The sequence below is a fragment of the Xanthomonas sp. NCPPB 4467 genome, from assembly GCF_041475665.2.
Classification (GTDB): domain Bacteria; phylum Pseudomonadota; class Gammaproteobacteria; order Xanthomonadales; family Xanthomonadaceae; genus Xanthomonas; species Xanthomonas dyei.
In genome coordinates this window covers 2,007,810-2,064,403 of the sequence record NZ_CM191260.1, presented here as the reverse complement: position 1 = coordinate 2,064,403, position 56,594 = coordinate 2,007,810, and the positions used below count along the sequence as shown (strand labels likewise).

At 64.8% G+C, this 56,594-nt stretch carries 51 protein-coding genes and 1 other RNA gene (2 of these 52 cut by a window edge); 18 read left to right on the top strand and 34 right to left on the bottom strand.

Translation table 11 applies throughout. The features are described 5' to 3' along the window. Window positions 1–250, bottom strand: partial view of a nucleotide exchange factor GrpE gene (gene grpE, locus ACCQ06_RS09085; protein ID WP_104613903.1) — the beginning only. It extends 269 nt beyond the left edge of the window; the window shows 250 of its 519 coding nt (coding positions 1–250); it begins with the start codon at window positions 248–250; its stop codon lies off the left edge, out of view. A 99-nt stretch (window positions 251–349) separates the two neighbouring features. Then, on the bottom strand, window positions 350–1,381 hold the full coding sequence (hrcA, locus tag ACCQ06_RS09080; RefSeq protein WP_316692533.1) for a heat-inducible transcriptional repressor HrcA: 1,032 nt from the start codon (window positions 1,379–1,381) through the stop codon (window positions 350–352). Between the two features lie 140 nt (window positions 1,382–1,521). On the opposite strand from hrcA, the gene recN reads away from it, so the two are divergent. Further along, window positions 1,522–3,186 (top strand): DNA repair protein RecN, encoded by a 1,665-nt coding sequence (recN, locus tag ACCQ06_RS09075; RefSeq protein WP_104613905.1) that lies wholly within the window; start codon window positions 1,522–1,524, stop codon window positions 3,184–3,186. A 143-nt stretch (window positions 3,187–3,329) separates the two neighbouring features. On the opposite strand, the gene fur is transcribed toward recN, so the two are convergent. Continuing rightward, on the bottom strand, window positions 3,330–3,740 hold the full coding sequence (gene fur / locus ACCQ06_RS09070; protein WP_005988392.1) for a ferric iron uptake transcriptional regulator: 411 nt from the start codon (window positions 3,738–3,740) through the stop codon (window positions 3,330–3,332). 104 nt (window positions 3,741–3,844) lie between these two features. Here fur and ACCQ06_RS09065 point away from each other — a divergent pair, with 104 nt between their 5' ends. After that, window positions 3,845–4,240, top strand: a complete 396-nt coding sequence (locus tag ACCQ06_RS09065; protein WP_104613906.1) for an outer membrane protein assembly factor BamE — start codon at window positions 3,845–3,847, stop codon at window positions 4,238–4,240. Between the two features lie 395 nt (window positions 4,241–4,635). Here ACCQ06_RS09065 and ACCQ06_RS09060 read toward each other — a convergent pair whose 3' ends face one another. Together ACCQ06_RS09060 and ACCQ06_RS09055 are read right to left on the bottom strand one after the other, a co-directional pair. After that, on the bottom strand, window positions 4,636–4,911 hold the full coding sequence (locus ACCQ06_RS09060) for an RnfH family protein (protein ID WP_228323507.1): 276 nt from the start codon (window positions 4,909–4,911) through the stop codon (window positions 4,636–4,638). A 2-nt stretch (window positions 4,912–4,913) separates the two neighbouring features. Then, entirely contained in the window at window positions 4,914–5,345 is a 432-nt protein-coding gene (locus ACCQ06_RS09055; protein WP_046963470.1) for a type II toxin-antitoxin system RatA family toxin, read from the bottom strand. 60 nt (window positions 5,346–5,405) lie between these two features. On the opposite strand from ACCQ06_RS09055, the gene smpB reads away from it, so the two are divergent. Beyond that, entirely contained in the window at window positions 5,406–5,909 is a 504-nt protein-coding gene (gene smpB / locus ACCQ06_RS09050; protein WP_055844930.1) for an SsrA-binding protein SmpB, read from the top strand. A 139-nt stretch (window positions 5,910–6,048) separates the two neighbouring features. Here smpB and ACCQ06_RS09045 read toward each other — a convergent pair whose 3' ends face one another. Then, complete coding sequence (locus tag ACCQ06_RS09045) at window positions 6,049–8,490, bottom strand: S8 family peptidase (protein WP_228323497.1); 2,442 nt, start codon at window positions 8,488–8,490, stop codon at window positions 6,049–6,051. Between the two features lie 132 nt (window positions 8,491–8,622). On the opposite strand from ACCQ06_RS09045, the gene ssrA reads away from it, so the two are divergent. After that, window positions 8,623–9,019, top strand: a transfer-messenger RNA (tmRNA) gene (gene ssrA, locus ACCQ06_RS09040). A gap of 936 nt (window positions 9,020–9,955) precedes the next feature. Further along, window positions 9,956–11,671 carry a sensor domain-containing diguanylate cyclase gene (locus ACCQ06_RS09035; RefSeq protein ID WP_228323498.1) on the top strand — a complete coding sequence of 572 codons (1,716 nt, stop codon included), beginning with the start codon at window positions 9,956–9,958 and terminating at the stop codon, window positions 11,669–11,671. Between the two features lie 256 nt (window positions 11,672–11,927). On the opposite strand, the gene ACCQ06_RS09030 is transcribed toward ACCQ06_RS09035, so the two are convergent. Continuing rightward, window positions 11,928–12,161, bottom strand: a complete 234-nt coding sequence (locus ACCQ06_RS09030; RefSeq protein ID WP_104613933.1) for a hypothetical protein — start codon at window positions 12,159–12,161, stop codon at window positions 11,928–11,930. A gap of 165 nt (window positions 12,162–12,326) precedes the next feature. Here ACCQ06_RS09030 and ACCQ06_RS09025 point away from each other — a divergent pair, with 165 nt between their 5' ends. Then, window positions 12,327–13,301 carry a GGDEF domain-containing protein gene (locus tag ACCQ06_RS09025; RefSeq protein WP_104614224.1) on the top strand — a complete coding sequence of 325 codons (975 nt, stop codon included), beginning with the start codon at window positions 12,327–12,329 and terminating at the stop codon, window positions 13,299–13,301. Between the two features lie 95 nt (window positions 13,302–13,396). Here ACCQ06_RS09025 and ACCQ06_RS09020 read toward each other — a convergent pair whose 3' ends face one another. The 6 genes from ACCQ06_RS09020 to ACCQ06_RS08995 form a co-directional block, all read right to left on the bottom strand. Further along, window positions 13,397–14,821, bottom strand: coding sequence for an efflux transporter outer membrane subunit (locus ACCQ06_RS09020; protein ID WP_104613934.1), 1,425 nt, complete (start codon window positions 14,819–14,821; stop codon window positions 13,397–13,399). Beyond that, entirely contained in the window at window positions 14,815–15,546 is a 732-nt protein-coding gene (locus ACCQ06_RS09015) for an SDR family oxidoreductase (protein ID WP_316691812.1), read from the bottom strand. The genes ACCQ06_RS09020 and ACCQ06_RS09015 overlap by 7 nt, the downstream gene beginning before the upstream one ends. A 37-nt stretch (window positions 15,547–15,583) precedes the next feature. Beyond that, window positions 15,584–18,754: an efflux RND transporter permease subunit gene (locus tag ACCQ06_RS09010; RefSeq protein WP_316691810.1), complete on the bottom strand. Its 3,171-nt coding sequence runs from the start codon at window positions 18,752–18,754 to the stop codon at window positions 15,584–15,586. A gap of 104 nt (window positions 18,755–18,858) precedes the next feature. Beyond that, window positions 18,859–20,049: an efflux RND transporter periplasmic adaptor subunit gene (locus ACCQ06_RS09005; RefSeq protein WP_104613937.1), complete on the bottom strand. Its 1,191-nt coding sequence runs from the start codon at window positions 20,047–20,049 to the stop codon at window positions 18,859–18,861. After that, window positions 20,046–20,819 carry an SDR family NAD(P)-dependent oxidoreductase gene (locus tag ACCQ06_RS09000; protein ID WP_170068422.1) on the bottom strand — a complete coding sequence of 258 codons (774 nt, stop codon included), beginning with the start codon at window positions 20,817–20,819 and terminating at the stop codon, window positions 20,046–20,048. The genes ACCQ06_RS09005 and ACCQ06_RS09000 overlap by 4 nt, the downstream gene beginning before the upstream one ends. Beyond that, window positions 20,816–21,043 (bottom strand): hypothetical protein, encoded by a 228-nt coding sequence (locus tag ACCQ06_RS08995; protein WP_104614226.1) that lies wholly within the window; start codon window positions 21,041–21,043, stop codon window positions 20,816–20,818. The genes ACCQ06_RS09000 and ACCQ06_RS08995 overlap by 4 nt, the downstream gene beginning before the upstream one ends. 129 nt (window positions 21,044–21,172) lie before the next feature. Between ACCQ06_RS08995 and ACCQ06_RS08990 the strand changes: the two genes are divergently transcribed. Continuing rightward, on the top strand, window positions 21,173–22,204 hold the full coding sequence (locus ACCQ06_RS08990; protein WP_104613938.1) for an XC_2801 family transcriptional regulator: 1,032 nt from the start codon (window positions 21,173–21,175) through the stop codon (window positions 22,202–22,204). Between the two features lie 215 nt (window positions 22,205–22,419). On the opposite strand, the gene ACCQ06_RS08985 is transcribed toward ACCQ06_RS08990, so the two are convergent. The 9 genes from ACCQ06_RS08985 to ACCQ06_RS08945 form a co-directional block, all read right to left on the bottom strand. Continuing rightward, window positions 22,420–23,145 (bottom strand): YiaD family glycine zipper/OmpA-like lipoprotein, encoded by a 726-nt coding sequence (locus ACCQ06_RS08985; protein ID WP_115528244.1) that lies wholly within the window; start codon window positions 23,143–23,145, stop codon window positions 22,420–22,422. A 271-nt stretch (window positions 23,146–23,416) separates the two neighbouring features. Further along, complete coding sequence (locus ACCQ06_RS08980) at window positions 23,417–24,835, bottom strand: cryptochrome/photolyase family protein (RefSeq protein ID WP_316691807.1); 1,419 nt, start codon at window positions 24,833–24,835, stop codon at window positions 23,417–23,419. Between the two features lie 259 nt (window positions 24,836–25,094). After that, window positions 25,095–26,525 (bottom strand): replicative DNA helicase, encoded by a 1,431-nt coding sequence (locus ACCQ06_RS08975; RefSeq protein WP_104613941.1) that lies wholly within the window; start codon window positions 26,523–26,525, stop codon window positions 25,095–25,097. Window positions 26,526–26,746: 221 nt separating this feature from the next. Then, window positions 26,747–27,301 (bottom strand): NADPH-dependent FMN reductase, encoded by a 555-nt coding sequence (locus ACCQ06_RS08970; RefSeq protein WP_316691806.1) that lies wholly within the window; start codon window positions 27,299–27,301, stop codon window positions 26,747–26,749. A 276-nt stretch (window positions 27,302–27,577) separates the two neighbouring features. Continuing rightward, the gene (gene asnB, locus ACCQ06_RS08965; RefSeq protein ID WP_316691805.1) at window positions 27,578–29,518 is read right to left on the bottom strand and encodes an asparagine synthase (glutamine-hydrolyzing); all 1,941 of its coding nucleotides are present in this window, start codon (window positions 29,516–29,518) and stop codon (window positions 27,578–27,580) included. Between the two features lie 19 nt (window positions 29,519–29,537). Next, the gene (locus ACCQ06_RS08960) at window positions 29,538–30,176 is read right to left on the bottom strand and encodes a glutathione S-transferase family protein (RefSeq protein ID WP_228322594.1); all 639 of its coding nucleotides are present in this window, start codon (window positions 30,174–30,176) and stop codon (window positions 29,538–29,540) included. Between the two features lie 147 nt (window positions 30,177–30,323). Continuing rightward, window positions 30,324–32,867 carry a DUF3857 domain-containing transglutaminase family protein gene (locus tag ACCQ06_RS08955; protein WP_316692529.1) on the bottom strand — a complete coding sequence of 848 codons (2,544 nt, stop codon included), beginning with the start codon at window positions 32,865–32,867 and terminating at the stop codon, window positions 30,324–30,326. Window positions 32,868–32,955: 88 nt separating this feature from the next. Next, window positions 32,956–34,131: an acyl-CoA dehydrogenase family protein gene (locus ACCQ06_RS08950; RefSeq protein ID WP_316691803.1), complete on the bottom strand. Its 1,176-nt coding sequence runs from the start codon at window positions 34,129–34,131 to the stop codon at window positions 32,956–32,958. 131 nt (window positions 34,132–34,262) lie between these two features. After that, window positions 34,263–35,054 carry a glycine zipper 2TM domain-containing protein gene (locus ACCQ06_RS08945; RefSeq protein ID WP_104613945.1) on the bottom strand — a complete coding sequence of 264 codons (792 nt, stop codon included), beginning with the start codon at window positions 35,052–35,054 and terminating at the stop codon, window positions 34,263–34,265. Window positions 35,055–35,198: 144 nt separating this feature from the next. On the opposite strand from ACCQ06_RS08945, the gene ACCQ06_RS08940 reads away from it, so the two are divergent. Beyond that, the gene (locus ACCQ06_RS08940; protein WP_104613946.1) at window positions 35,199–35,414 is read left to right on the top strand and encodes a DUF6116 family protein; all 216 of its coding nucleotides are present in this window, start codon (window positions 35,199–35,201) and stop codon (window positions 35,412–35,414) included. After that, window positions 35,414–36,181 (top strand): TatD family hydrolase, encoded by a 768-nt coding sequence (locus ACCQ06_RS08935; RefSeq protein ID WP_316691800.1) that lies wholly within the window; start codon window positions 35,414–35,416, stop codon window positions 36,179–36,181. Before ACCQ06_RS08940 ends, ACCQ06_RS08935 begins: the two co-directional genes overlap by 1 nt. A gap of 33 nt (window positions 36,182–36,214) precedes the next feature. Here ACCQ06_RS08935 and ACCQ06_RS08930 read toward each other — a convergent pair whose 3' ends face one another. Further along, a complete protein-coding gene (locus ACCQ06_RS08930; protein ID WP_228322597.1) occupies window positions 36,215–37,048 on the bottom strand; it encodes a tRNA threonylcarbamoyladenosine dehydratase in 834 nt (277 codons plus the stop codon). Window positions 37,049–37,118: 70 nt separating this feature from the next. Between ACCQ06_RS08930 and ACCQ06_RS08925 the strand changes: the two genes are divergently transcribed. Both ACCQ06_RS08925 and ACCQ06_RS08920 read left to right on the top strand, forming a co-directional pair. Further along, the gene (locus ACCQ06_RS08925; RefSeq protein ID WP_228322598.1) at window positions 37,119–37,547 is read left to right on the top strand and encodes a hypothetical protein; all 429 of its coding nucleotides are present in this window, start codon (window positions 37,119–37,121) and stop codon (window positions 37,545–37,547) included. Between the two features lie 130 nt (window positions 37,548–37,677). After that, complete coding sequence (locus tag ACCQ06_RS08920) at window positions 37,678–38,160, top strand: glycine zipper 2TM domain-containing protein (protein ID WP_228322599.1); 483 nt, start codon at window positions 37,678–37,680, stop codon at window positions 38,158–38,160. 91 nt (window positions 38,161–38,251) lie between these two features. Here ACCQ06_RS08920 and ACCQ06_RS08915 read toward each other — a convergent pair whose 3' ends face one another. Then, complete coding sequence (locus ACCQ06_RS08915) at window positions 38,252–38,467, bottom strand: cold-shock protein (RefSeq protein ID WP_003483561.1); 216 nt, start codon at window positions 38,465–38,467, stop codon at window positions 38,252–38,254. Window positions 38,468–38,695: 228 nt separating this feature from the next. Between ACCQ06_RS08915 and ACCQ06_RS08910 the strand changes: the two genes are divergently transcribed. Together ACCQ06_RS08910 and ACCQ06_RS08905 are read left to right on the top strand one after the other, a co-directional pair. Continuing rightward, the gene (locus tag ACCQ06_RS08910) at window positions 38,696–39,181 is read left to right on the top strand and encodes a DUF456 domain-containing protein (protein WP_115512103.1); all 486 of its coding nucleotides are present in this window, start codon (window positions 38,696–38,698) and stop codon (window positions 39,179–39,181) included. 202 nt (window positions 39,182–39,383) lie between these two features. Next, a complete protein-coding gene (locus ACCQ06_RS08905; protein WP_316691773.1) occupies window positions 39,384–40,514 on the top strand; it encodes a phospholipase A in 1,131 nt (376 codons plus the stop codon). A 189-nt stretch (window positions 40,515–40,703) separates the two neighbouring features. Here ACCQ06_RS08905 and ACCQ06_RS08900 read toward each other — a convergent pair whose 3' ends face one another. From ACCQ06_RS08900 to ACCQ06_RS08885, 4 genes are all read right to left on the bottom strand, one after another. After that, window positions 40,704–41,342 (bottom strand): carbonic anhydrase, encoded by a 639-nt coding sequence (locus ACCQ06_RS08900; protein WP_316692528.1) that lies wholly within the window; start codon window positions 41,340–41,342, stop codon window positions 40,704–40,706. A gap of 188 nt (window positions 41,343–41,530) precedes the next feature. Next, the gene (locus tag ACCQ06_RS08895; protein ID WP_316691771.1) at window positions 41,531–42,166 is read right to left on the bottom strand and encodes a glutathione S-transferase family protein; all 636 of its coding nucleotides are present in this window, start codon (window positions 42,164–42,166) and stop codon (window positions 41,531–41,533) included. Window positions 42,167–42,179: 13 nt separating this feature from the next. Further along, entirely contained in the window at window positions 42,180–42,644 is a 465-nt protein-coding gene (locus ACCQ06_RS08890; RefSeq protein ID WP_316691769.1) for a hypothetical protein, read from the bottom strand. A 299-nt stretch (window positions 42,645–42,943) separates the two neighbouring features. After that, complete coding sequence (locus tag ACCQ06_RS08885; protein ID WP_228322603.1) at window positions 42,944–44,461, bottom strand: fumarate hydratase; 1,518 nt, start codon at window positions 44,459–44,461, stop codon at window positions 42,944–42,946. 241 nt (window positions 44,462–44,702) lie between these two features. Between ACCQ06_RS08885 and ACCQ06_RS08880 the strand changes: the two genes are divergently transcribed. Then, window positions 44,703–46,583, top strand: a complete 1,881-nt coding sequence (locus tag ACCQ06_RS08880; RefSeq protein WP_316691767.1) for an ABC transporter ATP-binding protein — start codon at window positions 44,703–44,705, stop codon at window positions 46,581–46,583. A gap of 210 nt (window positions 46,584–46,793) precedes the next feature. Beyond that, window positions 46,794–47,573, top strand: a complete 780-nt coding sequence (locus ACCQ06_RS08875; RefSeq protein WP_104613955.1) for a ferredoxin--NADP reductase — start codon at window positions 46,794–46,796, stop codon at window positions 47,571–47,573. Between the two features lie 178 nt (window positions 47,574–47,751). Here ACCQ06_RS08875 and ACCQ06_RS08870 read toward each other — a convergent pair whose 3' ends face one another. Next, a complete protein-coding gene (locus ACCQ06_RS08870; protein WP_228322605.1) occupies window positions 47,752–48,237 on the bottom strand; it encodes a glutathione peroxidase in 486 nt (161 codons plus the stop codon). A 372-nt stretch (window positions 48,238–48,609) separates the two neighbouring features. Between ACCQ06_RS08870 and ACCQ06_RS08865 the strand changes: the two genes are divergently transcribed. Then, complete coding sequence (locus ACCQ06_RS08865) at window positions 48,610–50,808, top strand: M3 family metallopeptidase (RefSeq protein WP_316691765.1); 2,199 nt, start codon at window positions 48,610–48,612, stop codon at window positions 50,806–50,808. Window positions 50,809–50,898: 90 nt separating this feature from the next. Here the strand turns inward: ACCQ06_RS08865 and ACCQ06_RS08860 are convergent, their stop codons facing one another. From ACCQ06_RS08860 to ACCQ06_RS08850, 3 genes are all read right to left on the bottom strand, one after another. Next, window positions 50,899–51,399 carry a MarR family winged helix-turn-helix transcriptional regulator gene (locus ACCQ06_RS08860; RefSeq protein WP_104613958.1) on the bottom strand — a complete coding sequence of 167 codons (501 nt, stop codon included), beginning with the start codon at window positions 51,397–51,399 and terminating at the stop codon, window positions 50,899–50,901. A 66-nt stretch (window positions 51,400–51,465) separates the two neighbouring features. Beyond that, the gene (locus tag ACCQ06_RS08855) at window positions 51,466–52,311 is read right to left on the bottom strand and encodes a DUF3298 and DUF4163 domain-containing protein (protein ID WP_316692527.1); all 846 of its coding nucleotides are present in this window, start codon (window positions 52,309–52,311) and stop codon (window positions 51,466–51,468) included. A gap of 40 nt (window positions 52,312–52,351) precedes the next feature. Further along, complete coding sequence (locus tag ACCQ06_RS08850; protein WP_104613960.1) at window positions 52,352–52,636, bottom strand: GNAT family N-acetyltransferase; 285 nt, start codon at window positions 52,634–52,636, stop codon at window positions 52,352–52,354. Window positions 52,637–52,849: 213 nt separating this feature from the next. Between ACCQ06_RS08850 and ACCQ06_RS08845 the strand changes: the two genes are divergently transcribed. Beyond that, window positions 52,850–53,050, top strand: coding sequence for a hypothetical protein (locus ACCQ06_RS08845; protein WP_104613961.1), 201 nt, complete (start codon window positions 52,850–52,852; stop codon window positions 53,048–53,050). A 140-nt stretch (window positions 53,051–53,190) separates the two neighbouring features. Here the strand turns inward: ACCQ06_RS08845 and ACCQ06_RS08840 are convergent, their stop codons facing one another. Both ACCQ06_RS08840 and ACCQ06_RS08835 read right to left on the bottom strand, forming a co-directional pair. Beyond that, a complete protein-coding gene (locus ACCQ06_RS08840; RefSeq protein WP_104613962.1) occupies window positions 53,191–53,799 on the bottom strand; it encodes a rhomboid family intramembrane serine protease in 609 nt (202 codons plus the stop codon). A 7-nt stretch (window positions 53,800–53,806) separates the two neighbouring features. Then, window positions 53,807–55,372, bottom strand: coding sequence for a POT-type proton-dependent oligopeptide transporter (locus ACCQ06_RS08835; RefSeq protein ID WP_104613963.1), 1,566 nt, complete (start codon window positions 55,370–55,372; stop codon window positions 53,807–53,809). 284 nt (window positions 55,373–55,656) lie between these two features. Here ACCQ06_RS08835 and ACCQ06_RS08830 point away from each other — a divergent pair, with 284 nt between their 5' ends. Continuing rightward, a protein-coding gene (locus tag ACCQ06_RS08830) for a M14 family metallopeptidase (RefSeq protein ID WP_316691760.1) crosses the window boundary here: on the top strand, window positions 55,657–56,594 show its 5' portion. The gene runs 832 nt beyond the window's last position; the window shows 938 of its 1,770 coding nt (coding positions 1–938); the start codon lies at window positions 55,657–55,659; its stop codon lies beyond the right edge, outside the window.

Genomic DNA, 56,594 nt, shown 5'->3' with positions numbered 1-56,594 from the left:
CGGCATCCAGACTGTCGAACACCGGCAGCAGCTCGCCCAACAGCTTCTCGTTGGCAAACTTGCGCGCGTTCTCGACGTCGCGCGCAATGCGCTTGCGCTGGTTTTCCAGGTCGGCGCGCTCGCGCAGGGCGTCGGCCTTGACCAACGCGATCTCGCTGCGCAGCGACTCGATCTCGGCCTTGAGCGGATCGGTCTCGGGTGGATTCTGGGACAGGTCTTCGGAGTCGAATTCGGGGTGGTCTTGGTTCATATGCAGTTCCCGGGCAAGCGGAACGCCCGCCCCAACGTCACCCCGTATGTGGGCGCTCGGCCGCGTTTCAAGCAAAACGATGGCTTCGATTGCCGCTGGTTATCGCGTGCCGGGCGGCTCCATGGCCGCGCCCAGCACCTGGGCTGCGGTCTGCACCAGCGGAATCAGGCGGTCGTAGGCCATACGTTTGGGCCCGATCACCCCCAGCACGCCCAGCACCTGGCCATTGGCGGCATACGGTGCGGTGACCAGCGAGACGTCTTCCAGCGACACCATGCCGGTCTCCTCGCCGATGAAGATCCGTACGCCCGGCGCCTGGATGGTGCGTTCGAGCAGCTGCAGGATCTCGCGCTTGCTGGCGAAGGCTTCGAACAGCTCGCGCAGCCGGTCCAGATCCGACAGGTCATGCACGCCCATCAGCCGGGTCTGCCCGGCCATCACCATATCGTCCGCCTCGGCCGGCACCAGCGCCTCGCTGGCCAGGTCCACGCTGTGCGCCAGCAACTGCTCCATCTCGTTCTTGGCCACGCGCAGTTCGCGCAGCAGCGAGGCGCGGATGTCCGACAGCGCGCGCCCGGCGAACTGCGCATTGAGGTAGTTGGCCACCCGCTCCAGCTCGGCCGGCTCGTAGGCGCGGCGCGGCTCGATCACCCGGTTCTGCACTTCGTTGTCGGCAAACACCAGGATCGCCAGCACCCGCCGCGCATCCAGGGGCACGAAATCGATATGCCGGAACGCGAACTGCTCCCGGCGCGGGGCGCTGACCACCCCCACGAAGTGACTCATCGCCGACAGCATCTGCGAGGCGCTGCCCAGCAGCGACTGGGTGCCATTGCCGCTGGCCAGCTCCGCGCGCAGGCGCCGCACCTCTTCTTCGCCGGGCGGCTGCATCTGCACCAGGCTGTCGACGAACACCCGGTAGCCATGCGCGGTGGGAATGCGCCCGGCCGAGGTATGCGGGGAGCTGAGCAGCCCCACGTCCTCCAGATCGGCCAGAATATTGCGGATGGTCGCCGGGCTCACATCCAGCCCGGCATGCTGGGCAAGGGTTTTCGAGCCCACCGGCTCGCCATCGCGGATGTAGCGTGCGATCAAGGTGCGCAGCAACTGGCGGGCGCGGGGGTCGAGCATTGGGGACTGGGACGCGCGCATGGGATCATCCGGTGAGACTGGGCATAGATAATGTCTGGCCCCGGGGATGGCAAGCGTCCGACTCCCTGCCCGCCCCTTCCTGCCCTAAGCTTCCCCAAACGCATTCACACTCGACCCCCATGCTCAGACACCTCTCGATCAAGGATTTCGCCGTTGTCCGCGCCACCGAACTGGAGTTCGGCCCGGGCATGACCGTGGTGTCGGGCGAAACCGGCGCCGGCAAATCGCTGATGGTGGACGCGCTGGGCTTCTTGTCCGGCCTGCGCGCCGACAGCGGCGTGGTCCGCCATGGCGCCGACCGCGCCGAACTGTCGGCGGAATTTCAGCTGCCGGCCGCACACCCGGGCCTGAGCTGGCTGGCCGACAACGAGCTGGACGACGAGGCGCAGTGCCAGCTGCGCCGGATCATCCGTGCCGACGGCGGCTCGCGCGCCTGGATCAACGGCCGCCCGGTGACCTCCTCGCAATTGGCCGAACTGGCATCAAAGCTGGTGGAAATCCACGGCCAGCACGAGCACCAGGCCCTGATGGCTCGCCACAGCCAGCTCGCCCTGCTCGACGCCTACGCCCGCAACAGCGCCCAGCGTGAGCAGGTGCGCCAGGCCAGCCAGCGCTGGCAGGCGCTGCTGGACGAGCGCGATGCGCTGTCTGCGCAAGGCGATGTGTCCGACCGCATCGGTTTTCTCGAACATCAACTGGGCGAACTGGAACGCGAGGACCTGGACCCGGCCGCGATCGCGGCCCTGGACGTCAATCACCGCCGTCAGGCGCATGCCACTGCATTGATCGGCGCCTGCGACAGCGTTGCCCAGCAGCTCAACGGCGATGACGGCGCGTCGGCACTGGGCCTGCTGCAGGACAGCCGCCACGACCTGGCACGCGTCGCCGAGCACGAGCCGCGCCTGGGCGAGGTGGACGCGTTGCTGGACAGCGCCGTGATCCAGATCGAAGAAGCACTGGCCCTGCTCGATCGCGTGCGCGACGACCTGGACGCCGACCCGGCCCAGTTCGAAGCGATGGAGCGCAGTCTCGGCCGCCTGCACGATCTGGCGCGCAAACACCGTGTCGCCCCGGACGAGCTGGCCGCCCACCGCGAGCGCATGAGCCTGGAAGTGGAAAGCCTGCGCGGCGCCGACGAGCGCCTGCAGCAGCTGGACAAGCACATCGAGTCCGCCACCGGCGTCTGGCGCAGCGCGGCCGGCGTGCTCAGCGACAGTCGCAAGACCGCCGCCGAGGCCTTGTCCGCGGCCACCACCACGCTGATCGGCGAATTGGGTATGGGCGGCGGGCAGTTCCTGATCCAGCTGCAACCGCACGACAGTGCGCGGCCGGATCCCAACGGCGCCGAGCGGGTGGAATTCCTGGTCGCCGCCAATGCCGGCCAGCCGCCGCGCGCCCTGCGCAAGGTGGCCTCGGGTGGTGAGCTGTCGCGAATTTCGTTGGCGATCGAAGTGGCCGCACTCGGCCTGGACAGCGTGCCGACCATGGTCTTCGACGAAGTCGATTCCGGCATTGGCGGCGCGGTGGCCGATATCGTCGGCCAGAAGCTGCGTGCCTTGGGCGAAGAGCGTCAGGTGCTGTGCGTGACCCACTTGCCGCAGGTCGCGGCCAAGGGCCACGCGCACTACCGGGTCAGCAAGGCGCCGGTGGACGGCATGACCCAGAGCGCGGTCGAGCTGCTCGGCCCGCAGGCGCGCCAGGAAGAACTGGCCCGCATGCTTGGCGGTGTGGAAGTGAGCAAGGAAGCGCGCGCAGCAGCCCGCAAGCTATTGCAGAGCGCCTGATCGAGGTCTATTGCGGAGGCTGTGGTGTCGATGCGTTATCGCAGCCTATGCTGGCGGCTCCCAGTAAACCTCTCCACCCCGCATCGCACAACGCACAAGGCGGCCGAAGCCGCCTTGTTGCTCACCCACGCGGTGGCGCGTCCTCAGCGCGGACGCTTCTTGCGCACATACAGCACCAGCGAATGTTCTTCCAGCTCGTAGCCGTGCTTGGCGGCAATCTGACGCTGCAGCGCCTCGATCTCTTCGCTTTCGAATTCGATGACGTGGCCGGTGTCCACATCGACCATATGGTCGTGGTGGCCGCCGCGGTCGAGCTCGTACACAGCCTGGCCGCCTTCGAAATTGTGCTTGAGCACCAGGCCGGCGGCCTCGAACTGGGTCAGCACGCGATACACCGTGGCCAGCCCGATCTCGTCGCCATGATCGAGCAGCTGCCGATAGATGTCTTCTGCGCTGAGGTGGTGCTGGTTGCTCTTCTGTTCGAGCAATTCCAGGATCCGCATCCGCGGATGGGTCACCTTGAGCCCGACTTTGCGCAGGTCGTGGGTTTCCATATGTTCTCCGTTCATTGGCGATTTAGCGCCAGCTGCCATCAAACGGGTCGCGGCGACCGGCGGGAGTGTATCATCGGCGTGATTTCCTCAGCACTTATTCCCCGATGCGCAATCTCCTGCTGGTCGCCGCCGTTGCTCTCTCCACCGCTGGCTGCGGCATCATCTACAAGCAGCCGATCTACCAGGGCAATCTGATTAAACAGAATGCCGTGGAGCAACTGCAGGTAGGCCAGAGCAAGCAGCAGGTCAACGCGTTGCTGGGCACTCCGTCGATCCCGGACCCGTTCCATGCGCAACGTTGGGACTATACGTCCACCCAGCGCGTCGACCGTCTGGCGCGCACCGAAGTCAAGAATTTCACCGTGTTCTTCGAGAACGATCAGGTGGCGCGCTGGGAAGGCGACTACTTCCCGTCGCAGGACGAGCAGTTGGCCAAGTCGGCCCCCAAGCAGTTCGGCCGCAACCTGGCGCGCGACAAGAAGAAACAGCGCGGCCGTTGATGCGCTGCGTCAGAGCGATGAGCTGATCGCCTGACCACGAAAAGCACTCGAAAGCCGGCCTTGATGCCGGCTTTTTGCTTGCCCTTCTTCGCTGGAACGTTCTGCTTCAATTTACCGATTGCCGCGCGCTTCCCTGGCTGAGCAGAGCGCATGACCGGCTGATCGCGCCAATGCCAGCGGCGATGCTTTTGCGGCCGCGACTATCGGCGCAGCCGCCCGACTCAACGCAGATCTAGATTTTCTCGAAACTCGCTTCTGCGCACTCACCTCGGCATCGATATCTGCAGCTACTGCAACGCGAGGTCGAATCACACGACGCAAAAGCCGCAATGGCGCACTGTCCGGAAGAGTTCGCTCACCAACAGTGCGGGCGGGCGATGCGGCCAGATGCCGCCTTAGCGACCGGCATTGGCCTTGTTCGCAGGTGCAGCCCGACGGCGGCGCGCCTCTTTCGGGTCCAGCAGCAGCGGCCGGAGCAATTCGACCCGGTCGCCGGCGCGCAACACCTGATCCGGGCGCGCCACGACACCGTGGATGGCGAGCGCTGCGGGGGGGGTGTCCTGGCAGAGGCCGGATGCGGCTGCCGCCTCGGCGGCGGTGGCGCCCTCCGGCAGATCCAGCACGACCGCGCTGTAGCGATCCGGCCAGGCCAGGACGACTTCGACCCGCACGGTCACACGTCGCCGCGATCGGCGACCCGCACGAAATCGTTGACCATGCGATCGGCCAGGCCCTGAAATCCCAGCGCCAGTGCCGGCCCCAGCAAGCGCGAGCTGGTTTCCACTTCCAGGGTCAGACTCACCTTGCACGCGTTGTCGCCCAGCGATTGAAACTCCCACAAGCCTTCCAGGCGCTTGAACGGCCCATCGCGCAGATGCATCACGATGCGTTCGGGCCGCTCGAGCATGTTCTCGGTGGTGAACCAGGTACGGAACGAGCCCAGGCCCAGGTCCAGGCGCGCCACGATATGCGCATCGTCCTGCTCCAGCACATGGGCAGCGTCGCACCAGCCGAAGCGGCGCGGATAGGCGGCGACATCATTGACCAGATCGAACATGCGGGAGGCGCTGTGTTCGACCAGGGCGCTGCGACGGATGGTAGGCATTCGCTAACTTGTGAAAGACGGAAGATCGTTTGACGACGCCGAATCGGCGACAATGGCGTCATGAGCAAGCAACCATCCAAGGATAAAGCAAACGGCGCGAAGGCCACGAAAACCATCGCGCTGAACAAGCGTGCGCGCCACGAATACCACCTGGAAGAGCGCTACGAAGCCGGTCTGGCGCTGCAGGGCTGGGAGATCAAGGCGATCCGCGCCGGCCGCGCCAACATCGTCGACGGCTACGCGTATGTGCGCTCCGGCGAGATTTACCTGATCGGCGCGCAAATCACCCCGCTGATCCAGGCCTCCACCCACACCGTGCCGGTGGAACGCCGCGACCGCAAGTTGCTACTGCACCGGAGCGAAATCGACAAGGTGCTCACCCGCGTGGAGCGCGAAGGCTACACCCTGGTGCCGACCGCGCTGTACTGGAGCAGCAACAAGGTCAAGCTGGAAATCGCCCTCGCCAAGGGCAAGCAGAATCACGACAAGCGCGACGCCGCCAAGGACCGCGACTGGCAGCGCGACAAGCAGCGCGTGATGCGGCGGCATAACCGAGATGCGTGAATCGGGAATCGGGAGTGGGGAATCGCAAGAGCTGGTCTGCTGCTTGCTTCGGGCTTAATTTAGCTTCTGCCAGAGCACAAACTGACTCAGTGCGCGGCCTCTCAGCTTTGACGATTCCCGATTCCCCACTCCCGATTCCTCAGGTCGCGCCAAGCATCCGCATCAAATTCGGCACTCCCCTGCCCTGCACGTAGCGGTCGCGTTCCAGATCGGTGCAGGTGTCGAGCATCAATTGCTTGACCCGGTCCGGGAAGCCGATGAACTCGCGGCGTGCCGACAGAAAGCCGGCCAGCACGCCGGAGACATGCGGTGCGGCCATGCTGGTGCCGCTCATTTCCACCATCAGGCTGGCCGGATCTTTTGGGTCGAAGTCGTAATACGCCGAGACGATCTTTTCGCCCGGCGCCACCACGTCGGGCTTGCCGCGGCCGTCGGCGGTGGGCCCGCGCGAGGAAAAATACGACACGCCGTAATTGTGCGGGCTGCTTTTATGCACCGAGCCGACCACGATGGCTTCTTCCAGATTGCCCGGGTCGCTGATCGACAGATCCATGTTGGCCGGATAGGCATCGCCATCCTTGCCCATCAACCAGGCCAGCCCTTCGTTGCCGGCAGCCACCACCACCAGCACACCCTGCCGCCATAGCCGCCGCAACTCGTTGCAAAGCGGCGTAAAGCCGCAGCCATAGCTTTCCGGGTCGAAGTAACCGCCCAGGCTCAGATTCACCCCATGGATGACCAGCTCGCCTGCGCGCTCGTTGATGGCAGCCACCTGCTGTACGGCCTTGATCATCCACGAATCGCGCCCATCGCCGGCGTCGTCCAGCACCTTGAAGCCATACAGCTGCGCGTCCGGCGCCATGCCGGCAAATTCCAGCGGCGGGCCCGGCCTGCCCTGCGCATCCGGCAGCGTCGCCTGGCAGTGGCCGGCAATGATCCCGGCGATGTGGGTGCCGTGGCCGTGCCGATCGAGCCGGGCAAACGCATCGCCGTCTGCCCGCGTCAATCGCTTGGGCGCACCGCGCCGGGTGCAATCCCATTGCGCCACCACATTGTCACGCTGGCCTTTGACGAAAAAATGCGGGTGACTGGCGGCGATGCCGGTATCAAGTACCGCCCAGCCGATCTGCTGCCCACGCGCACGATAGGCGTTGCGTGCTGCGTCGGCATGCAGCACGTTGCCGGAGATGTGAATCAGCGCGCGCTTGCCGGCATCGCGCCACACCCGGCGAAACCCCAGCGCGCGGTAGCGATTCTGCAACGATTCGATTTCGAAGCGGGTCAACCGTGCCGACACGAAACGCTGCAACCCATCCTCCAGTTCGATCGCCTCATCCAGCGCGTCGCCCTCAAGGCCGGTGCTGCGCGCAGCGACCTCGCGCAGATGGCGCACCAGCACCGCGCGCACACCGGCCGGATCGTTGCCGGCGAGCCGCCGATCCAGCTCGATCAGGACTTCATGCCGATGCTCGGCGCCGTGCGCTTCGAGCTGCTCGCTGAGGTCCTTGATCAAGACCGCATTGGACACCGGCTGATCGAAGCCCACACCCACCGCCTGACGCACCGCCGCGCGTACCTGCGGGATCGACAGATAGCCCGATCCCGAATGCGCGTTGTGCTGCCAGTCGGGATTGATCCGCGCACCGGCAATGTTCTCGAAACGCCCCTTCGCGTTGGCGATGTCGTCGGTGAGATCCGGATCCAGCGCGATCGGGTCGCGCGTCTCGGCCACATTGATCCACTGCTGCACGCACGCGGGGAACGGCAGCTTGCGGGTGCCGGTCCAGCGCTTGAACATGCTGCGCACCTGCGGCAACCCGAGCGGCGACCCCAGGGTCAGGAACAGCGTAACCTCGCAATCGGCCGCCTCAAGCTGCCGCAGCACGTCGTAGGCGATCATCGAGCCCTGGCTATGCGCGACCACCACGAACGGCCCGCCGCCTGCACGCAGCCGCTGGGTCAGGCTGTCGCGCATCGATGCCGCGCGCTCGGGCACGAAGAACAGGTCGTGCACGTCCTGCAGCAACGCCGCAGAAATCAGCCGCAGCAGCACGCGGTTGATCGCATCGATCGGGCCCTTTGCCTGCACGCTGCCGGGTGCGCTCGCCGTCTCCAGTTCGTCAAGCAAGCGATGCAGGTCGGTCCGCTCCTGATCGCTCTGTGCCAATGCATCGGCGAGCACGTGCAGATCCTGCCCGCCCGGCACCAAGCCGAGCGTACTCAATGCACGCTGCACACTCTGATTGAGCGCCGGCCCCACATCGCGCCCGTCGCAATTGCCGGGCTCTGCCACCGGATACCGCTCGCGATTGACCCAGTACGCCAGCCGGGTGCGCTCACCCATCGGACGCCCGAACAACGCCTTGTCCCACTGACAACGCAACACTTCGGCGGGCGGCTTGTTGCCGATGCCGTGAATGTAGATCACGGTGCGCGCCTTTCCCTGCACGCGGGCTGCCGCGGCGGCTTGCGCGCCTGACTGGGATGAGCGCTTTTGTTGGGGCAGTGCCGGCTGCTTGGCAGTGGTAGGGCGCGGTGCTGCGCGTGTCGAACGTGGACGTGGGGGCTTACCTGTCGCCATCGCTTCGCTCCTTCGGTTACAGACTGTTCGGTCCGGTAGGACTGAAGCCACTGTAAGCGCAGTCCATCTCACCACTTGTGACAGGGCGCGCCGATCCCTACACTGACCCCGTCAGCGTTTGATGCTTTCCCCGGGGGTGCACTGGTTTCGACGGGGGTCGCGAAGTCGCTTGGCGCATGCCGAGGGGGCAGCTTTCCTCGTTAATCCAGCAGCAAACTTTTAGTTGCCAACGACGACAACTACGGTTCGGACTTCGCTATCGCCGCTTAATTGGCTTTAGTTGTAGTTCTACAGCCGCCTAAGGCGAACCCCCGAAACTACTTGTGCCCGTGCTCGTAGATGTAGGGTCATTATCACGGAACCGCCGGTGGTGGCTGCCTGTCAGCTACCGGCTAAATCAAGCAGGCTGGTTTCCAGGTGCGCTTTGCCCGCCGTGCTGCCTGGGGATGAGATCTAACGGAGGGATAAGCATGTAGTGCCGGGGATGGAGTGCTTCCGGACGGCGGTTCGATTCCGCCCACCTCCACCACACAACGGTCCTAAGAAGACCGACTAAGGCCGGGAATTCTCGCAAGAGGTTCCCGGCCTTTTTCATGGGCGCGGCTAGCAGCGACGCCGCTAGCGCTAGCGCCATCGCCTGCGCTCGCCACTGCCCGCCGCGTCAATTAGTGACGCGGGCGGTCGACTCGGATGTTGTGGCGATCGACCCTGCGAGAGGGCGGTCACACGCGTGGGCTAACGCAACGTCGCCGCGGAGTTGGTCGAACAGTGCGAGCAGCTCGGTCGCTTCCTGCTGCAGCAGGACCAGTGCGCTCTTGTTGGGCTCATCCATTGCATCTACTCCGACGGCGCTCGCCAGCGCCCCTGATGCACTCGAAGCAAACCGCATGCCAGCGTGCCGGTGCTGGTTGCTGCTCCGGCACTGGCTGGACCAACTAGGGCGAATCAGTGCCTGCAATGCGTGGCGCTTTCAGGCCCGGCTATGGCAGTGGCCTGGTTGACGCCCTCCCTTGCCTACACGTCGGCTCTGCACCGCTGGCGACCAACGCCCTCGGCTCAGGTGGAGTCGAGCTGCCGCTGCGCTTCGGCATGCATGGCTTCCATGGCATGGGACGCCCTGCCGGCACTTCGCCCAGCGAACACGGCGCTGCGTTGATCGGGGAAGCTAGACGCAAGCGTGGCGCCTGCGAGCCTGCGCTTCCCTGCCCGTGCCGCTGTTTCGATGCGTCAAACCCCGCCCCAAGACTCGCCGATGCCACGACTTGGGGCGGTACGACAGATCGGCCGACCGTTTCGAAGAAAAATACTCAAGGCGCGCTCGGTTCTGCAGTGCGGTATGAGCTCACTGGTGCCAGGGCATGGCACTGAGTCCTGCCGGTCTGTCGGCCACTACCCAGCTGATGGGCTGATTGAGGCACGCCGCTTGCATCGACCTCAACCAGACCATCGGGGTTGGGGGAACACGGTGTTGACCAAACAAGCAAAACGTCATGCAGCAGGGGCATTGCTGCTAGGCGGCGCCATCTTCGTCCTGATCGGCATCGGCGGCTACTTCACCACGCAGCGCTCGCTGGCCGATGCGGGATGGGTGACGCATACGCAGGAAGTGCTCGCGGGCATCGACGAAATCCAGGCCGGGCTGCTGTCGGCGGAGTCGTCGGTGCGTGGTTACGTGCTGACCGACAACGAGGCGTTTCTAGGCGTGTATGCCGATGCGATCGGGCGCCTGCCCGAGCGGATCGTACGGCTGGAGGCGCTGGTGCAGGACAACCCGGTACAGGGACGCAATGTGCGTGTGCTCAGCCGATTAGTGGACACGCGACTGGTGCAGATCAACGATCTGCTGCACAGCTATCGCACCCATGGCCTGGATGGCGCGCGCGGGTCGATCGCGCGTGGCGTGTTCCAGACCTCCTCGGCATTGCGGCGTCAGGTGCAAACCATGACCGAGCTGGAACGTCACCAGCTGGTGAAGCGGACGCAGACCAATGCACTCAGTGCGCAGTGGGTGCTGCGGATGACCGTGACCGGCATCGTCAGCGGGCTGCTGGTGATGCTGCTGGCCTACCGCTTGTTGGCGCGCGAGCTGCAACGCCGCGTGCGTGCAGAGGACGAGGCCAGCCATACCAGCGAGCAGCTGGTCGAATCGTTTGCGACGCTGGAGCGTACCTCTGCGGGACTGGAAGCGCTGGCACGCTACTCGGGATTGCTGCAGAACTGCCGCGACGCCGAAGAAGCGCTGGAAATTACCGCACGCACGATTGCGCCGCTGATTCCCGGCGCGGCCGGTGCGGTGTATTTGCTGCGCGCATCGCGCGATCGCGCTGAGCAGGTGGTGGCCTGGGGCGCGATGGCCGACGACGACAGCGCAAGCATCGCGCCGGAGACATGCTGGGCGCTGCGCCGCGATCGCACGCATGTGGTCGAAGATGCCAGCCAAGGCATGCTGTGTCGCCATACCGGCGCCAATCTTCCGACGCACGCCAGCACGGTGTGCATCCCATTGTCGGCACAAGGCACACAGTTGGGCATGCTGGCGCTGCGCAGCGACCAGCCGGGTGGCCTGAGCTCACTGACCGTGGCCGAAGCGGCAGCGGAACAACTCTCGCTGGTGCTGCATAGCCTGCGTCTGCGCGAAACACTGCGCCAGCAATCGATCCGCGACCCGCTCACCGGCCTGTACAACCGCCGCTATCTGGAAGAAGCGCTCAATCACGAACTGGCGCGCTGCACGCGCCGGGTGCAGCCGTTGTCGGTGCTGATGCTGGACGTCGACCACTTCAAGCGGTTCAACGATCTGCATGGGCACAGCGGCGGCGACCGGGTGCTGGCGGCAATCGGCGAACTGTTGCTGGCGCAGACCCGTGGCGAAGATATCTGCTGCCGCTACGGCGGCGAAGAATTGACGATCATCCTGCCGGAAGTGGATCTGGCCACTGCGCGCAGGATGGCGGAGAAGTTGCGCGCCGGGATCGAGGCCTTGCAGGTGATGGCCGATGGCGTGTCGCTGCCGAAGATCACCGCATCGTTTGGCGCGGCGAGCTTTCCCGAGCACGCGGGCAATGCGGCGCAGCTGCTGCGGCGCGCAGACGAGGCGTTGTACCAAGCCAAGCAAGCCGGGCGCAATCAGGTGATCAGCGCACCGGAAGCGGCGGACGCCGAATGTGCGCAGGAGTCCTGATGCAGGCAGGCTGGTCGTAGCGACCCTGGCAAGATGCCTTGATAGGCTTCGTTCAACTGCCAGCCGGGCGCCAGTGGCCGATTAGGCGCCTGGCGACCCAGGCGCAAATATGCACTGACACTTATATGCATCAGCGACAAATCGGGTCAGACATTTCGCTGAGCGCCGCTGCGTTGTTGAGAATACGGCTCAGACACCGCGCCGAGATTGGCGTTCGCCCTCGCCAACGCGCCCGCCTGCGTCGAGCAGCGCAGCATCACCGACAGGCGCGCCCCTCTCCGTCGGCACGAATCAGATCACCGCCTACCAGCATGCCGTCGACGCGGGTGCACACATGGGCCGCCTCTTCGGGTTTAGCGCCGCGCAGCACCGCTTCGGCACGCGCCTGGAAATCCAGAGACTCAACATCCGTATCTTCATCTGCAGGCAGCTGCGGCAGTGCGTTCTGCAACGCATCCAGGCGCGTCGCTAGCTCTTCGCATCTAGGCATAACAGGCTCCGACCCACAGCCGATACAGTTGCCGCAAGGCCGTCAACAACGCACGAAGCCTTGCCATGCAACGCTTCATTTTCCTACCCGCTACAGCGGTGATTGCATGCTCAACTTTCGCGCAACCCGGCCGATAATGATGCCGACTCCGACAGAACCTTGCCTGTGATCCTCCACCTGCGGCGGGATTTCCGCCTCGGCATCGTCAAGATGCTTGGGCCAATCACTGCGCTGTTGCTTTGCCTCTATGCGGTGTACCTGGCCATGACCGGCCAGGCGATTGCGTGCCTCATCACCGCAGCGCTGGGCGTGCTGGCGATCTGGCGCGGCTGGCAGATGCGCGCGGCAGAACGCACGGGCGCCGGCGGTGTCTGGTTGGCATCGATCAATGTCGCCGGTTGCCTGGTGGCCTGCTGGACCGGGGGCGACGGCGCCCTGCCCTGGCTGTTTCCGGTGCTGGCGACCAATTATTTTCTGTGCGGGCCGCAACGCGCGGTGTCGCTGAGCCTGCCATTGATGGTGGCCTTGTTGTTCTTGCCAGGCTTGATCGTCAGCCCCGGCCAGGGCGTGTCGACGGTCGTGGTGACGTTGGTGACGTTGGCGGTGGGGTATTCGTTCTCGCTGCGCATGCAGGACGACCGCGTACACCTGGAAGAGCTGGCGTCGCTGGATGCGCTGACCGGGTTACCCAACCGACGCATGCTCGAACGCGCGTTGACCCATCAGATCGATCAGCGCCAACCGCAGGAGCGGCTCAACAGTCTGATCATCCTGGACCTGGACCATTTCAAGGAGGTCAACGATCTGTACGGGCATGCCGCAGGCGATGCCGCGCTGTCGGATCTGGCAACCATCTTGCGCTACGAAGTCCGCGAGCCGCATCAGGTGTTCCGGTTTGGCGGCGAAGAATTCGTGGTGTTGCTGCGCGCCGGCTCATCGGCGGAACTGGAAGCGGCCACCGAGCGCTTGCGCAAGGTGATCCGCAATGGGTTGCGTGGCCCGGGAGGACGCATCACGGTGTCGCTGGGCGCTGCGCGCCACGATGGCGAAACGCACTGGCAAGACTGGTTTTCGCGTGCCGATGCGGCACTGTATCTGGCCAAGAACAGCGGCCGCGACAGCGTACGGGTTGCCGACTGAGCGTCGCGCTGCTGGCTGGCTAGATCGCGGCATCGAACACGACGGTTACGATCTTCTACCAGACGGGGCGACCCAGCGGCCGCCCCGTCCATCGGTCAACGGTTGACCACCGCCACCGGTGCGGCGGGTGCTTCACCCTGCTTCCAGCCGCCCAGCGCCTTGTACACACCGACCACGCCGACATTGACTGCCGCCTCGGCCTGGGCCAGGGCATCGTCTGCCGCCAGCTGGGTGCGCTGTGCATCCAGCAAGGTCAGGAAATCTTCCGACCCCTCGCGGTAGCGGATCTGCGCCAGCTGTTCGGCACGTCGCGCGGCATTGGCCTGGTCCACCACGATCGCCAGACGCGCCTGCTGACGGCCGTAGCCGATCAAGGCGTTTTCGGTGTCTTCCAGCGCCAGCAACACCGTTTGCTGGTATTGCGCCAATGCACCGTCGGCCTGGGCCTTGCTGGCACGCAGGCGTGCACGCACGGTACCGAAGTCGAATGCAGCCCAGCTGATCGACGGGGTGATCGACCAGGCCTTTGCATTGCCCTGGGTCAACCTGGCCGCATCGCCGGACAGAAAGCCGACAAAGCCGCTCACGCTGATGCGCGGGAACAGATCGGCCGTGGCCACGCCAACCTGCGCGGTGGCCGCCGCCAGACGACGTTCGGCACTCCGCACGTCCGGCCGCTGACGCAGCAATCCGGCCGTATCGCCCAGTGGCAACGGGCGCGCGAACGGCGGCATGCTGCGTGCGACCAGGGTGGCATCCAGCGCATTCGGCTGCTGGCCGAGCAACACGGCAAGCCGATGGCGGTATTGCGCCTCGGCGGTTTCCAGCAACGGAATATCCGCTTCGATGGCCTTCAAACGCGCCAGGCTGCTCTGTACATCCAACTCGCTGCCGGCACCCAGGTCCCAACGCGTCTGCGTCAGCTTCTGGGTGTCACGCAGATTGGTCAGGGTGCGCTTGGAGACATCGAGCTGCTTCTGGGTGCCGCGCAATTCGAAGTAATTGCGCGCCACTTCGGCCGCCACCGTGACCTGCACGTCCTGCAGGTTGGCCTGCTCGGCATCGAGATCGGCGCGCGCCGCTTCCGAGGCGCGGCGTTGGCGGCCGAACAGATCCAGCTCCCAGGCCGCATCCAGGCCCAGGGTGGTCTGCTCGGTGAGGAAACGCTGATTGCCGGCGATCACCTGCTGTTGCTCGCGTCGATCAAAGCTGCCCTGCGCGGTGATGTGCGGGGCCTGATCCAAACGCCGCTCCACAAACACCGCACGCGCCTGCTTCACCCGCGACACCGCGATGCGCAGATCGTGATTGGCGAACAAGGCATCGCGCACCAGTTGCTCCAGCACCGGGTCGTCGAACTGCGACCACCAGTTGCCGACAACGGATTCAGTGCTGAACGAGGCATCCTGCGCGCCCTGCAGCGTGACCGGGGGCGGCGGGTCGGGCCGGTAATCCGGCCCCACCGCGCAACCGCTGAGCACCAGCGCGGCCAGCGCCGCGCCGAGCAATGTCCTTACCATGGCAAGGTGTCTCCCAGGTGGGTAAAGCTGCCGGTGGGGCCGTGCGCATCAACCAATGCCATCTGCACGCTGCTGTGTGCGCCCTGCTCGATGTCGATCTCGCCCTCGCCCCCGTTCATGTCGGTTTTGACGTAGCCCGGATGGATGGCGTTGACCTTGATCGAGGTGTCGCGCAGCTCGTAGGCCAGATGCACGGTCCAGCTGTTCAAGGCACTCTTGGACGCGTTGTAAGCAGGCACCTTGAAGGTGTAGATCGGCGAGCTGGGGTCGCTGTGCAGCGTCAGCGAGCCGAGAACGCTGGACACGTTGACGATACGGCCGGCCAGCGAGCGCTGCAGCAGCGGCAGGAATGCCTTGGTCACGCCGACCACCGCAAACAGATTGGTGTCGAAGGTGCGCTTCCAGGTGTCCAGGCTCTGCTCGGACGGCTTGCGTTGCATGTCGTCGATCATGATGCCGGCGTTGTTGACCAGGATGTCCAGGTGGCCGTGACGCTCCTTCACCGTGCCGACTGCCGCAGCGATGCTGATGTCGTCGTTGACGTCCAGTTGAATCGCTTCCACCGGCAGGCCTTCGGCCTGCAGCTTGAGTGCAGCGGCCACTGCGTCGTCGCGCTTGCGACCGGCCAGCAGCGTATGCACGCCGGCCTGTGCGAGTTGACGAACGGTTTCCAGGCCGATGCCGCGGGTGGCGCCGGTGACCAGTGCGATCTTGGTATTGCTCATGTGGTGAATCCTCTTCAATTGGGGAGAAGTCATTGGCTTACGCCTTGACGGCGTCATGCGAAACGGCAGCCGGTGCAGCAGGCCCACGACGGGTCACCCACTTGCGCAGCGCCACGTAGAACACAGGGGTCAGGAACAGGCCGAACAGAGTCACGCCCAACATGCCGGCAAACACGGTGATACCGGTGACCGAGCGCACTTCGGCGCCGGCGCCATGACCGAACACCAGCGGCACGGTGCCGGCGATGAAGGCGATGGAGGTCATCACGATCGGGCGCAGACGCAGGCGGCAGGCTTCCAGCGCGGCCTCGACAATGCCCTTGCCGTGCATCTCCAGCTCGCGGGCGAATTCCACGATCAGGATCGCGTTCTTGCACGCCAGGCCCATCAACACCACCAGGCCCACCTGCACGAACACATTGTTGTCGCCGCCGGTGAGCCACACACCGAACAACGCAGACAGCAAGGTCATCGGCACGATCAGGATCACCGCCAGCGGCAGGGTCCAGCTTTCGTACAACGCGGCCAACACCAGGAACGCCAGCAACACCGCCATCGGGAACACGATCAATGCCGAGTTGCCCTGCGTGGACTGCTGATAGCTCAGGTCGGTCCATTCGATGTTCATGCCGTTGGGCAATACCTTCGGTGCCATGCCGGCCAGCGTGTGCATCGCCTCGGTGGACGACAGCACGCGCGGGTCCGCTTCACCGATCAGATCGGCGGCCGGGTAGCCGTTGTAGCGGATCACCGGATCCGGGCCGTAGGTCTGGCCCAGCGTGACCATGCTGCCGATCGGCACCATTTGGCCGTTGGCATTGCGGGTGCGCAGGTTGGCGATGTCTTCGACGCTGTCGCGGAACTGTCCATCGGCCTGGGCGATCACCTGATAGGTGCGACCGAAGCGATTGAAGTCGTTGATGTACGACGAACCCAGATAGGTCTGCAGCGTGTCGAACAGATTGGTCAGCGGCACGCCCTGCGCCTTTGCCTTGTCGCGGTCGACCTTGGCATCGAGCTGCGGCACGTTGGCCTGGTAGGTACCGATCGGGAACTGCATGCCCGGCGTTTGCGCGATCGCACCGGACATCGCATTCACCGCGCTCTGCAGCTGGCCATAGCCCAGACCGGCACGGTCCTGGATATACAGCGAGTAACCCGAGCCCTGGCCCAGACCCAGAATCGGCGGCGGCATGAAGGCGAACGCAAAACCCTGCTGGATCTGGCTGATACGTGCGTTGATTTCCGCATTGATCTGCGCGGCGGTACGGCTGCGCTGACTGAACGGCTTGAGCGTCAGAAACACCGTGCCGGTATTGGGCGTGTTGGTGAACTGCAACGGATTCAAACCCGGGAACGCAATCGCATGGTCCACGCCTTCGGTCTGCAGCGCGATCTGGGTGATCTGACGGATCACCTCATTGGTGCGCTCCAGCGAGGCGCCTTCCGGCAGCTTGGTACCGGCGATCAGGTACAGCTTGTCCTGGGTCGGAATGAAGCCGCCCGGCACGATCTTGAACATGAAACCGGTGCCGACCAGCAGCAACAGATACACCATGAACACCGCACCACGCTTGCCCAGCGCACGCGACACCGCACCTTGATACTTGTGCGAGCTGCTGTTGAAGAAGCGGTTGAACGGACGGAACAACCAACCGAACAAACGATCGATCAACCGCGACGGGCCGTCCTTGGGCGCGTCGTGCGCCTTGAGTAGCATGGCTGCCAGCGCCGGCGACAAGGTCAACGAGTTGATCGCCGAAATCACCGTGGAAATGGCGATGGTTACCGCAAACTGCTTGTAGAACTGGCCGGTCACGCCCGACAGGAATGCCATCGGCACGAACACTGCGCACAGCACCAGCGCGATGGCGATGATCGGCCCGGACACTTCGCGCATCGCCTGATGCGCAGCTGCCAGCGGACTGAGGCCTTCTTCGATATTGCGCTCGACGTTTTCCACCACCACGATCGCATCGTCGACCACGATGCCGATCGCCAGCACCAGGCCGAACAGGCTCAAGGTGTTGATCGAGAACCCAAGCAGATACAGCGCCGCGAAAGTGCCCACCACCGACACCGGCACCGCCAGCAACGGAATGATCGAAGCGCGCCAGGTCTGCAGGAACAGAATCACCACCAATACCACCAGCAGCACCGCTTCCAGCAGCGTGTGCACCACTGCGCTGATCGAGTCGCGCACGAACACGGTAGGGTCATACGCTGCCGACCAGGCCATGTCCTGCGGGAACTGCTTTTCCAGCTCGGCCATCTTGGCGCGCACGGCGTCGGACAATTCGATCGCGTTGGCGCCGGGCGACTGGAACACGCCCATGCCCACCGCGTTCTGGTTGTCCAGCTGCGAACGCAAGGTGTAGTTGCCGGCGCCCAGCTCCAGACGCGCCACGTCGCTCAAGCGCACGATCTCGCCGCTGTTGCCGCTGCGGATCACGATGTTGCCGAACTCTTCTTCGGTGGTCAGGCGGCCCTGCGCATTGATCGAGAGCAGGAAGTCGCTCTTGTTCGGCATCGGCTCGGCGCCGAGCTGGCCGGCGGAGACCTGCACGTTCTGTTCGCGGATCGCAGCGACCACGTCGCTGGCGGTGAGCCCGCGCGCGGCCACCTTGTCCGGATTCAGCCAGATACGCATGGCGTAGTCGCCCGAACCGAAGATCTGGATCTGGCCCACGCCCGGAAGGCGCGACAGCTCGTCCTTGACCTTCAAGGTGGCGTAGTTGCTCAGGTACAGCGAGTTGTATTTGCCCTTGGGAGAGGTCAGATGCACCACCATGGTCAGCGTCGGCGACTGCTTCTGGGTGGTCACACCCTGCCGGCGCACGTCTTCGGGCAGACGCGCCTGCGCCTGGCTGACGCGGTTCTGCACCTGCACCTGTGCCTGGTCCGGATCGGTGCCGGGCTTGAAGGTCACGGTGACCACCAGCACGCCGTCCGAGCCAGCCACCGACTTCATGTACATCATGTTTTCGACGCCGTTGATCGCTTCTTCAAGCGGCGTGGCGACGGTCTCGGCAATGACCTTGGGATTAGCGCCCGGATACACCGCACGCACCTGCACGCTCGGCGGTACCACTTCGGGGTATTCGCTGATGGGCAGCAGCGGCATGGCGATCAGGCCGGCCGCGAAGATGATGATCGACAGCACCGCGGCAAAGATCGGCCGGTCGATGAAAAAACGGGAAAAGTCCATTGGGGTGGTCCTGAAAGAGGTTGCCGCCGGGTGGCGGCGCGGCACAGCGGCCCAAATCCGGTCTGGGTGTCAGGCCGGTGGTCGAAGCGCGATGCAGCGATGAATCAGTTCGACGCGGTGCGCTTGTCCGGTGCGGCGGCCATGGCTACGGCCTTGGCATCGACCGGCATGCCGGGCATGAAGATCTTCTGCACGCCATCGACCACGACACGGTCGCCGGCGGCCAGACCCTTGCGCACGATGCGCAGCCCATCGGCGCTGCGACCGAGCTCCACGTCGCGGCGCTGCGCCTTGCCGTCCTTGTCGACCACGTAGACGTACTTGCGGTCCTGGTCGGTCAACACGGCTTTTTCGTCGACCAGCATGGCCTTGAACTGGCCGCTGCCCAGCAACTGCACGTGCGCATACAGGCCCGGCGTGAACTGCCGTTGCGCGTTGTCGAGCACGGCACGCACGCGGATGGTACCGGTGCTGCGGGTCACCTGGTTATCCAGGAAATCCACGCGCCCGGCGTGCGGAAAGCCCTGCTCGCCGACCAGGCCGATGCGCACCGGCAATTCACCGCCGCGTTCGTCCGGACGCTCGCCATTGCGGGCCATCTGCGAATAGCGCAGGAAGGTGCCTTCGTCGGCATCGAAGTAGACGAACACCTTGTCCAGCGACACCAGCGTGGTCAGCACGCTGGCGCTGTCGCCGGCGGTGACCAGGTTGCCGGCGGTGACCATCGCACGCCCGGCGCGGCCGTCGATCGGCGCGCGCACGCGGCTCCAGTCCAGATTGAGTTTGGCGGTGTCCACTGCCGCTTGTGCGGCCAGCAGATCGGCATCGGCCTGATCGGCGGCGGCGCGACGCTGCTCCCAGATTTCGGTGGAAATGGCCTGCTGGTCGGAGAGTTTGCGCGCACGTGCCGCTTCGCTGCGCGCCAGCGTGGCCTGGGTGCGCGCCCGCACCATCGCTGCGTTGGCGCGGGCGAAATCGGCGCGGTAGCTACGGTCGTCGATGCTGAAGAGCACATCGCCCTTCTTCACTTCGGCGCCTTCGGTGTAGTTCACCTTGTCGATGTAACCGGACACGCGCGGGCGCAATTCGACGCTTTGCACCGCCTCGATGCGGCCGCTGAATTCGTCCCACTGGCTGATCTCCTTCATCAGCACCGGCGCGACGCTGACGCTGGGCGGCGGCGGCGCGCCGGTCTGCGCAGCACCGCCGCCGCAGGCGGCAAGCACGACAGCGAGCACGGCGCCCGTCAGAACAGTACGCATTGGAAAACGGAACGGGGTGGCGTTCGGGGTCATGGAGAGATCTCTCGAGTGGGAATGGGCAAATGCAGACCGGCCAGCCGGTCCACCGACGGAGCGGTAGAAAGACGACGACTGACGGTCACGATGGGTTGGCCGGGCTGGCCAGGCCCGGTGATGAGCGAGACGGCGGCGCGGCCGACGTCCACGGCGCGAATCCATTCCGGGCATGCGTCCTTGGCGCGGCCCGGCGTGCACACCGGCTGTTCGACCGAGAGCAGATGTACGCGCACGCCCAGCGGTTTGGCTTCTTCATGCAGCACCTGGGCGAGCATGCGGATGGCGGCGGCGGCCACCGAACTGTCGCCGTGCGCCGCCCAGGCGCGTAACGCGCACGGGCTGCCCAGCAACAGATAGCGGCCGCCGCCGTCGGCTTCGGCCAGCAGCGGGAGCAGGTGACGTGCCGCCGCCAGATGCGGCAGCACGTCGCGCTCCAGGCGCCGACGCAGTGCCGTCACCGGCCGGTCCAGCAGGCGCCCGGCCTTCAGCGGGCTGCCCAGGCTGGCGATCACTGCGCCTAACGGGCGCGGGCGCTGCGCCAGCTCGGTGGCCAGCGCCTGCGCCGAGGCATCGTCGGCCACCGAGCCTTGCAGGGTTTCCAGCAGCGGGGCATTGCCATGCTGCGCGCGCAGCGCGTCGAGCTTGGCGGCATCGCGTCCAATCACCAGCACCGGCATGCCGGCGTCGAGCAACGCGGTGACGATCCCGGCACCCACGTTGCCCGCGCCGCCGATCACGACGGTTTCGGATTGGACCATCCCATTCATGGGACTTTCACTCCCGACATCGGGACAATTCCGCGCTGCACCCAGCGCGCCTGCAGCCCAGTCCGCTGCATCGGCGCACCGCCAGCCTGCCGCTTGGGCGAGGCGGAAAAGCCACGCGAAACGCTGGCGCGCGGGCTTCTTGCCGTGGAAACCACAGGATCGAAGGCACTTTCAATGGCGCTGCGAGAGTTGGAGGACAAGCCGAAGACATCGCACAACCACATGGCCGTGCTCCTGCGTTGAAGGGATGCTGCGTAGGCTAGGCCTCAAAGCAGCACTTGATTAGTCCGGATTTAGGGGAATAATCGTCCCGCAAGCGGTCTAATCCCTCCTGACCCCCGGAAGGCAGTGCCATGACACACGATCTCAACGACACCCTGATCTTCGTCAAGGTGGTCGAACAAGGCAGCTTCATCGCCGCCGCCAATGCGCTTGGCCTGCCCAAGACCACCGTCAGCCGCAAGGTGCAGGAGCTGGAAACGCGCCTGGGTGCACGCCTGTTGCACCGAACCACACGGCGCATCGGCCTGACCGAAGCCGGCTCGGTGTACCACGAGCATTGCCAGCGCATCGCCCGCGAACTGGAAGAAGCCGAAAGCGCGGTCGGGCAACTGCAGTCCGGCCCACGCGGCTGGCTGCGGTTTACCGTGCCGTACTCGCTGGGCATCACCTGGATCGCGCCGTTGCTGGGCGAATTCCACGCGCAATACCCGGAAATCCAGCTGGATATGCATCTTGGCAACGAAAAGCTGGACCTGATCGGCGGCGAAGCCGATCTGGCGTTGCGCGTCGGTGCCCTACCCGATTCGAATCTGGTCGCGCGCAAGCTCGGCAGCCTGCGCACGCAAGTGTTCGCCAGCCCGTCGTATATCGAACGCTATGGCGAGCCGCTGCATCCGGACGAGCTGCAATTCCATCGCACGCTGGCGCTGCGCAAGAACCGCAACGTGCAAAACAACCGCTTCTTCTGGTCGCTCAGCGACGGCAGCGATGTACGCGATTTTCCGGTCAATCCATTGATGGTGGCCAACGACCCGGCCGCGCTTAACGGTGCGGTGTTATGCGGCGAAGGGTTACTGCTGACCGGCGATGTGATGGCCAAACCGTTCGTGCAATCGGGCCTGGTGCGCCGCGTGCTCGCTGGCTGGACCGGGCCGGAAGTGGATTTCAACGCAGTGTTTGCCGGCGGTCGTCTGGTGTCGCCAAAAGTGCGCGCGTTCGTGGACTTTCTGGTGACGCGGATGAACTTCGACGCGGATTACATGATGGCCCAGTGCCCGGCACGGTTGGCCGCGCAAAAGGCCAACAGCGAGGCGGAAGTGGAAGTGGAGCTGGAAGCCGAGCGTGCGGAAGGCAAGCGTATTCTCGAACACGTGACTGCGTGAGTGCGCGCGTGAGCGCGTGAGCGCGTGATCGCTCGAGTGTGTGAGTCGGTTGGGCTTAGATGGATCCTTCTCCTGTCGGCAGGACGAAATCACGCCGCGCATTTCGCTTGAAATTTTTCGTTCGACATAAAAAAAACAGGCCGCTTTCGCGGCCTGTTTCCAGACTTCTGCGCTAGCGAGGAGTCACCAGCGCAGACTTCACAGGTACGAGGTACTCAACGCATGCCGGTGTTGCTGGCAGCGCCTTCCGCACGCAGCGGAATCAGGCGGATTTCCACCCGACGATTCTGCGCGCGGCCGGCGTCTGTGCTGTTGTCGGCGATCGGGTAGCGCTTGCCGGCGCCCATGGTTTCCATGCGCTCGCGCTGCACGCCCTGGGCGGTCAGATACTGCGCCACGGCGCCGGCGCGCTCTTCGGACAGGCGCTGATTCACCGCATCGCTGCCGACGCTATCGGTATGACCCACCACTTCCACCATGGTCTGGTTGTACTCGCGCAACGTGGAGGCAACGCCATTGAGCGCGCTGTAGAACTGCGGCTTCAACGCCGACTTGCCGAAGTCGAAGGTGATGCCGTCGGGCAGGTTCAAGGTGATGTTGTCGCCCTGGCGCTGCACGTCGATACCGGTGTTGGCGGTGCGCTCACGCAGCGCTCGCTCCTGGCGATCCTGGTATTGGCCGACCGCCGCGCCGCTGAGTGCGCCGATGCCGGCACCGACCATCGCGTGCTGACGACGCTCGGTGGCGCTGTCGCCGGTGAGCAGGCCCGCAGCCACACCGATCGCGGTGCCGATCAGCGCATTGCGGCCGGTACGGTTCTGCTGTTGCGTCTGGTCGCCGTATTGATCGCGCTGCACATACGAGCCGCCGGTGGCGCAGGCGGACAGCGCGATGGCGCTGGCCAGGGCAACGGCGAGACTCTTGGTGGCTGCTGGGGACATGGTGTGCGTGCTCCTGTGGCCGGAACATCCGGCACTCGATCGTGTCGGCGAGGATAAACAGACCAACGCGACTGGCGCATGATGAAAACGGCCGTCGATGCTGCGTGGATAGCCGTCCATTCAGGAAAACGTTTTCGGTGGCCACATGCGAAAACACGACGAAAACTGCAGCTACCTGCGTTGCGGCGCGACCGCATCGAAGGCGCGTTGGGCGTTGCGACTCGCCTGCACTGCAGGCGCACACGCACATGCCTCAGCACATGCGCCGCAGTCAGCCCCGCGTCTTTGCATACGCAGCCAATGCCGCATCGCGCCCTTCTGCAAGACCAATGATCGGTGTGCGCGGATACTCCGGTGCGAAGCGTGCGAGCGACAACGGATGCAGCCAGGGCGCGAAGCGCTCCTTCACCGCGAGCTTGCCGAGCTCGGGCACCCAGCGCGTGATGTAGATAGCCTGCGGATCGAATTTTTCTGCCTGCGTGACCGGATTGAACACGCGAAAATACGGCGCGGCATCGGCACCGGTGCCGGCCACCCATTGCCAGCCCATGGTGTTGTTGGCCAGGTCGGCATCCACCAGCGTGTCCCAGAACCAGCGCGCGCCTTCGATCCAGTGCACGCGCAAGTGCTTGCACAGCAGACTGGCCACGATCATGCGCACACGGTTGTGCATCCAGCCGGTGTGCCAGAGCTGACGCATGCCCGCATCGACGATCGGAATGCCGGTGCGGCCGCGTTGCCAGGCCTGCAGCGCAACCGGATCGACCTTGGCCCAGTCGAACCCTTCGAAGCGCGGATTGAGATTCTGGTGGGTGGTGTCGGGAAAGTGATGCAGCAGGTGATACGAAAAATCGCGCCAGCCCAATTGGCGGATGTAGCCATCGATCTCGGCGCCATTGCGCGCGTTGCGCTGCGCTTCCAGCATGCTGGCAATGCGCCACGGTGCGATCTCGCCAAAGTGCAGATGCGGCGACAGTTGCGAGGTACCGACGCGATCGGGCCGGTCGCGGTTTTCGCGATACCCGTTGAGCGCGCCGTCGATGAAGATCTCCAGCATTTCATGCGCACCGGCCTCGCCTGGCCGCCAGTGCTCCCAGAATCCTTGGTCCCAGTTCAAGCGCGGCAGCAACTCCAGCGACTCCAACGCAACGGTTTTCAACGTCGCCGGCAACGGCGGCAAGTTACGCGGCGCCGGCACGGCGGCCGGCAGCTGCAACTGGGTCAGCGCGTTACGCCAGAACGGGGTGAACACCTTGTACGGGCCACCTTGTTGGGTGGACAACTGCCAGGGCTCGAACAGCAATGCAGAATTGCAGCTTTGCACCTCGATGCCACGCTCACGCAGGCTGCGCTTGATCTGCGCATCGCGCGGCTGGGTGGCCGGTTCGTATTTGCGGTTCCAGTACACCGCCACCGCACCGGTCTGCGCGATCACTTCATCCAGCACCTGCGCGCTGTTGCCGGCACGGATGACCAGGCCGCTGCCCAACGCACCCAATGCCGCGTCCAGCGCCGCCAGCGAGCGATGTCGCCAGCTGCGCGAGGCCGCGCCGGGCGTCCATTCGCCCTCTTCGTGCGGTGCGTCGATGTAAAGCGGAATCGGGTCATGCCCGGCATCCAGCGCAGCGCGCAGGGCCGGGTTGTCCTGCAGACGCAGATCGCGACGAAACCAGACGATGGCGTAAGACATGCGAACTCGGCAGCGGCGGTGAGGCTGCGCAGCATAAGCCAGCGCACGCAACGATGGTGCGATGCCCTGCTTGCTCCAACGTGCAGGCGCATCAGTCCGCGATGCGCATCGGTAGACGTTGCGTCGCAGTGGATTGCTCAGGCGCTACCGTAGCGGCGGCGCTCACGCACATATTTACAGACCGGGCGCGTGCGATAACGCGCCGCTCTAACGCCCAACTGCCAGCTACGACCGCCTGTAACTAACGGTGGCAAGACACTTATTCGAAGCTGCCCACCGAATCGTGCGCCAGATTGTCGAAGCGGGTGTATTCGCCGAAGAACTTGAGCTTGCACGAGCCGGTCGGGCCACCGCGGTGCTTGCCGATGATGATCTCGGCCAGGCCCTTGTCGGGCGAATTTTCCTTGTTGTAGTAATCGTCGCGGTAGATGAAGACGATCATGTCCGCGTCCTGCTCGATCGCGCCCGATTCGCGCAGGTCGGCCATCACCGGGCGCTTGTCGGTACGGGTTTCCAGCGAGCGGTTGAGCTGCGACAGCGCAATCACCGGCACATTGAGTTCCTTGGCCAGGCCCTTGAGACCACGCGAGATTTCCGAAATTTCGGTCGCGCGGTTTTCGCTGTTGCCCGGCACCGACATCAGCTGCAGGTAGTCGATGACGATCAGGCCAAGATCGTGTTCGCGCTTGAGCCGGCGGCACTTGGAACGCAGCACTTCCGGCGAAACGCCCGGCGTGTCGTCGATGAAGATCTTGGTTTCCTTCAGCATCTTGATCGCGCCGGTCACGCGCGCCCAATCCTCGTCTTCCAGCGCACCGGTCCGCAGACGCTGCGCATTGATGCGGCCGTTGGAGGAGATCAGACGCATCGCCAGCTGCGAGGCCGACATTTCCATCGAAAATACCGCCACGCCCTTCTTGGACTTGATCGCAGCGTATTCGGCGATGTTCAGCGCCAGCGTGGTCTTGCCCATCGCCGGACGCGCGGCCAGGATGATCAGATCGGTCGGCTGCAGGCCGGCGGTCATCGCATCGAAGTCGGTATAGCCGGTTGGCAGACCGGTGATATTGCCGCCGTTTTCGAACCGGTTGCGTAGTTCTTCGAACGCGTCCTTCAAGGCGCCCGGCATCGCCACGAAATCGGTGCGTCCGCGCGCGCCGGCTTCGGCGATCTTGAACACCGCTTTTTCCGCCGACGCCAGCAGCTCCACGCTCTCGCGGCCTTCCGGCTGAAAGCCGTCGTTGACGATGGTGGTGCCCACTTCGATGAGCTGCCGCAGCACGGCCTTGTCGCGCACGATTTCCGCGTAGGCGGCGATATTGGCGGCCGACGGCGTGGTGCTGGCCAGCTCGATCAGATACGCGCCATCGCCCACCTGCTCCAGCTTGCCCTGCGACTCGAACCACTCGCCCAGCGTCACCGCATCGAACGGACGGTCTTTCTCGTTCAACTCGCGAATCGCGCGATAGATCAGCCGGTGGTCGCGCCGGTAAAAATCGTTGTCGGTGAGCTGGTCGTTGACCCGATCGAAGGCTTCCGGTGCCAGCATCAGCCCGCCAAGCACCGCCTGTTCGGCTTCGACCGAATGCGGCGGCACGCGCAACTGGTCCAGACGCGGCTCGGGACGATCGTAATCGTCGTCGTCGCGATCACGATTGCGCTTGGAACGGAAACCAGGACGAGCGGACATGGACGAACAAACCTGACGCGGGGAGACGAGGGCAGGAAGCATAGTCATCGACGGCGCCGACGACCATGCACAACTCTGTGGATAACTGGTGGACAGCCAGTGCATCACCCTTGTACGCGAGCACTGTCGCAGCAGCCGCGACCCCTGCCCTGCCTGGCTTTCAGCACCCTGACCAGGCTGCCCGGCAAGCGCGCACCCGCCGCGACAACGCTGTGATCAACTCAATGCTTGAGGTGCGCGACCAGGCCCAAAAACGCGTCGACAAAGCCCTGCAGGAACTTGCGGCTGTCGGCAGTGGCGATCTGATCGTCCGGGCCGAACAGGCCGTCCTTGTACTGCAGGAAGACCTCCGGCTGGCCGAGCACATGCATGTTCAGATACGCCAGCACGTTGCGCAGATGCTGCTGCGCGGTAGCAGTGCCGATCGCACCGACCGAGATGCCCACCACCGCGGCCGGCTTGCCGCTGAATGCGCTGTCGCCGTAAGGCCGCGAGCCGGTATCGATGGCGTTCTTGAGCACGCCGGGAATCGAACGGTTGTACTCGGGCGTGACGAACAACACCGCATCGGCCGCGCGGATCTGCTGCTTCAGGCGCGTGCCCTCGGCCGGGTAGTCGCCGTCGCGGTCCTGGTTGTACAGCGGGATATCGCCGATCTCCACATACTCGAACACGGCCTTGTCGCCGGCCAGATGCTCCAGTGCGCGCGCCAGCTGACGGTTGTACGACGCTGCGCGCAGGCTGCCGACCAGGACGGCGATGGTGATCTTGCTCATGGGGGACGCTCCGTGGAAACAGGGCCCCACCCTACCCAGCGCGATGCTCAGAGCCGGTGAAGTGCCGCCCGACTCCGGCAGATCAACCGCAGATAGACGCAAACGGTGGCGTGTCAGTCTGCAAGGCGCTGACGCCTCCTACCCGGCCTGGTGGCCGAACGGCAGCTTCAAGCGTCGGCAACACCTCAGCAACGGCAGCGCGGTGCGCGCGCGCCTCGCACTCGCGCACCGCGCAACGCTTAGTCGACGCGCGCAGGATCGACGCGTTGACCAAGATCAGCGCGTGATCGCCGCGCGTTGCTCGCGCCAATGCGCCTGCCAGGCCTGGAACATCAGCACCGTCCACAGGTGCGTATGCCATTTGCGTTCGCCACCGTTGAAGTCGCGCCATAGCCTGGCCACGGTATCGGCGGCGAACACGCCCTCGCGCTCCAGGGTGCCGTGCGCCAGCAGATCGTCTGCCCAACCGTGCAGATCGCCGCGCAGCCAGGCGCTGACCGGCGCGCCGAAGCCGCGCTTGCCGCGGTAGACCATCGGCTCGGGCAGATAGCGGCACAGCACGCGCTTGAGCAGGTACTTGCTGACCCCGTCGCGGTACTTGAGCGACAGCGGCAGCGACCAGGCGAATTCGGCCACGCGCCAGTCCAGCAGCGGTGCGCGCGCCTCCAGGCCCACCGCCATGGTGGTGCGGTCGACCTTGCACAACAGGTCGTCGGGCAGGTACGCGGCGAAATCGGCCAGCATCATCGCGTCGGCCGGCGTGCCGGAGCCGTGCAGCGGGTCGGCAAGGCTGTAGAAACTGTCCGGCTCGGTGGCACCCAACACCGCCGCCGCCGGGTCGCGCCAGCGCGAAATGCGATTGCGGTAGATGTCGCCGATGCCGCGTGCGCCGGCTTCGGCGACCAGCGCGGCCAGCCCGCCGGTGCGCGAAGATTCGCCATTGCTGCGCGCCGCTACCGCCATCAGCTTTCGCAGCGGGCCCGGCACCAGGCCGTGCATGCGCCAGTTGCGCAGCGCACGCTGATAGCGGCCGTAGCCGAAGAACAATTCATCGCCGCCATCGCCGGACAGCGCCACGGTCACGCCGCCGCGTGCCAGGCGTGCCGCCAGCGCGGTCGGTACCTGCGAGGCATCGGCGAAGGGCTCGTCGAACATGTCCGGCAAGGTCGGCACCACCGCCAGTGCGTCGGCGCCGCTGACGTACAGCTCGGTGTGGTCGGTGTGCAGATGCGTGGCCACTTCGCGCGCCAGTGGCGCTTCATCGTGATGCGAGCCTTCGAAGCCGATGCTGAAGGTATGCACCGGCTGGCTGCTTTGCGCCTGCATCATCGCGGTGACGATGGACGAGTCGGTGCCGCCGGACAGAAACACGCCCACAGGCACGTCGGCCACCATGCGTAGCGCCACCGCATCGCGCAGCACCGCATCGAGTTGTTCCTCGGCCTGCGCATCGGTGCCGGTAAATGGCGCTGCCAGTGCACGCTGCATCGCTTCGCGCGCATTCCAGAACGGCTGTTGCGCCTGGTCGGGACGGTGCGCGGCCGCACCTGCCGCCACGGTCTGCGCATCCATCCGCAACACGCGGCCGGGCATCAGCTTGAAGGTGCGCTCGTGGATGCAGGCAGGCGCCGGGATGTAGCCCAGGCGCAGCAGCAAGGTCAGCGCGTCGCGATCGACCCCGTTGTCGAAATCCGGGTGCTGCCACAGCGCCTTGAGTTCGGAACCGAACACCAGCGTGTCGCCGGCCCAACCGTAATACAGCGGCTTTTTGCCGACGCGGTCGCGCGCCAGGAACAGGCAGTTGTCGCGCTCGTCCCACAGTGCGATGGCGAACATGCCATTGCAGCGGGTCAAGGTGTCGTCCAGCCCCCATTCCACCACCGCTGCCAGCAGCACTTCGGTATCGGAATGCCCGCGGAAGCGATGCCCAAGCGCAGCCAACGCGGCACGCAGTTGCGCAAAGTTGTAGACCTCGCCGTTATAGGCCAGAACATAGCGGCCGTCGGCCGAACGCATCGGCTGATGGCCCAGCGGCGACAGATCCAGAATGCTCAGCCGCTGGTGCGCCAGTGCCACGCCGGCCTGCGCATCGCACCAGGTGCCGGCATCGTCCGGGCCGCGATGACGCAGGGCCGCGCCCATCGGCCGCACCAGCGCATCGAGCTGCTCGCCATGCAGACGCGGCGATGCCAGCAGCATTCCTGCCAATCCGCACATGCTCAGCGCTCCTGCCGACTCATGCCGCCACCGCCGCAGGTGCGGGCATCGGCACGAAGCCCGGCAGCGCTTGCACGCGTTGCAGCCAGGCACCGATCGCAGGCCAGCGCTCCAGATCGAAACCGCCGTCCTCGGCGCAATGGGTGTACGCAAACAGCGCGATGTCGGCGATGCCGTAGTCGCTCCCGGTAAACCAGGCGTGCTGCTGCAGATGCTGTTCCATCACCGCTAGCGCCTGTTCGCCGCGCACGCGCAGCTGCGGCAGTTCGGTGCGACGCGATGCATCGCGCGGTGTCCACAGGCTGATAAAACGTGCCACCGCCAGATACGGCTCGTGACTGTATTGCTCGAAGAACATCCAGCTCAGCGCCTGCGCGCGTTGCCAGGCATCGGTGGGCAGGTAGGGCGTGCCTTCGGCCAGCCAGAACAGGATGGCGTTGGATTCGGTGAGCACGCGGCCATCGTCGCGTTCCACCATCGGCACCTTGCCGTTGGGATTCTTGGCCAGGTATTCCGGCGTGCGGGTCTGCCCTGCCACGCTGTCCACTTCGACCCAGTGATACCGGCTACCCAGCTGCTCCAGCAGCAGACGCACCTTGTAGCAGTTGCCGGAACTGGACATGCCATGCACGGTCAACGGGGGACGCACGGTCGACATCAAGCTGGCTCCGCGACAACGACGAGGGGGCTGGCAGTGTCACAGCCCCGTGCGCCTTTGCAAAGCCCTTTGCACGCATCGGCAGCCGCCTGCCGCCACCCTTTGCATGCGCTGCAATCGCCAGCAGCATCGCAGCGATGGCCCGTCTCACCCCGTCGCCACGATCGCCACCGGCACGCCCAGCACCGCAATCACCACACCCAGCAGCGACAGCGTCAACGCCCAGGCACCGAAGGCGCGCGCGCGTCCGCACCCGGTGGCACCGGCAACGGCCTGCACCGAGCACACCGACCACCACAGGCCGCCCAGCATCAACAGCAGCACGCACGTCGACAACTGCGCCATGCCGGCCGGATCGCTGGCGCCGCTCTGCAGCAGGGCCGGCTTGCCCTTGAGCGCCACCAGCCCGGCGAGCACGCACACCAGCCATGGCAAGACGCTGCCCGCCATCGCCGGCAGCAGCCGCTGGACCTGCGCCGCACTGCCCATCCAGCGCAATAACTGTTTGAGCAGCACGCAGCCCAGCACCAGCACCACCCCAACGGCCAGAGCACCGGCCAGCTGCATCCACCATGGCAGCGCATGCAGCCACATCCACGCCGACACCAGCGTGGTCACGGCAAACACCGCCCAGGCGCTGCGGCGCAAACCAACCTGCTGCGGCATGCGCTGCACCGTGCCATGCGGGTCGAACAACAGCCCGCCCAGGCCGCCGCCACGCCACCAGGCCAGGCAACCGAGCACCAGCACGATCAAGGCCAGCAACCCCACCAGCGGATAGCTCAGCGCCCGCCAATCGGTCGGTTGCTTGCGCCGCTGCGGCTTGAGGTCGTGATTGAAGTACAGCAGGTCGCGCGCACGCTCCATATCGGCCGCCGCACGCTCCACCCCGTTAGCGGGAATGCGGTCGGTAAAACGCTGCCATTCGCCGACAATTTCGATGCGGCCATCGCGCATCGCGATCGTGCGCGAGAAGCGAAACCAGGGGTTGCTCACGCTCTGCGTGTCTGCATCCACCTTGGCTACCGGGTCGGTCTGCACGCGCACGGTCTGCCGCGCCAGCTGCGGCCCGCGTAGCACCAACGGGCTCTTGCGCGACTCCTTGGGCAAGCTATCCATCCAGTCGCCGAGCTGAAACAGCGGGAAACCCACTTCGTCGCCTTCTGCCACCGGCCATTCCAGCCGATAGGTTTCGTGCGTGCGTACATTCAATGCATCGCTATCGTCGATGGTCGGCGCATCGACCTGTGTCAGCGCGGTGTAGTACTGCTGCATGAACTCCAGATAGCGCTCGCCCATCGCTTGCGCGCCATCGTTTTCGAAGCTCGATGTCACCCGCTCGCCGCGTCCCTGCCGATACGTCGTGTCCACGCTGAAGGTGGCGACGCGCTGCGGTTTGCGCAACGAAATCGCGATGTCTTCGATGACCTCGACCTGCGGCAAGGTCGGCATCGGCGCCGGCACGTCGACCAGGGCATCCTGCCCGGCCAGGACCGGCAATCCACGTACGAACGGCAGCGGCCGACGCTGCGCAAGCGGGCCGTCCTCGCGGTCGCGCGTGGCGTCCACCCACACATCGCCCTGCGGCAGATGTGCGCGCACCACCACATGGTCGAACGCGTAAGGGCTGGGCAGGCGCTTGTCCAGTGCGGCGCCCTTGTCGCTGCTGACCAGCACCGGTTCGGCGCGGATGCCGGCCAGCTGCAACAACGCAATCAACAAGGTCGCCTTGTCCTTGCAGTCGCCGTAGCGGTTGCGCAACGTCACTTCCGGCGCATGCGGCGCGTGCGAGTTTTCGCCCATGTCCAGGCCGACGTAGCGAATCTCGCCCTGCACGAAGGCCACCGCGCGCAACAACGCGCCCTGCGCATCGTCGCTGTGCAGCCGCAGGCTCTGCCTCATGCTGGCGGCCACCTGCGCATCCTTGAACGCATCCGGATACAACTGCGCGGCCCATGCGGCCACATTCGCCCAGTTGCCGGCAGTGGACACTTCGATCACGCCATACGGGTCCACATCGTCGGGAGCGCCTTTTTCCTCCTGCACCGCGGCGATATTGCTTGCCCCGATGTTCAACAGCGTGACCCCATCGGCACTGCTGACATTGCGGCTGAAGCCTGGCGCGCTGATGCGCCACTGCAAGGCCATGTCGGCGGGATAACGCACACGAATCCGGCGTTCGCCCAGCGGCACGCCGTAGCGCGCATCGAAGATGTCGTAATAGCCCTTGCCGAACACCGGGTTGCTGCCGGTGATGGTCACCGCGTAATCCACCCGGTCGCCGACGCGCAGGTCCGGCAAGGTGATCGACAGCGTCAACGCGCCATCGATCAAGCCGTCTTCCAGGCCGCTTTCGCGGCGCAGCTTGGCGTAATGCGCGCGGCTGCGCATGTCGATGCGCTGGCCCGCGCGCCAGACCTCCAGGCTGTTGAGCTGCAGCGTCTGATATTGCGGCTGGTAGTCGATGGAGATCTGCCCGGCCTCGTCCAGGCTCTTGGCCCGCTGCACCGTATAGCTCAGCCGCCGATACGCGCGTACCGCGGGACCGGTCAGATCGACCTGATCGGACACCAGTTCATAGCGCAGCCCGCTCGCGCCCGGCACGCTGTCGGGCACCGCATCGGCGACCACCCATGCCGGTGTCGGCGCCATGCTCGGCGCCTCGTTTGCCTGCGCCGGCGGTATCGCGATTGCGGCAATCGCGCAGATCACGCACACCGTCCAGAAGACGCCTCTCAGGCGTCGCACCACATCCTTGCCGATCAACACCCACTCCTCGTCAAAACGCGTTGAGTCCCGTCAGCGCACGTCCCACCACCAGCTGATGCACGGTTTCGGTGCCTTCATAGGTAATCACCGATTCCAGGTTGAGCGCATGCCGAATCGCCACATGTTCGGTGGTGATGCCGGCCGCCCCCAGCAGGTCGCGGCATTCGCGTGCCACGTCAAGCGCCATGCGGCAATTATTCCACTTTGCCAGCGAGATCTGTTCCGGCCGCAACGTCCCGGCCTCCTTCAAACGGCCAAGCTGCAGCGCCAGCAGCTGTGCGGTGGAGATCCGCCGCGCCATGTCGGCCAGCTTGATCTGCGCGCTCTGGGTGGCCGCCAGCGGCCGGCCGAACAGGATGCGCTCCCCCGCGTAGGCCAGCGCCTCGCGCAGGCAGGCCACCGCTGCACCGATGGCGCCCCAGGCAATGCCGTAACGCGCCTGGTTGAGGCAGCCCAGCGGCGCCCTCAACCCGGCCGCGTTCGGCAGGCGCATCTGCTCGGGCACGAACACGTTGTCCAGGAACAGCGCCGAAGTGACCGATGCGCGCAGGCTCATCTTGTGGGCGATGTCCTGCGCAGTGAACCCGGGGCTGGCGGTGTCCACCAGAAAACCGCAGACGCCATCGTCGGTATGCGCCCAGATGATGGCCAGGCCGGCGATGCTGCCGTTGGTGATCCACATCTTGGCGCCGTTCAAGCGCCAGCCGTCGCCATCGCGCACCGCGCGGGTGGTCATCGCCGCCGGGTCCGAGCCGCCCTGCGCCTCGCTCAAGCCAAAGCAGCCGATCACCCGGCCGGCGGCCATCTCCGGCAACCAGCGTTGGCGTTGCGCGTCGCTGCCATAGGCATGAATGGGATACATGCACAGCGAAGACTGCACGCTGACGAAACTGCGCAGGCCGCTGTCGCCGCGCTCCAGTTCCTGGCAGATCAGCCCGTAGGACACCGCCCCCAGGCCCGCACCGCCATCGCCGACCGGCAGGCTGGCGCCCAGCAGCCCCAGCTGCGCCAGTTCCGGCACCCACTCGCGCGGGAACCGCCCCGCATCGAAGGCATCGCCGATCGCCGGCAGCACCCGACCATCGGTAAAACGCGCGACGGCATCCTGCACTGCCCGCTCTTCGTCGGTCAGCAGTGCACGGACATCGAACAGATCATCGGGACGCACCGGCATGCTGGTTTCCACCACAGGAGAAGCGGCGATTATCTGCCAGTTCCCGGCTCAGCATCGCTGTGTTTGTGCGGTAGCTCGCTGGGCTGAAACGAAAAGAGCCGGCAGTGCCGGCTCTTTCGTTGCAAGGATCTCGCTCCGTGCGCTTACTGACGGGTGCTGACGCCATTCTGGCGCACGCCGGAATCCCCAGCCGTCGACGCGGTCTGGGTCACCAGCTGACCATCGACCACCGGCAGACGATCGCTGGCCGGCTTGTCGTTCATCCGCACGGTCTTCTCGAAACCGTCGTAGCGGTAGGTCACGTCGTAAGCCACCACGTTGTCGGCGTCGCCCAGCGAAATGCGCTCGCCCGGCTTGCTGTCCATGCGCATGGTGCCGGTGGTGCCGTCGGCATTGCGGTAAGTCACGTCGTAACCCACCACGCGCGCGGAGCTCGAATTGGCGTTTTCGGTGTGGCACTGGCGCTCGGTGCGATCCACCACACGGCCGCCGACATGATTGCGGTCCACACGGTTGCCGACCATGCCGCCACCGACAGCGCCAGCCACGGTTGCCAACTTGCGGCCATTGCCGCTGCCGAACTGGTTACCCACCAGGCCGCCGATCACGGCACCTGCGACGGTGCCACCGACGTTGCCATCGCGCTCGGGCAAACGTTCCTGCACCACCACGTCTCGGCACACTTCGCGCGGCGAGGAGCTGGTGGTGGTTTCGCGGATTGCGGCGCTGTTGACGACCTGCGCGTACTGCGGCTCGCGCTGGGTGATCGGTGCGACCTTGACCACGTCGGCATACTCCAGGCCACGCGGCGCCGGCTGGCCGTTGGCGACGAAATCGCCCGACGACGGACGGTTATTCATGAAGGCGGCAGTGGCCACGCCTCCCACCAGCAAGGCACCGGCAGCGACCAGTATAGTTGTCGTATTGCTCTTCATAACCAGCTCCCTGCGGACGCACCGCGTTGTTGACGGGGTGATTCCAGCACGGCAACCCTGAACGAAAACGCCCTCGCTCATGAACGCCATGGTTAAGTTCAGCTAGCGGTTACTTCATGCACTTCTAACAGTCGGAGCTCTCGCATGCGAAATTCCCTGACCGCACATGCCCTGGAGTGGGCGGCCAAACTGCGCTATCCCACCTTGTTCAAGCTGGCAGCCGCGCTGTTCGTGGTGGATGTACTGGTGCCGGATCTGGTGCCATTCGTGGACGAGCTGCTGTTCGGCCTGACCACGCTGCTGCTGGCGAACTGGAAAACCCGCAAGGCACCGCTGCCGGCACCGGTGCGCCGCGACTGATGCAGTTGATCGACAGCCATTGCCACCTGGACGCGAGCGAATTCGACCACGACCGCCCTGCGGTGATCGCGCGTGCGCGCGACGCCGGCGTCATGCAGCAGGTGGTGCCGGCCGTCACCGCAGCCAGCTGGCCGGGCTTGCGCACAGTGTGCACGCAGGCCCCGGGGCTGCATCCGGCCTATGGCCTGCACCCGATCTTTCTCGATCAGCACCGCCCCGACCACCTGGAACTGCTGGCCGAATGGATCGAACGCGAGCGCCCCTGCGCGATCGGCGAATGCGGGCTGGATTTCTATCTGGAGGGCCTGGATGCGCAGGCCCAGCGCGACTATTTCGATGGGCAATTGCGCCTGGCCAAACGCTTCGACCTGCCGCTGATCGTGCACGCACGCCGCGCCACCGAAGAAGTCATCGCGCGCATCAAGGCCATTGGCGGCCTGCGCGGCGTGGTGCACAGCTTTGCCGGCAGCCCCGAGCAGGCGCAGCAGTTGTGGAAGCTGGATTTCATGATCGGCCTGGGCGGCCCGGTCACCTACCCGCGCGCCAATCGCCTGCGCGGCCTGGCCGCAACCATGCCATTGCAGCACCTGCTGCTGGAAACCGACGCACCCGATCAACCCGATGCCAGCATCCGCGGTGCGCGCAACGAGCCGGCCGCTCTGCGCACGGTGTTGGCATGCATCGCACAGTTGCGCGGCGAAGACGCCGACCATATCGCCGCGCAAACCACGGCCAATGCACGCGCCTTGTTCGGCTTGCCGGGCTGATGGACCAGCTGCCGCCGCCGCGCGCGCGTGTAGTTATGGCGACGCGGCAGCAACCTCGGCCGCCGGCCTGGACGCAGCGGTCTTGGGCTTGAGCAACATCTCCAGCGCCTTGCCCACCGCCACAAACGCGAACGTGCCGGTGATATGCGTGGCCGCGCCCAGCCCGGCACCGCAATCCAGCTTGAGCGTGGCATCGGCATCGAGCTGCGGGCGAATGCCGCACACGCTGCCGTCGGCCTGCGGGTATTTGACGTTTTCCAGCGAGTACACCGCCGGCACACCGAAATAGCGCTGCGCATTCTTGGGGAAATTGAAATCGCTACGCAGCTTCTTGCGGATCAGCGCCAGCATCGCATCGTGTTCGGTGCGCGAGACATCGCGCACGCGCACCAGGGTGGGATCGGTGCGCCCGCCGGCGGCGCCCACGGTCAGCAGCGGCAGCTTGCGACGGCGGCACCAGGCGATGGTTTCCACCTTGACCCGGAAACTGTCGCAAGCATCGATCACCAGATCCAGGCCATCGCCCAGCAAGGTTTCGATATTGCCGGTGGTGAGAAACGCCTCCACCGCATCGGCGGCGATCTCCGGGTTGATCGCGACGCAGCGCTCGGCCATGGCGCGCGCCTTGTTGCGCCCGTACTGCCCGGCCAGCGCCGGCAATTGCCGATTGGTGTTGGACACGCACAGGTCGTCGGCATCGATCAGCCGCAGATGCCCGACGCCGGTCCGTGCCAGCGCCTCGACCACCCACGAGCCTACCCCGCCCATGCCCACCACTGCCACGCGGCAGGCGGACAACCGCTCCACCGTGCCGACTCCGTACAGCCGGTCGATACCGGCAAAGCGTTCACGCCATTGTGCTTTCATCGGCCTATTTTACGCGCGCCACCTCCCGCGCGTCCGCCCCACCGCATGCCTTGTCCCGGAGCAGCTCGCCATGTCCGCCACACCTCCCAACCAATCGCGCGCAGCCCGTTACGCCTTCATGCTGGTGCTGGGCCTGTTGATCGGGCTGATCACAACCGTGATGGTGGCGCGCGTGTTGCAGGCGCGGCGCGACCCGGTGCCCGACAGCCTGATGCATGTGCTGGACTACCAATTGCGCGCCTTGCAGCCACCGTCGGGCGCGGTGTGCACACCCGCGCAGCAACTGGCGCGGCTGCAATCGCTGCGCCTGCTTGCCGACGAACTGGAGCCGGCATTTCCACAGATCGGCGAGGACCGCCGCTTCGGCGAACATGCCCAGGCACTGCGTGTCGTACTGGAGCAGGCGCGGCGCAGCGCGCCGTCCGGCTGCGCCGCGTTCGTGCCGATCAAACAGCAGATTTCAGAGGCCTGCGAGGCGTGTCACCGCGACTTTCGATGAGGTTGGATGAAGGCGGCGCTCGGGTTTCGTTAAGCCTGGAGTGATCCAGTTGGCAGAACGTTCACCTGGACCAACACAGGATGACGTCGCCGCGGCCCTGACCGCATTCAGAACCATCCGGAGACATCTCATGAAGACCCGACTGCTTGTTATTGGCCTGGCTGCAACCGCGACCCTGGTCGGCTGCGCCACGTCCCAGCCCCAGTACGGCAGCTATCGCGGCGACCGCGGCTACGACCAGGGCTATTCACAACCGGCGCCGCGTTGCGTGGATTGCGGCATCGTCACCCGTATCGATGAAGTCGGCCCCACCCGCACCGCCCCCACCGGCACCGGCGCAGTGCTTGGCGGTATCGTCGGCGCAGTGGCCGGCCGCCAGATTTCCAAGGAAACCGGCGGCAGCAAGGGCAACAAGAATGTGTCGGCCGTGGCCGGTGCCGCCGCCGGCGCGCTGGCGGGTAACGCCATCCAGAACAACGTCACCAGCGACAGCTTCGACGTGCAGGTGCGCATGGACGATGGCCGCGTCATCGTGGTGAACCAGCGCGACCTGGCCGGCGTGCGCGAAAACGCCTACGTGCGTGTGGTCAACGGCAAGGTGGTACTGCGCTGAGCAGTAGCTGTCGCCAACGTGCAGACAACAAAAAGGCCCGGCAGCGGGCCTTTTTGTTGGGCGCGTGACGGATCACCGTCGGTGCAGTGGCTCAGACCACCTGCACCGCATCGGCCTGCAGGCCTTTTTGACCCTGCACGACGGTGAAACTGACCTTCTGCCCCTCCTTGAGACTCTTGAAGCCCTGGATCTGGATGGCGCGGAAATGGACGAAGACGTCTTCGCCGTTTTCGCGACTGATGAATCCAAAGCCCTTGGCATCGTTGAACCACTTCACGACACCATTCTCGCGTTCGATGTTGGACATCTCGACTGACTCCCTACGACACTGTGATGGACTGGCGGTGGCGGCTGTGATTGCAAGGAGGAAGCGAGGTACAAGGATGTAGCGGATCGGGCGATCTACCGCATCAGGCCACGATTCACGGTGACCTTTGCAAACAGCAGCGGCTGCAACTTAACCCGGGCAAAACCAATTTTCAAGCACCTTTTGCGTATTTTTGTCAAGCCTGTAATAGGACATTTCTAAACCATCATGGACACCACTGTCGTTTATTACGTGCTGGCTGGCGTACTGGTGCTGGTCGGCCTTGCCGGCGTCATCCTGCCGGCGCTGCCGGGCTTGCCGCTGGTCTTTGCAGGGCTGCTGGTGGCCGCCTGGGCCGACGGGTTCACCCATGTCGGTTGGGTCGCGCTGGTGATACTAGGCCTGATCACCGCGCTGTCTTTTGTCATCGACTTCCTGGCCACCCTGTACGGCGCGCAGCGCGTGGGGGCCAGCAAGATGGCGATGTGGGGCTCGGTCATCGGCGCCATTGCCGGTATTTTCTTCATGCCGATCGGCTTGTTCGTCGGCCCGTTTGCCGGCGCGTGGCTGGGCGAGTACTACCAGACCCGCAAGACCGGCCAGGCCACCAAAGTCGGCTTCGGCACTTGGGTTGGGATCATGCTGGGCACGGCCACCAAGCTGGCGCTGGGCCTGTGCATGCTGGGCGTGTTTGCGATCGCCTGGTTCTTCTGACGCAGCAGTGAAAGACCGGCGCGGCCGCTGGCGCGCCAAGCGTGCAGAACCCGCAGGAAAGACCTTGCGAGCGTCGCGACACCTAACTAGGTCGACTTACCGTAGATGTTATGCCGCCGTGTACACACCGCGTATGCAGACGCGACCGTTAAGCTACGCGCCTGACGCGCCTGCCTGGCGCCTACACTCGGCCAGACTGCCCATGCCCAAGCACCGCACCCGTCCCCTGATGCTGATCGCCCTGGCCGCTGCGCCGTTGGCGCATGGGCAGGAAATCGCTCCGCAACCCGCATCGCCGCAGGCCTGTACCTCCGTGACCTCGGATGCCGCGCGCCTGGCGTGCTACGACCAGGCGCTGGGCTACACCCCGCAGGCCGTGCAGGAGGCAGATGCCGCGGCGCAGTTGGCCAAGCAGGCCGCCAAGTCGGAAGACACCCGCAAGATCGACCGCGTGGGCGATTTCTTCCGCGCCGACGGCCAGGGCCAGCCGAAAGAAGAAGCGGTCGCCAATGCCGGCCGCGGTTCGCTGCTGGATCGCCGCTGGGAACTGGCCAAAGACTCCAAGCTGGGCACGTTCCAGCTGCGTGGCTACAAGCCGGTCTACCTGCTGCCGGCGTTCTGGACCAGCGACACCAACCGGACCCCGCAATCGCCGAATCCGGCCAACTCGGTCAGCACGCCACAGCAGCTGGATAGCGCCGAGTTGAAGTTCCAGCTGAGCTTCAAGACCAAGGTGGTCGAAGACCTGTTCGGCGACAACGGCGACATCTGGATGGGCTATACCCAGAGCTCGCGGTGGCAGGCCTACAACTCCGATGCGTCGCGCCCGTTCCGCGAGACCAATTACGAGCCGGAAGCGATGCTGGTGTTCCGCAACAACTACAGCCTGTTTGGCTGGAAGGGCCGCATGAGCGGCATCAGCCTCAACCACATGTCCAACGGCCGCGAAGATCCGCTGTCGCGTTCCTGGAACCGGGTGATCCTCAACATCGGCCTGGATCGCGAGAACTGGGCGCTGACGTTACGCCCGTGGTTCCGCATCAACGAAGACCGTGCCGACGACAACAATCCCGACATCGAGGATTACATGGGCCGTGGCGATGCGACCCTGGTCTACAACAAGGACGGCCACGAATTTGCGTTGATCGCGCGGCATTCGCTGCGCGGCGGAGATCGCTCGCATGGCTCGGTGCAACTGGATTACGGCTTCCCCATCACCAACCTGCTGCGTGGCCATGTGCAGGTGTTCGATGGCTACGGCGAGAGCCTGATCGACTACAACCACAAGGCAACCTACATCGGCCTGGGCGTGTCGTTGCTGGAGTGGTTCTGAGGGCATCGGCGCTACCAGACGCGCACGTCGCAGATTGACCACGCGCTGGATGGTGTGTCCACGTCAGCGACGCAGCGGATTGCAATAAAAAAGCCGGCAGCGATGCCGGCTTTTTTATCTGTAGCGGTAGCGCAAGTAAAACAAGGACGCCTGAAGAACGTTGCCGACACCCTTGTTTCAGGCGGCGACTCAGACGTCGAAGAAATCCACCTTGCCGTCTTTCAATGTGTAGTACGCGCCCACCACGCGGCATGCGCCTGTGCGCAGCGGTTCGAGCAATGCGGGTTCGGAGGCGTCACGCAGACGATCCACGGTGCGCTTGACGTTCGCCTTCACCGACGCAGCCAGCAGGTCCTCGCCCCCCTTGCTCTTGGCGGCCAGCACGGCCGGGACGATGGGTTCGATCATGGCGCCGATCGCACCGGGGAAGAACGCATTCTGCTCGACCACCGACACGGCCGCCGCCACTGCGCCGCAGCTTTCGTGGCCCATCACCACCACCAACGGCACGCCGAGCTGGCTCACCGCATATTCGATCGAGCCCAGCGCCGTGGTGTCCACGGTATTACCGGCATTGCGCACGATGAACATCTCACCCAGGCCGCGGCCGAACAGCAGTTCCGGGGGCACGCGCGAGTCCGAGCACGACACCAGGATCACGAAGGGGGTCTGGCCGAGCGCCAGCTCCAGACGCCGCTTGCTATCGGAAATCACTTTCTTGGGACGGTTCTGGACAAATGCGTCATTGCCGTCGCGCAACGTCTGCAGCGCCTGTTCGGCGTTGAGGTCGGTCTTCTTGCTCGGCGCGGCACGCAGCGAGAACGGCAACGACGCGGCGGCGGCAGCCACCGGCACGCAACATGCGCATTGCAACAGCTTGCGACGGGAGACGGACTGCAACATGGTAGAGCCCCTGTTCTCTGGTATGTCGCGCGATCGTACACCCCAGCGGGCATAACCCAACGGACGCGACCGGTATTATCGAAAACAAAACTTCGCTTATGCCTGTGCGCAGGTCAGGTCCAGTCGGTCAGCCCTTCGCGCCGATAGGTTTCCTGAAATGCCGGGCGGGCCTTCATCCGCTGCGCATGCGCCTTCAGCGCCGGCCAGGTATCGGTCGCACGCGGCATGTTGCGCGACCAGCGCATCAACATGGTCAGCATGAAATCGGCGGCCGACAGGGTCTGGCCGAGCAGATACGGCCCGTGCGCGTGCAGATGCGCATCGACCTGGGTCCAGGCCGCTTCCAGTCTGTTGCGTGCCTGGGCCTGCGCTGAATCCCCGTGGGCAGCGCCGGCCGGCTCATGCGGGTAGAACCAGGCGCGATAGGCCGGCTGCAAGGTATTGGCGCAGAAAAACATCCACCGGTAGTACGCCGCGCGCTCGGGCGTGGCGACCGGCGGCGCCAGCCCGGCCTGCGGGTAGAGATCGGCCAGATGCATGACGATGGCAGCCGCCTCGGTGAGTAACTGCCCATCCATGACCAGCGTCGGCACCACGCCGGCCGGGTTGAGCGCCAGATACGCCGGCGCCTTTTGCTCGCCGCGTTCGAAATCCAGCGGATGCAGCACGTGGGCAACGTCCAGTTCGATCAGCAGCCAATGGACGACCAGAGCGGCGGTACTGGGGGTGTGGTAGAGCGTAGCGGCCATGCGGGTTCTCGGGTCAGTTGGTACAGGCGCGCAGGCAGGCGAGCTTGCGCGGTTCGCAACGATTGTCGTCGCTCTGCTGGGTGCAGTCGAAGACTTGCGCCATGCAGTTGGCCCGTTGCGCCGGATTCTGTACGTCGTCGCAGCGCTTTCCACGCGGTGCTGCCCTGCTGCTGCAACTTGACTCGCTGGGCCGGTCGGCGCGGCATTGTCGGGCGCTGCTGTTGCACTGCGCGATGCAGCGATCCGCAGCCGAGGGTCCGTTGAACCGAGTCGCGGTGTCGTTTGCCTTGAGTGGCTTGCGCTCTGCGAACGGCGCCGGGGCGGCAGGTGGCGGCGCGTAGTTGCGCGAGGGAAACAACACCGTGGGTGCCTTTTGCTGCTGCGCCGCCGAACTCAGGCTCAGGCACAACAACAACGCGATACAGACGAGTCGGAGCATTCCTGTTCTCCTTGGGGTATCGGCCAGTGCAGCGAGCATAGCCGGTTCGCGTGGAGCAACGTCGCTCTTCTCTCTGTCGAGAGGTCGCAGACGGTCGTTTCCTCGATAGCACTAGACCCGTCGCCTGCAACCGCTAACGTCTGCACGGTTATCTGCAGCAAACAGCAAGACTTGCCATCCCCTCGCCGCTCCACATGAGCCTGACGACCGCACTGGCGTGCACGGTCGTCAGCCGGATGCAGAAGTGCGGAGAAAACACACCCGCGTGGCCGCGTACGTCTTGCGCCAACTGGCGCAGCCCGCCTTGCTGACGGGCTGCGCAGTCGGTGCTAATGCGGTTATTCCACCACCACCGGAATCTTGCCGATGCGCGACTGCCACAACCGCGGGCCTGTCTTGTGCACCGATTCGCCGGTGGAATCCACCGCCACGGTGACCGGCATGTCCTTGACCTCGAACTCGTAGATCGCTTCCATACCGAGGTCTTCGAAGGCCAGCACGCGCGCAGCCTTGATCGCCTTGGACACCAGATACGCCGAGCCGCCGACCGCCATCAGGTAGACAGCCTTGTTGTCGCGGATCGCATCGATGGCCGCATCGCCGCGCTCGGACTTGCCGACCATGCCCAGCAGGCCGGTCTGTTCCAGCATCTGGCGGGTGAACTTGTCCATGCGGGTGGCGGTGGTCGGGCCGGCCGGGCCCACGACCTCATCGCGCACCGGGTCGACCGGACCAACGTAATAGATGAAGCGGTTGGTGAAGTCGACAGGCAGCGTTTCGCCGCGATTGAGCATGTCGATCATGCGCTTGTGGGCGGCATCGCGCCCCGTCAGCAGCTTGCCGTTGAGCAGAACCACTTCGCCCGGCTTGAAGCTGGCGACTTCTTCGCGGGTGATGGTGTCCAGATTCACCCGACGCGCGTTGGTCGGGTTGTAGGTGAGCTTGGGCCAGTCTTCCAGCGACGGCGGGTCCAGCATCACCGGGCCGCTGCCATCCAGGGTGAAATGCGCGTGGCGAGTGGCGGCGCAGTTGGGAATCAGCGCCACCGGCAAGTTGGCGGCATGGGTGGGATAGTCCTTGACCTTGATGTCGAGCACCGTGGTCAGGCCGCCCAGGCCCTGCGCGCCGATGCCGAGCGCGTTGACCTTTTCGTACAGCTCCAGACGCAGTTCTTCGGCGCGATTGGAGGCGCCACGCGCCTGCAGATCGACGATATCGATCGGCTCCATCAGCGCTTCCTTGGCCAGCAGCATCGCCTTTTCGGCGGTGCCGCCGATGCCGATGCCGAGCATGCCCGGCGGGCACCAGCCGGCACCCATGGTCGGCACGGTCTTGAGCACCCAATCGACGATGGAATCGGACGGGTTGAGCATGGCGAACTTGCTCTTGGCCTCCGAGCCGCCGCCCTTGGCCGCAACGATCACGTCCAGATGGTCGCCCGGCACGATCTTGGTGTTGACCACTGCCGGCGTGTTGTCGCGGGTGTTGGCACGCTTGCCGGCCGGATCGGCCAGCACGCTGGCGCGCAGCTTGTTGTCGGGATGGTTGTAGGCGCGGCGCACGCCTTCGTTGACCATGTCTTCCACGCCCATGGTCGCGTCGTCCCAGCGCACGTTCATGCCGATTTCCAGGAACACGGTGACGATACCGGTGTCCTGGCAGATCGGGCGGTGGCCTTCGGCGCACATGCGCGAGTTGATCAGGATCTGCGCGATGGCGTCCTTGGCGGCCGGCGATTCTTCGCGCTCGTAGGCGGCGGACAGGTTCTTGATGTAGTCGACCGGGTGATAGTAGCTGATGTACTGCAGCGCATCGGCGACGGACTGGATGAGGTCTTCCTGCTTGATCGAGGTCACGGCTGGCTCTACGGCTGGCGGGGGCAATCCGCACATTTTAGAGCAAACCGCAGGCGCGACCGGATCTGGCATCAATCGCAGCGATTGATAACTGGAACGCGCGCGATCGCCGGGACGGACTGCGCCGGCCTGCGGTGCCGACACCGCCACCCACGCTGCCAACGACCAGTCCGTGGCGCGATTGCCGGCTGGCGGGCGGGCCAACACTCCGCACCCACGCCGCGCGCGGCACACTAGCGCGATGTCAGCTTCCCGTTCCGGCGCCACTGCGCCCGCCGCTCCCCGTACCGGCCCCACCCTGCGCGAGCGGCTGGATGCGCTGCGTAATCTGCCCCCGTTCCTGCGCCAGATCTGGCAGACCAGCCGCTGGCTGAGCGCCAGCAGCATCGGTCTGCGCGTGCTGCGCGCGTTGATGCCGGTGGCCACGCTGTACATCGGCAAATTGATCATCGACGAGGCGATTCACCTGGTCGGACAGCCGCCGGGGTTCGAGTCCTTTACGCAGGCGCTGGGCAGCGGGCGCTTGAACCGCTTGCTGGAATTGCTGGTAGTGGAACTGGCGCTGGCGATCGGCTCGGACCTGCTCGGGCGCATGGTCGGTTATGCCGATGCGCTGTTGTCGGAGCTGTTCAACAACGCGGCCAGCGTGCGACTGATGGAACATGCCGCCCAATTGGATCTGGAAGACTTCGAAGACCCCGACCGTCAGGACAAGCTGGATCGCGCGCGGCGTCAGACCATGAACCGCATGAACCTGATGAGCCAGTTGTTCGGCCAGGTGCAGGATGCGATCACGGTGGTCAGCCTGGCGGTGGGCCTGGTGGTGTATGCGCCGTGGCTGATCGTGCTGCTGGCAGTGGCGCTGATCCCGGCCTTCATCGGCGAGGCGCACTTCAATGCGCTGGGCTATTCGCTCAACTTCCAGTGGACGCCGGAGCGCCGCCAGCTCGATTACCTGCGCCAGGTCGGCGCCAGCGTGGAGACCGCAAAAGAAGTCAAAATCCTCAACCTGCATCGCTTCTTGATCGCGCGTTATCGACGCCTGGCCGACAAGTTCTTCCAGGCCAACCGCGCACTGGCGCGCAAGCGTGCGGTGTGGGGTGCGGTGCTGGCGGCGCTGGGTACGCTGGGCTACTACATGGCTTACGGCTATATCGCCTGGCGCACGGTGCGCGGGGATTTCAGCATCGGCGACCTGACCTTTCTGGCGGGCAGTTTCCTGCGTCTGCGTCAGTTGCTGGAAGGTCTGTTGATCGGGTTTTCGCAGGTCGCCGGCCAGGCCTTGTATCTGGACGATCTGTATTCGTTCTTCAACATCGTGCCGGAAATCCGCTCGCGCCCCAACGCCTTGCCGGTGCCGCGCCCGATCCGCCAGGGTTTCGTGTTCGAGGACGTGGGCTTCCGTTATCCGGACGCCGAGACGTGGACGGTGCGGCACCTGGATTTCGAACTGCGCGCCGGCGAAGTGCTGGCCCTGGTTGGCGAAAACGGCGCCGGCAAGACCACCCTGGTCAAGCTGCTGGCGCGGCTGTACGACCCCGACGAAGGCCGCATCCTGCTCGATGGGCAGGACCTGCGCGACTACGACCTGGACGATCTGCGCGCCAACTTGGGCGTGATCTTTCAGGACTTCGTGCGCTATCACCTGAGCGTGGGCGAGAACATCGGCGTGGGCCAGGTCGATGCGATGGACGATGCGCCGCGCATCCAGGCCGCTGCGCAGCGCGCGATGGCTGGCGAGCTCATCGACAGCCTGCCCGATGGCTACGATCAATTGATCGGCCGCCGCTTCAAGAACAGCGTGGATCTGTCCGGCGGGCAATGGCAGAAGATCGCCATCGCACGCGCCTACATGCGCGATGCGCAGCTGATGATTCTGGACGAACCCACCGCCGCGCTGGATGCGCGCAGCGAGTTCGAGGTGTTCCAGCGCTTCAAGGAGCTGTCGGACAACCGCACTGCGGTGCTGATCTCGCACCGCTTCTCCAGCGTGCGCATGGCCGACCGCATTCTGGTGCTGGCCGACGGACGCATCGAGGCCAGCGGCACCCATGAGGAACTGATGGCGCAGGGCGGGCGCTATGCGGAGCTGTTCGAGCTGCAGGCGGCGGGGTATCGGTGAGGCCGGGAATCGGGAATCGGGAATGGGGAATCGTTAGAAGCGGCGTTGCGGCGGCTGACAGGAACTGAGCCTCCCGATCCTGCAGAGGCCCCAGATCTTGCGGCCCTGCACCCCATTCCCGATTCTCCATTCCCGCCAAATGAGAGTTCATCTCATTTGGCCAGCTTGAGGTAGAATTGCCGGGTACTCCTCCCACGACACTAAACCGGTATGTCTTCCGCTTTCGGCGCCGAAACGGTGCTTGAGGTCCGTCACTGGACCGATGCCTACTTCAGCTTCACCACGACCCGCGATGCCGGTTTCCGCTTCGAAAACGGTCAGTTCGTGATGATCGGGCTGGAAACCGAAACCCGGCCGTTGCTGCGCGCGTATTCGATCGCCAGCGCCAACTGGGAAGAGCATCTGGAGTTCTTCAGCATCAAGGTGCCGGACGGCCCGCTGACCTCGCGGCTGCAGCACATCCAACCGGGCGACAAGGTATTGGTCGGCAAGAAGCCCACCGGCACGCTGCTGATCAGCGACCTGCACCCGGGTCGTAACCTGTACCTGCTGGGCACCGGCACCGGGCTGGCGCCGTGGCTGTCGATCATCAAGGACCCGGAAACCTACGAGCGCTTCGACAAGGTGATCCTTACCCAGGGCGTGCGCTTCGTGCAGGATCTGGCCTATCGCGACTACTTCGAGCGCGAGCTGCCGCAGCACGAATTCCTCGGCGACATCCTGCGCGAAAAACTGCTGTATTACCCGGCAGTCACTCGCGAAGCGTTCGCCAATCAGGGCCGGCTGACCGAGCTGATGACCGATGGCCGTATGCAGCAGACGCTGGGCCTGCCGACCCTGGACCCGGCCAACGACCGCTTCATGATCTGCGGCAGCCCGCAGATGCTGGCCGACCTGCGCACCTTGCTGGACGCACGCGGTTTCCAGACCTCGCCACGCATCGGCACCCCGGGGCATTACGTGTTCGAGCGCGCCTTCGTCGAGAAATGATGCAACGTGCGGGGTAGCCGCTACTGCACCACCGTAGGAGCGCACCTGGGCGCGACGAAGCAATCCCGGTAACGCCTCATATCTGGCATGACGCCTCGCATTTTCGGCAACGCTTCGTCGCGCCCGGGTGCGCTCCTACGATCCAGGCACGTTTAAAGGTGGGCATGCGTTTGCTATCTCAGGCTCCTAGCGCACGCTCGATATCGGCGGCCAGCGCCTCCGGCTTGGTGGTCGGCGCATAGCGTTCCAGTACGGTGCCGTCGCGGCCGACCAGGAACTTGGTGAAGTTCCACTTGATCGCCTCGGAGCCCAGCAGGCCGCGTTGTTCGTGCTTGAGCCATTGCCATAGCGGATGCGCGCCATTGCCGTTGACCTCGACCTTGGACGCCAGCGGAAAATCCACCGCATAGTCGAGCGAACAGAACTGCCGGATCTGTGCCGCATCGCCCGGCTCCTGATGGCCGAACTGATCGCACGGGAAACCGATCACCACCAACCCGCGCTCGCGATAACGCTGCCACAACGCCTGCAATCCCGCGTATTGCGGGGTAAAACCGCATTTGGACGCCACATTGACCACCAGCAGCACCTTGCCGGCGTAGTCGGCCAGGGCATGCGGGTGACCGTCCAGGTCGGTGAACTCGAAGGTGGATAGCGCGGTCATCGACAGCTCTCGATAGGGAAGGCGCCAGCCTAACCCAGCCGTATCGGCCCACCACGCCATGCGCGCGCAGAGCTGCCGCTTCCGCCCACGCGACACGGTGCAATGCGCTCTCGCTGCGCATCGATGGCTGCTTGCCTATCTGTGTGCAGGACAACCCCGGCAGCGCGTTCGCGGGTCAGGCGCTGCCGCATGTCCTGATGTGTCGCCAAGCCGTTGCCGGCTCGTCTTGGCGAAGTCACCGCGTGCCAGCGGCCTTGGGTTGTGGCGTCTTCTGTTGCATGGTCGCGTCCGCCAGCCAGCCATGCCTTTTGTCACACGCCTGTCCCGGCGGGCTGGGTTAGCCTCGCCGGTTCGCACTTTGGAGCCACCCTCTTGACCACCCGTCTCGCTTTTGCTCTGGCCGCCTCCCTGGGACTTGCCATGCCGTCCTACAGCATCGCCGCACCCGCCACCACGCAGGCTGCCACCCAAGCCAACCCCTTCTTTGCCGACAGCACGCTGCCGCTGCATTACCCGCAGTTCGACAAGATCAAGGACAGCGACTTCGCACCCGCCTTCGACGCCGGCATGGCCGAGCAATTGAAGGAAGTGGACAAGATCGCCACCCAGAAAGCCAAGCCGAGCTTCGACAACACCATCGTCGCGCTGGAGAAGAGCGGCGCCACGCTCGATCGCGCCACCACGGTGTTCTTCAACCTGGTGGGTGCCGACACCAACGATGCACGCAAGAAACTGCAGGCCGACTACTCGGCCAAGTTCGCTGCGCATCGCGATGCGATTTCGCTCAACGGCAAGCTGTTCGCGCGCATCCAGACCTTGTACGACCAACGCGCCAAGCTGGGCCTGGATGCACAAGGCCTGCGTCTGGTCGAGAAGTATTACAGCGACTTCGTCCGCGATGGCGCCAAGCTCTCCGATGCCGACAAGACCACGCTCAAGGCGATGAATGCCGAACTGGCCAACCTGGGCACCACCTTCAGCCAGAACGTGCTGGCCGAGGTCAACGCGGCGGCGGTCGTGGTGGACGACGTCAAGCAGCTCGATGGTCTGTCCGACGAGCAGATCGCGTCTGCTGCCGAAGCGGCCAAGGCGCGCAAGCTCGATGGCAAGTACGTGATTGCGCTGCTCAACACCACCGGCCAGCCGCCGCTGACCCAGCTGAAGAATCGCGAGCTGCGCAAGAAAATCTATGACGCGTCGGTCTCGCGCGGCAGCCATGGTGGTCAGTACGACAACACCGCGCTGGTGTCGCGCATCATGAAGCTGCGCGCCGACAAGGCCAAGCTGCTCGGTTTCCCGACCTACGCCGCATATTCGCTGGAAAACCAGACCGCCAAGACCCCGGAAGCGGTCAACGCCATGCTGGGCAAGCTGGCACCAGCCGCGGTGGCTAACGCCAAGCGCGAGGCTGCCGATCTGCAGGCGATGATCGACAAGGAACAAAAAGCCGCACGCAAGCCGACCTTCAAACTCGAAGCGTGGGATTGGGCCTACTACAGCGAGAAGGTGCGCCAGGCCAAGTACAACTTCGACGAGTCCCAGCTCAAGCCGTACTTCGAGCTCAAGAACGTGCTGGAAAACGGCGTGTTTTATGCAGCCAATCAGGAATACGGCCTGACCTTCAAGCAGCGCACCGATCTGCCGACCTACCGCGACGACATCACCGTCTATGACGTGTTCGATGCCGACGGCAAGCAGCTGGCGATCTTCATTGCCGACATGTATGCACGCGAATCCAAGCGCGGCGGCGCATGGATGAACTCATACGTGTCGCAGTCGGACCTGACCGGTTTCAAGCCGGTGGTGGCCAATCACCTCAACATCCCCAAGCCGCCGGCCGGCCAGCCGACGCTGCTGACCTGGGACGAAGTGACCACCATGTTCCATGAGTTCGGCCATGCGCTGCACGGCATGTTCTCCGACGTCAAATACCCGTATTTCTCCGGCACCAGCGTGCCGCGCGACTTCGTCGAGTTCCCCTCGCAGGTCAACGAAATGTGGGCGGATGAGCCATCCATCCTGAAGAACTACGCCAAGCATTATCAGAACGGCACGCCGATGCCGCAGGCCTTGCTGGACAAGGTGATTGCCGCGTCCAAGTTCAACCAGGGTTTTGCCACCACCGAGTATCTGGGTGCGGCGATGCTGGATCAGAACTGGCATCAGATCAGCGCCAACCAGGTGCCCGACGCAGCCGGCGTCATTGCCTTCGAAGCCAAGGCCCTGCAGCAGGACGGCATTGCCTACGCGCCGGTACCGCCACGCTACAAGACCCCGTATTTCAGCCACATCATGGGCGGCTATGCGGCAGGCTATTACGCCTACATCTGGTCCGAAGTGCTGGATGCCAACACCCAGCAATGGTTCAAGCAGCATGGCGGGTTGAGCCGCGCCAATGGCGACCGCTTCCGCCAGACGCTGCTGTCGCGGGGCGGCAGTGTGGATGCGATGGAGCTGTTCCAGAACTTTGCCGGGCACGCACCGCAGATCGAGCCCTTGCTTGAAAAGCGCGGCCTGAGTGCGCAAGGCGGCGATGGCGCAACACCGCAGGCACCGCAGTCCAAGCCGTAATCGGATCTGCGTCACCATAACGCCGCCCGGAGCGATTCGGACGGCGTTGTCGTTTTGGCCGTGGCGTGCGACGCAGCTGGCGCGTGACCTTCAGATCTCTATGGCGTCCACGCCATTGAGCAATTTCTTCAGCAGCTTTTCCAAACGCACCTGCTCGGCCTCGCTGATGTCCGCCGTCTCCTCGTGCAACAACGTGCATGCTTCCGGTAACACGTTTTCGATCAACGCCAGCCCGGCCGGTTGCAGGGTCAGCATGATCTTGCGCCGGTCATCGGGACTGCTGCCACGTGCGATCAAGCCCTTCTCGCACAGCTGGTCGGTGAGCCGGGTGATGTTGGCCGGCTTCTCGCTGGCCGCCTCTGCCGCCTCGGTCGGCGTAATCGCCTGTTCGGGCGTGCCGTACAACATCATCAGGATTTCGTATTCCGGCGGACTGATCCCGTACGGCTTGAGTCGCACACAACTGATGGTGTGCAGCCGCTTGTAGACATGCTTGATCAACCTCACCAGGACACCCGGCTCCCGCGGAAAGGCTGGGTAGCGCGCGCAGGTGTGGTCCACGCGATTTGCGGTTGGATCGAAACTACTCATATCACCCGTTTGGCTACATTACTGAATGGCCGAACCATTCAATCACATCACTTACGGGGCGACACCTCAGCGAGCGAAAAGATGTACATATTCCGGCGCGATCCACGGCATCAACGTGGATGCAGCGACCTCGGCCGTTTGCGTGCCATCCGAGTACGGCCCGACCTGATAAGGCGGAAACACGAAGCGCACTGCAACGATCTGCCCGGCCGCATTCAACACCGGGACGAACTGCGCGAAGTTGTCCACTTGCGCTGCAGTGCCTTCGGCGATCATGCGGTCGGCCGATGCGACTTGTTCGGCCTGTTCTTCGACCGGCACCCGATCGGCTTCCACACGTTGAGTGGCAGCGGCATGCAATTGCGCAGCGACATCGCGACCGATCTTTTCCCATCCAGCCGGATCGGGAACCAACGCTTGTGCGGTCAGTTGCTTACGCTCCTTGATCAACCACACAAAGCGCGCCACCAGCGGCTCGCCGTGCGCGCCACCGGTATAGCGGCTGCCATCGGCAGAGATGACGATCAGGTCGGTGGTCTGCAATAGTTTTTCGAATGCCAGCGACAACTCATAAGGCGCCGCCGGCTTGTCGTTGCCCAGACCGGAGACGGCTTGCATCAGTTCGCTGCGGGCATCCTGCGCATACTTACGAATCAACGCGGCCAGTTCCGGATACGCATCCAGCCCAGGCGGATAGCTGATGCCGACCATATAGGCAGGCGCATGTTCGATCACATCTTCCAGCGGGCCGCTCTGCACCATCAGCGGTGCTGGAGCCGGCGTTGTCGCTGCGGCCACATCGGCGGCCGGTTCGATGGGCTCGACTGCTGCGGGTTCGCGCTGCGTACAGCCCGCCAACAGGGCCAGCATCAGCAGACCCCGCACACTCTTGAATCCAAGCAACCGCACCATTCCCACCTGCTCCCCTGATCGAACCATCTACTGCTGTCCGTCAGGCCAGCAGATCCTGAAACTGTTGATGCCGGCGCACGTAGGCGGCGGCGTAGCTGCACGCTGGCACGACCTTCAGGCCGGCCTCGCGCGCATGCTGCAAAGCAGACTCGACCAGCACGGCGGCAATACCGCGCCCTGCAATCGCATCCGGCACCAGCGTGTGCGTGATGGTCATGCGCGCACCCTCGATCTGATACACCAGCTCGGCGCGATGTCCCTCGGTGTCAACAACGAAGCGCTGCTGTGTCGGGTCGTGTTCGGCGTGCACTGTCGCTGCCTCCATCGTGGTGTGCGCCCGGCAGTGAATGTGCGGCAAGTGTGACCAGCGCGACGCCGCGCCTGCGTGAAAATGAATCCACGCTGTGACCGCCAGCCCGGCTTGGCAAAGACGTCCTTAAGTTCGCTCGGGCAGCGCCGATAGCTGACTCGAAGGCGCTTCCTGCGACCGGTCTCCGGCCTGGCCAGCGCCCTCGCCTTACCAACGAGGAGTCACCGCATGCACAACGATTCGGCAGGACACGGCACAGACAGCGACAGCTCGCTGCTGGAAGGCTTGTTCCAGTTCGCCATCACTGGCGACACCCACAACCCCGACTTCGCACAACTCAACGATACCGTCTACGAGCGTTTGCAGCAGGCCTACGGCGCGGTGTCGGGCGCGGCGCTCAGCACCGACCGGGAACGCAGCGCGGCCTGATGCCGGCATTTGTCCACCTGCCAGGACCTGTGACGCCATGGCGTCGGTCCTGGCACGGTTGCCGCACGCAACCGCTGCACTGATGCATTACCGCAACGCCGGCCAGCCCGGTACCCGAGCGGCCGGACCTGCCAGCGCCCTCAGCCGAAGCGCGGATTGGACAGCTGCTCCAGGAAGATCTGCCACACCCGCGGCTCCATGATCAGCATGAACATCACCCCGAATGCCGCACCGGCCAGGTGTGCGCTGTGGTTGATGCGATCGCCGCCGCGGCGGTCCATCCACAGGCTGTAGCCCACGTAGAACACCGCATAGATGATCGCCGGTGCCGGAATGAACAGCACCAGGATGATGGTCCACGGCTGCAGCAGGATGAAGGCGAACAACACCGCCGACACCGCACCGGAGGCGCCCAGGCTCAGGTAGTTGGGATTCTTTTGGTTCTTCAGATAGCTGGGCAGGATCGACACCACCAGCGCGGCCAGATAGAACAACGGATAGGTCAGCACGCTGCCGGTCAGCTGCGTCATCACGTTCTCGATCACCCGTCCGAAAAAGAACAGCGTGATCATGTTGAAGACCAGGTGCCCGAGGTCGGCATGGATGAAGCCGTAGGTCACCAGGCGGTCGTACTGGCGCTGTTTGTCCAACGCCGGCGGCCACAGGATGAGCCGGTCGGCCAGCTTGCGGTTGTTGAACGCCATCCACGAGACGATGCCGGTGATGGCGATCAGGATCAGGGTAATCATGCGGACCTCAGGCAGAACGATAATTGTCGACCATGCGATAACGGCGCGCGTACAAGCCAAAGGCCAGTGCTGCCAGAAATGCGAAGGCCGCGAAGAAAAACATCAGAAATGCCGCTTCGCTGAGCCCAGTATCGGCGATATGGGAGGTCACCGTCGCGTTGCGCACCGCCGCGTTCGATAGCAGCACCCACAGATTGCCCACCGTGGTGGTCAGATACCAGAAGCTCATCACCACGCCCTTCATCGACGGCGGCGCCTGGCTGTAGGCGAACTCGATGCCGGTGGCCGACACCAGCACCTCGCCGAAGGTGAGCAAGGCATAGGGCAGCATCTGCCAGGCGATGTGCATCGGCTCGCCGCCGTCCATGACGACCTGGATCGCGCCGACCGCAATCCACGCCACGCCACTGAAGGCGATACCGCTGGTCATGCGACGCAACGGCGTCGGCTCCCAGCCACGACGGCGCAGCAGCGGGTACAGCACCAGGTTGTTGAAGGGGATCAGCAACATCACCAGCAGCGGATTGAGCGCCTGCATCTGCGAGGCGGTGAACCACGCGGGCATGGTCATCTCGCGCCCCTGCAGCACCCAGGTCGAGGCCTTCTGATCGAACAACGAAAAGAACGGCGTCACCAGCGCGAAGATCACCAGCACCCGCAGCAAGGCGCGCACGCCTTCGACCGCTGCATCCGGATGCGTGCCACGCGCGCGTTCCAGCTGCCACCAGGTGCCGCCGCCGATCCCGGCCAGCAGCAGCACCAGCGCCATGCACAGACAGATGACGATGCCCAGCGGCTCGATCAGCGTCATGCAGGCCAGTGCAGCGACCACCGCGATGATTGCCAACGCCAGACCAGGCCGTCCTTGCCCTGGCGCGCGTGCCAGCAATGCCGTGCGCAGCACCGCGCCGAACCCGTGCGGGTCTTTCGGCGGCAACGGCACCAGCACGTAGCGCTTGCGCCCCAGCCAGAACACCAGCGTGGCCACGAACATCAAAATGCCCGGGATCCCGAATGCCCACGCCGGGCCCAGATGTTTCAATGCCAGCGGGATCAGCAACGAGGCGAACAACGAGCCGAAGTTGATGATCCAGTAGAAGGCATCGAACACCACCTTGGCCATGTGTTTGTTGGACTGGTCGAACTGGTCGCCCATGAACGAGGCCACCAGCGGCTTGATGCCGCCTGCGCCCAACGCGATCAGGCCCAGCCCCACGAAGAAGCCGTGACGGCTGCCCTCGAACATCGCCAGACACGCATGGCCCGCGCAATAGATCAGGCTGAACCACAGAATGGTGTTGTATTTGCCGAACAGCCGATCGGCCAGCCAGCCGCCCAGCAGCGGGAAGAAAAACACCCCGATCATGAAGCTGTGCAGGATGTGCTTGGCTTCGGCCTCGCGGCCTGGCCCGCCAACCTCCTGCAGCAGCAGCGAGGTGATCAGAAACTGCACCAGGATGTTGCGCATCCCGTAGAAGCTGAAACGCTCGCAGGCTTCGTTGCCGATGATGAAAGGAATCTGGCGCGGCAGACGTGCGCCGGCCGTGGGGCCCGGCAAGGTCGAGGTGGTCAAAGGCGGTCCGGTCGAGCGAAGACAGGCCCTATCGTACCGGCGCCGAGAGCCCGGCCGCCATGTGGGAGCAGATCGGCCGCTGGCGTCGCGCGCTACGGGCATTGCGCCATACGCATTCGGCGCCGAGTGCGGGCGTACGCAGAACGCGTCGATCCCCGGGCAAAAGCATTGCTTTCGATTCACTCGCGCTCGCTTGAAGTCGGCGGCCATGCCGCAGTGCAGATTGGCCTGCCAGCTCGGCTCGGCTACATTGCAAACGTTTTCCTGGAACACTGGACCGCTGGATGCCCCGCTTCACCCGCCTGGCCCTGAGCCTGTTGTTGTTGATCTGCGCCCCTGCCGTGCTGGCCGCCGAACCGCTGACCACCCAGGCCGAGCGCAGCGGCTTTGTGCAGACCGGCCGCTATGACGAAGTCATCGCACTGTGCGATGCGTTTGCGCAGCGGTATCCGCAGGCGGTGCGTTGCGTGGAGTTCGGCACCACACCGGAAGGTCGGCCAATGAAGGCGTTGATCGCCTCCACCAGCGGCGCGCTGGATGCGGCCAGCGCCGCGCAACGCAAACTGCCGGTGGTGTTGATCCAGGGCGGCATCCATGCCGGCGAGATCGATGGCAAGGATGCAGGCTTTCTGGCCTTGCGCCAGCTGCTCGATGGCAAGGCCGGCAAGGGCGTGCTCGACAAGCTAGTCTGGGTGTTCGTGCCGGTGTTCAACGTGGATGGACACGAGCGTTTCGGTGCCTGGAACCGCCCCAACCAGCGCGGCCCCGAGCAGATGGGCTGGCGTGTCACCGCGCAGAACCTCAATCTCAACCGCGACTACGTCAAGGCCGACGCGCCGGAGATGCAGGCCATGCTGCGGCTGGTACAGCAGTGGGACCCGCTGATGTACGTGGACCTGCATGTCACCGACGGCGCCAAGTTCGAGCACGACGTCTCGGTGCAGGTGGAGCCGGTGCATGCCGGCGACACCACGCTGCAGCGCGACGGCACGCGTTGGCGCGATGCGGTGCTGGGCGATCTGGCCAAGCAAGGCTCGCTGCCGCTGCCGTATTACCCGTCGTTCGTGCACGAAGACGACCCCAGCTCCGGCTTTGCCGACGACGTCTCGCCGCCGCGGTTTTCGCATGGCTATTTCCTGCTGCGCAACCGCTTCGGCATGCTGGTGGAAACCCATTCGTGGAAGGACTACCCCACGCGCGTGCGGGTCACCCGCAATGCCAT

Excerpts from the sequence above, each read along its gene's own strand:
- hrcA (WP_316692533.1), bottom strand. The coding sequence starts at position 1,381 with ATGCTCGACCCCCGCGCCCGCCAGTTGCTGCGCACCTTGATCGCACGC.
- recN (WP_104613905.1), top strand. The coding sequence starts at position 1,522 with ATGCTCAGACACCTCTCGATCAAGGATTTCGCCGTTGTCCGCGCCACC.
- fur (WP_005988392.1), bottom strand. The coding sequence starts at position 3,740 with ATGGAAACCCACGACCTGCGCAAAGTCGGGCTCAAGGTGACCCATCCG.
- ACCQ06_RS09065 (WP_104613906.1), top strand. The coding sequence starts at position 3,845 with ATGCGCAATCTCCTGCTGGTCGCCGCCGTTGCTCTCTCCACCGCTGGC.
- ACCQ06_RS09055 (WP_046963470.1), bottom strand. The coding sequence starts at position 5,345 with ATGCCTACCATCCGTCGCAGCGCCCTGGTCGAACACAGCGCCTCCCGC.
- smpB (WP_055844930.1), top strand. The coding sequence starts at position 5,406 with ATGAGCAAGCAACCATCCAAGGATAAAGCAAACGGCGCGAAGGCCACG.
- ACCQ06_RS09045 (WP_228323497.1), bottom strand. The coding sequence starts at position 8,490 with ATGGCGACAGGTAAGCCCCCACGTCCACGTTCGACACGCGCAGCACCG.
- ACCQ06_RS09030 (WP_104613933.1), bottom strand. The coding sequence starts at position 12,161 with ATGCCTAGATGCGAAGAGCTAGCGACGCGCCTGGATGCGTTGCAGAAC.
- ACCQ06_RS09020 (WP_104613934.1), bottom strand. The coding sequence starts at position 14,821 with ATGGTAAGGACATTGCTCGGCGCGGCGCTGGCCGCGCTGGTGCTCAGC.
- ACCQ06_RS09015 (WP_316691812.1), bottom strand. The coding sequence starts at position 15,546 with ATGAGCAATACCAAGATCGCACTGGTCACCGGCGCCACCCGCGGCATC.
- ACCQ06_RS09010 (WP_316691810.1), bottom strand. The coding sequence starts at position 18,754 with ATGGACTTTTCCCGTTTTTTCATCGACCGGCCGATCTTTGCCGCGGTG.
- ACCQ06_RS09005 (WP_104613937.1), bottom strand. The coding sequence starts at position 20,049 with ATGACCCCGAACGCCACCCCGTTCCGTTTTCCAATGCGTACTGTTCTG.
- ACCQ06_RS09000 (WP_170068422.1), bottom strand. The coding sequence starts at position 20,819 with ATGAATGGGATGGTCCAATCCGAAACCGTCGTGATCGGCGGCGCGGGC.
- ACCQ06_RS08995 (WP_104614226.1), bottom strand. The coding sequence starts at position 21,043 with ATGTGGTTGTGCGATGTCTTCGGCTTGTCCTCCAACTCTCGCAGCGCC.
- ACCQ06_RS08990 (WP_104613938.1), top strand. The coding sequence starts at position 21,173 with ATGACACACGATCTCAACGACACCCTGATCTTCGTCAAGGTGGTCGAA.
- ACCQ06_RS08985 (WP_115528244.1), bottom strand. The coding sequence starts at position 23,145 with ATGTCCCCAGCAGCCACCAAGAGTCTCGCCGTTGCCCTGGCCAGCGCC.
- ACCQ06_RS08980 (WP_316691807.1), bottom strand. The coding sequence starts at position 24,835 with ATGTCTTACGCCATCGTCTGGTTTCGTCGCGATCTGCGTCTGCAGGAC.
- ACCQ06_RS08975 (WP_104613941.1), bottom strand. The coding sequence starts at position 26,525 with ATGTCCGCTCGTCCTGGTTTCCGTTCCAAGCGCAATCGTGATCGCGAC.
- ACCQ06_RS08970 (WP_316691806.1), bottom strand. The coding sequence starts at position 27,301 with ATGAGCAAGATCACCATCGCCGTCCTGGTCGGCAGCCTGCGCGCAGCG.
- asnB (WP_316691805.1), bottom strand. The coding sequence starts at position 29,518 with ATGTGCGGATTGGCAGGAATGCTGCTGGCATCGCCGCGTCTGCATGGC.
- ACCQ06_RS08960 (WP_228322594.1), bottom strand. The coding sequence starts at position 30,176 with ATGTCGACCGTGCGTCCCCCGTTGACCGTGCATGGCATGTCCAGTTCC.
- ACCQ06_RS08945 (WP_104613945.1), bottom strand. The coding sequence starts at position 35,054 with ATGAAGAGCAATACGACAACTATACTGGTCGCTGCCGGTGCCTTGCTG.
- ACCQ06_RS08940 (WP_104613946.1), top strand. The coding sequence starts at position 35,199 with ATGCGAAATTCCCTGACCGCACATGCCCTGGAGTGGGCGGCCAAACTG.
- ACCQ06_RS08935 (WP_316691800.1), top strand. The coding sequence starts at position 35,414 with ATGCAGTTGATCGACAGCCATTGCCACCTGGACGCGAGCGAATTCGAC.
- ACCQ06_RS08930 (WP_228322597.1), bottom strand. The coding sequence starts at position 37,048 with ATGAAAGCACAATGGCGTGAACGCTTTGCCGGTATCGACCGGCTGTAC.
- ACCQ06_RS08925 (WP_228322598.1), top strand. The coding sequence starts at position 37,119 with ATGTCCGCCACACCTCCCAACCAATCGCGCGCAGCCCGTTACGCCTTC.
- ACCQ06_RS08920 (WP_228322599.1), top strand. The coding sequence starts at position 37,678 with ATGAAGACCCGACTGCTTGTTATTGGCCTGGCTGCAACCGCGACCCTG.
- ACCQ06_RS08915 (WP_003483561.1), bottom strand. The coding sequence starts at position 38,467 with ATGTCCAACATCGAACGCGAGAATGGTGTCGTGAAGTGGTTCAACGAT.
- ACCQ06_RS08910 (WP_115512103.1), top strand. The coding sequence starts at position 38,696 with ATGGACACCACTGTCGTTTATTACGTGCTGGCTGGCGTACTGGTGCTG.
- ACCQ06_RS08905 (WP_316691773.1), top strand. The coding sequence starts at position 39,384 with ATGCCCAAGCACCGCACCCGTCCCCTGATGCTGATCGCCCTGGCCGCT.
- ACCQ06_RS08895 (WP_316691771.1), bottom strand. The coding sequence starts at position 42,166 with ATGGCCGCTACGCTCTACCACACCCCCAGTACCGCCGCTCTGGTCGTC.
- ACCQ06_RS08890 (WP_316691769.1), bottom strand. The coding sequence starts at position 42,644 with ATGCTCGCTGCACTGGCCGATACCCCAAGGAGAACAGGAATGCTCCGA.
- ACCQ06_RS08880 (WP_316691767.1), top strand. The coding sequence starts at position 44,703 with ATGTCAGCTTCCCGTTCCGGCGCCACTGCGCCCGCCGCTCCCCGTACC.
- ACCQ06_RS08875 (WP_104613955.1), top strand. The coding sequence starts at position 46,794 with ATGTCTTCCGCTTTCGGCGCCGAAACGGTGCTTGAGGTCCGTCACTGG.
- ACCQ06_RS08870 (WP_228322605.1), bottom strand. The coding sequence starts at position 48,237 with ATGACCGCGCTATCCACCTTCGAGTTCACCGACCTGGACGGTCACCCG.
- ACCQ06_RS08860 (WP_104613958.1), bottom strand. The coding sequence starts at position 51,399 with ATGAGTAGTTTCGATCCAACCGCAAATCGCGTGGACCACACCTGCGCG.
- ACCQ06_RS08855 (WP_316692527.1), bottom strand. The coding sequence starts at position 52,311 with ATGGTGCGGTTGCTTGGATTCAAGAGTGTGCGGGGTCTGCTGATGCTG.
- ACCQ06_RS08850 (WP_104613960.1), bottom strand. The coding sequence starts at position 52,636 with ATGGAGGCAGCGACAGTGCACGCCGAACACGACCCGACACAGCAGCGC.
- ACCQ06_RS08845 (WP_104613961.1), top strand. The coding sequence starts at position 52,850 with ATGCACAACGATTCGGCAGGACACGGCACAGACAGCGACAGCTCGCTG.
- ACCQ06_RS08840 (WP_104613962.1), bottom strand. The coding sequence starts at position 53,799 with ATGATTACCCTGATCCTGATCGCCATCACCGGCATCGTCTCGTGGATG.